Annotated in this window: 55 protein-coding genes, 4 tRNA genes, 1 pseudogene and 1 riboswitch (1 of these 61 only partly in view); of the genes and pseudogenes, 29 read left to right on the forward strand and 31 right to left on the reverse strand. The window is 67.2% G+C overall.

Translation table 11 applies throughout. The annotated features are described in order from the left end of the window. The coding region (locus ON43_RS24295) for a serine/threonine-protein kinase (RefSeq protein ID WP_040811075.1) at positions 1 to 1,280 on the forward strand (1,280 nt) is incomplete at its 5' end. 138 nt (positions 1,281 to 1,418) lie between these two features. Then, positions 1,419 to 2,243, forward strand: coding sequence for an alpha/beta fold hydrolase (locus ON43_RS24300; protein WP_040811076.1), 825 nt, complete (start codon positions 1,419 to 1,421; stop codon positions 2,241 to 2,243). Between the two features lie 110 nt (positions 2,244 to 2,353). Here the strand turns inward: ON43_RS24300 and ON43_RS24305 are convergent, their stop codons facing one another. The 3 genes from ON43_RS24305 to ON43_RS24315 form a co-directional block, all read right to left on the reverse strand. Further along, a complete protein-coding gene (locus tag ON43_RS24305) occupies positions 2,354 to 3,169 on the reverse strand; it encodes a MerR family transcriptional regulator (protein WP_040811077.1) in 816 nt (271 codons plus the stop codon). A 127-nt stretch (positions 3,170 to 3,296) separates the two neighbouring features. Next, positions 3,297 to 3,701, reverse strand: coding sequence for a VOC family protein (locus ON43_RS24310; RefSeq protein WP_040811078.1), 405 nt, complete (start codon positions 3,699 to 3,701; stop codon positions 3,297 to 3,299). A 56-nt stretch (positions 3,702 to 3,757) separates the two neighbouring features. Further along, a complete protein-coding gene (locus tag ON43_RS24315) occupies positions 3,758 to 4,504 on the reverse strand; it encodes a helix-turn-helix domain-containing protein (RefSeq protein ID WP_051179127.1) in 747 nt (248 codons plus the stop codon). A 338-nt stretch (positions 4,505 to 4,842) separates the two neighbouring features. Here ON43_RS24315 and ON43_RS24320 point away from each other — a divergent pair, with 338 nt between their 5' ends. Further along, complete coding sequence (locus tag ON43_RS24320) at positions 4,843 to 5,283, forward strand: VOC family protein (protein ID WP_040811079.1); 441 nt, start codon at positions 4,843 to 4,845, stop codon at positions 5,281 to 5,283. A gap of 189 nt (positions 5,284 to 5,472) precedes the next feature. Here the strand turns inward: ON43_RS24320 and ON43_RS47050 are convergent. Both ON43_RS47050 and ON43_RS24325 read right to left on the reverse strand, forming a co-directional pair. Beyond that, a pseudogene (locus ON43_RS47050) lies at positions 5,473 to 5,553 on the reverse strand (PIG-L family deacetylase); the annotation flags it as partial. A gap of 73 nt (positions 5,554 to 5,626) precedes the next feature. Further along, a complete protein-coding gene (locus ON43_RS24325; protein ID WP_040811139.1) occupies positions 5,627 to 7,078 on the reverse strand; it encodes an amidase in 1,452 nt (483 codons plus the stop codon). Positions 7,079 to 7,219: 141 nt separating this feature from the next. Continuing rightward, positions 7,220 to 7,422, forward strand: a riboswitch (cobalamin riboswitch). Between ON43_RS24325 and metE the strand changes: the two genes are divergently transcribed. After that, positions 7,408 to 9,753 (forward strand): 5-methyltetrahydropteroyltriglutamate--homocysteine S-methyltransferase, encoded by a 2,346-nt coding sequence (gene metE / locus ON43_RS24330; protein WP_157514165.1) that lies wholly within the window; start codon positions 7,408 to 7,410, stop codon positions 9,751 to 9,753. Its footprint overlaps the riboswitch before it by 15 nt. A gap of 54 nt (positions 9,754 to 9,807) precedes the next feature. On the opposite strand, the gene ON43_RS24335 is transcribed toward metE, so the two are convergent. From ON43_RS24335 to prpB, 3 genes are read right to left on the reverse strand one after another with little or no spacing between them, the layout of a single operon-like run. Continuing rightward, a complete protein-coding gene (locus ON43_RS24335) occupies positions 9,808 to 10,386 on the reverse strand; it encodes a hypothetical protein (protein WP_157514166.1) in 579 nt (192 codons plus the stop codon). 38 nt (positions 10,387 to 10,424) lie between these two features. Then, positions 10,425 to 11,558 (reverse strand): bifunctional 2-methylcitrate synthase/citrate synthase, encoded by a 1,134-nt coding sequence (locus ON43_RS24340; RefSeq protein ID WP_040811143.1) that lies wholly within the window; start codon positions 11,556 to 11,558, stop codon positions 10,425 to 10,427. A gap of 5 nt (positions 11,559 to 11,563) precedes the next feature. Then, the gene (gene prpB, locus ON43_RS24345) at positions 11,564 to 12,466 is read right to left on the reverse strand and encodes a methylisocitrate lyase (protein ID WP_086008009.1); all 903 of its coding nucleotides are present in this window, start codon (positions 12,464 to 12,466) and stop codon (positions 11,564 to 11,566) included. Positions 12,467 to 12,483: 17 nt separating this feature from the next. Here prpB and ON43_RS43890 point away from each other — a divergent pair, with 17 nt between their 5' ends. Beyond that, complete coding sequence (locus ON43_RS43890; protein ID WP_083913680.1) at positions 12,484 to 12,660, forward strand: DUF1737 domain-containing protein; 177 nt, start codon at positions 12,484 to 12,486, stop codon at positions 12,658 to 12,660. Between the two features lie 20 nt (positions 12,661 to 12,680). Here ON43_RS43890 and ON43_RS24350 read toward each other — a convergent pair whose 3' ends face one another. Both ON43_RS24350 and ON43_RS24355 read right to left on the reverse strand, forming a co-directional pair. Beyond that, on the reverse strand, positions 12,681 to 14,192 hold the full coding sequence (locus ON43_RS24350) for an MmgE/PrpD family protein (protein ID WP_040811081.1): 1,512 nt from the start codon (positions 14,190 to 14,192) through the stop codon (positions 12,681 to 12,683). A gap of 138 nt (positions 14,193 to 14,330) precedes the next feature. Further along, a complete protein-coding gene (locus ON43_RS24355; RefSeq protein WP_083913681.1) occupies positions 14,331 to 15,215 on the reverse strand; it encodes a helix-turn-helix domain-containing protein in 885 nt (294 codons plus the stop codon). A gap of 414 nt (positions 15,216 to 15,629) precedes the next feature. On the opposite strand from ON43_RS24355, the gene ON43_RS24360 reads away from it, so the two are divergent. The 13 genes from ON43_RS24360 to ON43_RS24415 all read left to right on the forward strand — a co-directional run bounded on the left by ON43_RS24360 (position 15,630) and on the right by ON43_RS24415 (position 24,630). Then, positions 15,630 to 16,208 carry a DUF445 domain-containing protein gene (locus tag ON43_RS24360; protein WP_051179097.1) on the forward strand — a complete coding sequence of 193 codons (579 nt, stop codon included), beginning with the start codon at positions 15,630 to 15,632 and terminating at the stop codon, positions 16,206 to 16,208. A 216-nt stretch (positions 16,209 to 16,424) separates the two neighbouring features. After that, positions 16,425 to 17,846: a short-chain fatty acyl-CoA regulator family protein gene (locus ON43_RS24365; protein WP_040811082.1), complete on the forward strand. Its 1,422-nt coding sequence runs from the start codon at positions 16,425 to 16,427 to the stop codon at positions 17,844 to 17,846. Positions 17,847 to 18,035: 189 nt separating this feature from the next. Next, the gene (locus ON43_RS24370) at positions 18,036 to 18,428 is read left to right on the forward strand and encodes a hypothetical protein (protein WP_040811083.1); all 393 of its coding nucleotides are present in this window, start codon (positions 18,036 to 18,038) and stop codon (positions 18,426 to 18,428) included. Then, positions 18,418 to 19,245 carry a hypothetical protein gene (locus ON43_RS24375; protein WP_040811084.1) on the forward strand — a complete coding sequence of 276 codons (828 nt, stop codon included), beginning with the start codon at positions 18,418 to 18,420 and terminating at the stop codon, positions 19,243 to 19,245. The genes ON43_RS24370 and ON43_RS24375 overlap by 11 nt, the downstream gene beginning before the upstream one ends. Before the next feature lie 148 nt (positions 19,246 to 19,393). Then, positions 19,394 to 19,789, forward strand: a complete 396-nt coding sequence (locus tag ON43_RS24380) for a roadblock/LC7 domain-containing protein (RefSeq protein ID WP_040811085.1) — start codon at positions 19,394 to 19,396, stop codon at positions 19,787 to 19,789. A gap of 11 nt (positions 19,790 to 19,800) precedes the next feature. Beyond that, positions 19,801 to 20,172 (forward strand): hypothetical protein, encoded by a 372-nt coding sequence (locus ON43_RS24385; protein ID WP_040811086.1) that lies wholly within the window; start codon positions 19,801 to 19,803, stop codon positions 20,170 to 20,172. A 237-nt stretch (positions 20,173 to 20,409) separates the two neighbouring features. Further along, positions 20,410 to 20,486 (forward strand) — tRNA-His (locus ON43_RS45015). Beyond that, positions 20,487 to 20,562: transfer RNA gene (locus tag ON43_RS24390), tRNA-Glu, on the forward strand. A gap of 405 nt (positions 20,563 to 20,967) precedes the next feature. After that, a complete protein-coding gene (locus tag ON43_RS24395; RefSeq protein ID WP_040811087.1) occupies positions 20,968 to 21,528 on the forward strand; it encodes a DUF8020 domain-containing protein in 561 nt (186 codons plus the stop codon). A gap of 106 nt (positions 21,529 to 21,634) precedes the next feature. Continuing rightward, complete coding sequence (locus ON43_RS24400; RefSeq protein ID WP_083913684.1) at positions 21,635 to 22,507, forward strand: SDR family NAD(P)-dependent oxidoreductase; 873 nt, start codon at positions 21,635 to 21,637, stop codon at positions 22,505 to 22,507. A 96-nt stretch (positions 22,508 to 22,603) separates the two neighbouring features. Continuing rightward, a complete protein-coding gene (locus ON43_RS24405) occupies positions 22,604 to 23,308 on the forward strand; it encodes a GAF and ANTAR domain-containing protein (protein WP_040811088.1) in 705 nt (234 codons plus the stop codon). 298 nt (positions 23,309 to 23,606) lie between these two features. After that, on the forward strand, positions 23,607 to 23,828 hold the full coding sequence (locus ON43_RS45020; RefSeq protein ID WP_051179101.1) for a DUF397 domain-containing protein: 222 nt from the start codon (positions 23,607 to 23,609) through the stop codon (positions 23,826 to 23,828). 67 nt (positions 23,829 to 23,895) lie between these two features. Then, positions 23,896 to 24,630, forward strand: a complete 735-nt coding sequence (locus ON43_RS24415) for a hypothetical protein (protein WP_051179103.1) — start codon at positions 23,896 to 23,898, stop codon at positions 24,628 to 24,630. Positions 24,631 to 24,634: 4 nt separating this feature from the next. Here the strand turns inward: ON43_RS24415 and recG are convergent, their stop codons facing one another. Both recG and fakA read right to left on the reverse strand, forming a co-directional pair. Next, positions 24,635 to 26,905 carry an ATP-dependent DNA helicase RecG gene (gene recG, locus ON43_RS24420; protein WP_040811089.1) on the reverse strand — a complete coding sequence of 757 codons (2,271 nt, stop codon included), beginning with the start codon at positions 26,903 to 26,905 and terminating at the stop codon, positions 24,635 to 24,637. Between the two features lie 24 nt (positions 26,906 to 26,929). Next, positions 26,930 to 28,762: a DAK2 domain-containing protein gene (fakA, locus tag ON43_RS24425; protein WP_040811090.1), complete on the reverse strand. Its 1,833-nt coding sequence runs from the start codon at positions 28,760 to 28,762 to the stop codon at positions 26,930 to 26,932. 305 nt (positions 28,763 to 29,067) lie between these two features. Here fakA and rpmB point away from each other — a divergent pair, with 305 nt between their 5' ends. Next, positions 29,068 to 29,259, forward strand: a complete 192-nt coding sequence (gene rpmB / locus ON43_RS24430) for a 50S ribosomal protein L28 (RefSeq protein WP_011210730.1) — start codon at positions 29,068 to 29,070, stop codon at positions 29,257 to 29,259. An 80-nt stretch (positions 29,260 to 29,339) separates the two neighbouring features. After that, positions 29,340 to 29,837 carry a GNAT family N-acetyltransferase gene (locus ON43_RS24435; protein WP_051179104.1) on the forward strand — a complete coding sequence of 166 codons (498 nt, stop codon included), beginning with the start codon at positions 29,340 to 29,342 and terminating at the stop codon, positions 29,835 to 29,837. On the opposite strand, the gene ON43_RS24440 is transcribed toward ON43_RS24435, so the two are convergent. From ON43_RS24440 to ON43_RS24450, 3 genes are read right to left on the reverse strand one after another with little or no spacing between them, the layout of a single operon-like run. Further along, positions 29,821 to 30,081 carry a hypothetical protein gene (locus tag ON43_RS24440; RefSeq protein ID WP_051179106.1) on the reverse strand — a complete coding sequence of 87 codons (261 nt, stop codon included), beginning with the start codon at positions 30,079 to 30,081 and terminating at the stop codon, positions 29,821 to 29,823. The genes ON43_RS24435 and ON43_RS24440 overlap by 17 nt on opposite strands. Before the next feature lie 34 nt (positions 30,082 to 30,115). Beyond that, complete coding sequence (locus ON43_RS24445; protein WP_040811157.1) at positions 30,116 to 30,793, reverse strand: uracil-DNA glycosylase; 678 nt, start codon at positions 30,791 to 30,793, stop codon at positions 30,116 to 30,118. A gap of 47 nt (positions 30,794 to 30,840) precedes the next feature. After that, complete coding sequence (locus tag ON43_RS24450) at positions 30,841 to 31,836, reverse strand: thiamine-phosphate kinase (RefSeq protein WP_051179129.1); 996 nt, start codon at positions 31,834 to 31,836, stop codon at positions 30,841 to 30,843. A gap of 64 nt (positions 31,837 to 31,900) precedes the next feature. On the opposite strand from ON43_RS24450, the gene ON43_RS24455 reads away from it, so the two are divergent. Further along, positions 31,901 to 32,650: a DUF3515 domain-containing protein gene (locus tag ON43_RS24455; RefSeq protein WP_040811091.1), complete on the forward strand. Its 750-nt coding sequence runs from the start codon at positions 31,901 to 31,903 to the stop codon at positions 32,648 to 32,650. Between the two features lie 25 nt (positions 32,651 to 32,675). Here ON43_RS24455 and ON43_RS24460 read toward each other — a convergent pair whose 3' ends face one another. The 3 genes from ON43_RS24460 to ON43_RS24470 all read right to left on the reverse strand — a co-directional run bounded on the left by ON43_RS24460 (position 32,676) and on the right by ON43_RS24470 (position 35,255). Further along, complete coding sequence (locus tag ON43_RS24460) at positions 32,676 to 32,972, reverse strand: DUF6191 domain-containing protein (protein ID WP_051179107.1); 297 nt, start codon at positions 32,970 to 32,972, stop codon at positions 32,676 to 32,678. 124 nt (positions 32,973 to 33,096) lie between these two features. Beyond that, entirely contained in the window at positions 33,097 to 34,194 is a 1,098-nt protein-coding gene (locus tag ON43_RS24465) for a D-alanine--D-alanine ligase family protein (RefSeq protein WP_040811093.1), read from the reverse strand. 65 nt (positions 34,195 to 34,259) lie between these two features. Further along, the gene (locus ON43_RS24470; protein ID WP_040811159.1) at positions 34,260 to 35,255 is read right to left on the reverse strand and encodes an NAD(P)H-dependent glycerol-3-phosphate dehydrogenase; all 996 of its coding nucleotides are present in this window, start codon (positions 35,253 to 35,255) and stop codon (positions 34,260 to 34,262) included. A 103-nt stretch (positions 35,256 to 35,358) separates the two neighbouring features. Between ON43_RS24470 and cofC the strand changes: the two genes are divergently transcribed. The 3 genes from cofC to ON43_RS24485 all read left to right on the forward strand — a co-directional run bounded on the left by cofC (position 35,359) and on the right by ON43_RS24485 (position 39,316). Next, positions 35,359 to 36,093 (forward strand): 2-phospho-L-lactate guanylyltransferase, encoded by a 735-nt coding sequence (gene cofC, locus ON43_RS24475; protein ID WP_040811161.1) that lies wholly within the window; start codon positions 35,359 to 35,361, stop codon positions 36,091 to 36,093. Between the two features lie 62 nt (positions 36,094 to 36,155). After that, on the forward strand, positions 36,156 to 38,354 hold the full coding sequence (locus tag ON43_RS24480; RefSeq protein WP_040811094.1) for an RNA degradosome polyphosphate kinase: 2,199 nt from the start codon (positions 36,156 to 36,158) through the stop codon (positions 38,352 to 38,354). Beyond that, positions 38,351 to 39,316 carry an NUDIX hydrolase gene (locus ON43_RS24485; RefSeq protein ID WP_040811095.1) on the forward strand — a complete coding sequence of 322 codons (966 nt, stop codon included), beginning with the start codon at positions 38,351 to 38,353 and terminating at the stop codon, positions 39,314 to 39,316. Before ON43_RS24480 ends, ON43_RS24485 begins: the two co-directional genes overlap by 4 nt. 222 nt (positions 39,317 to 39,538) lie before the next feature. On the opposite strand, the gene ON43_RS24490 is transcribed toward ON43_RS24485, so the two are convergent. From ON43_RS24490 to leuC, 3 genes are all read right to left on the reverse strand, one after another. Further along, entirely contained in the window at positions 39,539 to 40,174 is a 636-nt protein-coding gene (locus ON43_RS24490; RefSeq protein ID WP_040811096.1) for an HU family DNA-binding protein, read from the reverse strand. Between the two features lie 157 nt (positions 40,175 to 40,331). Beyond that, entirely contained in the window at positions 40,332 to 40,940 is a 609-nt protein-coding gene (leuD, locus tag ON43_RS24495; protein ID WP_040811097.1) for a 3-isopropylmalate dehydratase small subunit, read from the reverse strand. 57 nt (positions 40,941 to 40,997) lie between these two features. Further along, a complete protein-coding gene (gene leuC / locus ON43_RS24500) occupies positions 40,998 to 42,422 on the reverse strand; it encodes a 3-isopropylmalate dehydratase large subunit (RefSeq protein WP_040811098.1) in 1,425 nt (474 codons plus the stop codon). 116 nt (positions 42,423 to 42,538) lie between these two features. Here leuC and ON43_RS24505 point away from each other — a divergent pair, with 116 nt between their 5' ends. Together ON43_RS24505 and ON43_RS24510 are read left to right on the forward strand one after the other, a co-directional pair. Beyond that, positions 42,539 to 43,240, forward strand: coding sequence for an IclR family transcriptional regulator (locus tag ON43_RS24505; protein ID WP_040811099.1), 702 nt, complete (start codon positions 42,539 to 42,541; stop codon positions 43,238 to 43,240). Positions 43,241 to 43,426: 186 nt separating this feature from the next. Then, positions 43,427 to 43,927, forward strand: coding sequence for a pyridoxamine 5'-phosphate oxidase family protein (locus ON43_RS24510; RefSeq protein ID WP_040811100.1), 501 nt, complete (start codon positions 43,427 to 43,429; stop codon positions 43,925 to 43,927). A gap of 94 nt (positions 43,928 to 44,021) precedes the next feature. Here ON43_RS24510 and ON43_RS24515 read toward each other — a convergent pair. The 4 genes from ON43_RS24515 to ON43_RS24530 all read right to left on the reverse strand — a co-directional run bounded on the left by ON43_RS24515 (position 44,022) and on the right by ON43_RS24530 (position 46,639). Then, positions 44,022 to 44,094 (reverse strand) — tRNA-Glu (locus ON43_RS24515). A gap of 69 nt (positions 44,095 to 44,163) precedes the next feature. Then, positions 44,164 to 44,235, reverse strand: a tRNA-Gln gene (locus tag ON43_RS24520). Between the two features lie 134 nt (positions 44,236 to 44,369). Next, complete coding sequence (gene gltX, locus ON43_RS24525) at positions 44,370 to 45,836, reverse strand: glutamate--tRNA ligase (protein ID WP_040811101.1); 1,467 nt, start codon at positions 45,834 to 45,836, stop codon at positions 44,370 to 44,372. 29 nt (positions 45,837 to 45,865) lie between these two features. Continuing rightward, positions 45,866 to 46,639, reverse strand: coding sequence for a fumarylacetoacetate hydrolase family protein (locus tag ON43_RS24530; RefSeq protein WP_040811102.1), 774 nt, complete (start codon positions 46,637 to 46,639; stop codon positions 45,866 to 45,868). A gap of 326 nt (positions 46,640 to 46,965) precedes the next feature. On the opposite strand from ON43_RS24530, the gene ON43_RS24535 reads away from it, so the two are divergent. Then, positions 46,966 to 48,144, forward strand: a complete 1,179-nt coding sequence (locus ON43_RS24535) for an MFS transporter (protein ID WP_040811163.1) — start codon at positions 46,966 to 46,968, stop codon at positions 48,142 to 48,144. Positions 48,145 to 48,432: 288 nt separating this feature from the next. Here the strand turns inward: ON43_RS24535 and ON43_RS24540 are convergent, their stop codons facing one another. Further along, positions 48,433 to 49,440 (reverse strand): 3-isopropylmalate dehydrogenase, encoded by a 1,008-nt coding sequence (locus ON43_RS24540; protein ID WP_040811164.1) that lies wholly within the window; start codon positions 49,438 to 49,440, stop codon positions 48,433 to 48,435. 116 nt (positions 49,441 to 49,556) lie between these two features. Further along, the gene (locus tag ON43_RS45615; protein ID WP_040811103.1) at positions 49,557 to 49,868 is read right to left on the reverse strand and encodes a hypothetical protein; all 312 of its coding nucleotides are present in this window, start codon (positions 49,866 to 49,868) and stop codon (positions 49,557 to 49,559) included. A gap of 36 nt (positions 49,869 to 49,904) precedes the next feature. Between ON43_RS45615 and ON43_RS24550 the strand changes: the two genes are divergently transcribed. Continuing rightward, entirely contained in the window at positions 49,905 to 50,147 is a 243-nt protein-coding gene (locus tag ON43_RS24550; protein WP_040811104.1) for a hypothetical protein, read from the forward strand. A gap of 89 nt (positions 50,148 to 50,236) precedes the next feature. Here ON43_RS24550 and serA read toward each other — a convergent pair whose 3' ends face one another. The 4 genes from serA to ON43_RS24570 all read right to left on the reverse strand — a co-directional run bounded on the left by serA (position 50,237) and on the right by ON43_RS24570 (position 54,455). Further along, the gene (gene serA, locus ON43_RS24555; protein ID WP_040811105.1) at positions 50,237 to 51,835 is read right to left on the reverse strand and encodes a phosphoglycerate dehydrogenase; all 1,599 of its coding nucleotides are present in this window, start codon (positions 51,833 to 51,835) and stop codon (positions 50,237 to 50,239) included. Between the two features lie 241 nt (positions 51,836 to 52,076). Next, a complete protein-coding gene (locus ON43_RS24560) occupies positions 52,077 to 52,478 on the reverse strand; it encodes a globin domain-containing protein (RefSeq protein WP_051179109.1) in 402 nt (133 codons plus the stop codon). Between the two features lie 76 nt (positions 52,479 to 52,554). Next, complete coding sequence (locus tag ON43_RS24565; RefSeq protein ID WP_040811106.1) at positions 52,555 to 53,286, reverse strand: DivIVA domain-containing protein; 732 nt, start codon at positions 53,284 to 53,286, stop codon at positions 52,555 to 52,557. Further along, a complete protein-coding gene (locus ON43_RS24570) occupies positions 53,277 to 54,455 on the reverse strand; it encodes a globin domain-containing protein (protein ID WP_063712613.1) in 1,179 nt (392 codons plus the stop codon). The genes ON43_RS24565 and ON43_RS24570 overlap by 10 nt, the downstream gene beginning before the upstream one ends. A gap of 651 nt (positions 54,456 to 55,106) precedes the next feature. Here ON43_RS24570 and ON43_RS24575 point away from each other — a divergent pair. Then, on the forward strand, positions 55,107 to 55,824 hold the 5' portion of the coding sequence (locus ON43_RS24575; protein WP_086008011.1) for a nucleotidyltransferase domain-containing protein. 86 nt of this gene lie beyond the right edge of the window; the window shows 718 of its 804 coding nt (coding positions 1-718); the start codon lies at positions 55,107 to 55,109; the stop codon falls past the right edge of the window.

A 55,824-nucleotide genomic window follows, 5' to 3' on the forward strand; every position in this document is an offset into this window, starting at 1 on the left:
TCTACGCGCGCGGCGAGGAGGACGGGCGACTGTGGATCGCCATGCAGTACGTGCCCGGCACCGACGCCTCGATCGAATTGAAGCGGCATCCGGAGGGGATGACGCCGTGGCGGGCGCTGCGGATCATCACCGAGGTCGGCAAGGCGCTCGATCACGCGCATCGGCGCGGGCTGCTGCACCGGGATGTGAAGCCCGCCAATTTCCTGCTCTCGCGCGGCGAGGACGATGTCTCGCTGCCGGAGGGTGAGGAGCGGGTGCTGCTCACCGATTTCGGTGTGGCCAAATCGATTTCGGACGGCCGGGAACTCACGGCCACCGACAGCCTGATGGCCACGCTGGCCTACGCACCGCCCGAGCGGCTGGTGGCCGGGCCGCTGGATCATCGCGGCGACATCTACAGTCTCGGTTGCGCTTTCGTGAAGCTGCTGACCGGGCGGACACCGTTCCCCGTGAATTCCTTGGCCCAAGCAACTCTCGGCCACCTCCAGGACCCGCCGCCCGCGCTCAGCACGCTACGCCCCGGCCTGCCTCCGGCCCTGGATGCCGTGATCGCGAAGGTGCTGGCGAAGGATCCGGCCCACCGCTACGACACCTGCCGCGACTTCACCCGGGATGCCGAGATCGCGATGCGAGGCCAAATACCTTTCATCCCACCGATTGTCGAGGACGAGCCGCCCACCGAACGGATCGGACCCCGCCCGCCGACCCGATCCAAACTCGTCCGCCGCGCCCTGCTCGCCACGGCAATCTTTGCCCTGCTGGGCCTTTCGGGCACCGTTGCCTATATCGCCGTCAATCATGATTCGACCGGCGGCCCCGTGGTCACCACCACCGCACCCACCGATTCCCTGGCCCAAGTCCGCTCGGCCCACCCCACCTTCCAGAACAAGACCATCGCCGTCTACAACTTCGCCGACAACTCCCTGTCCTCCGACCTGAGCACCAGCCCCCAGGCGAAATTCCTGCAGGACATCGGCTTCCGCTACGCCACCGACTCCGACTTCCGCCCCAAATCCGACGACACCTCCACCACCCGCCCCCTCTCCCCCGACGGCGTCACGATCCCCGACATCGACGTGATCATCATCGTCCGCACCGACAAACAAGCAGCCAACGGCGGCCTGCGCGGCCTCCCCAGCTCCTTCACCTACTCCACCACCCACGCCAAACTCGTCATCCTCGACGACCCCGCCACCACCCAGGCCTTCCAAACCTGGACCGACCGCTCCCCCGACGTCGTCATCCAAAAAGTGGTCCCCGCCATCGTGAAGGTCCTCTGACCCGAGACGAATCGATGGCCGAAATCGCGGCAATCGTGGCCCGTAGCGCGGGGCGCGCCTCCCCGCATCTCACGCACACTGAGCTTGCAGCGATGCTCCAGGCTGCGCATCGAAATATCCGATCGCAAGGAGTCCCATATGCCTTTCGTCACCACCGCCGACGGCGTCGAGATCTTCTACAAGGATTGGGGTAGCGGACAACCCATCGTCTTCAGCCACGGCTGGCCGCTGTCGTCCGACGACTGGGACGCCCAGCTGATGTTCTTCCTCTCCAAGGGTTTCCGGGTGGTCGCCCACGACCGCCGCGGTCACGGCCGCTCCGCCCAGGTCGCCGACGGCCACGACATGGACCACTACGCCGACGATCTCGCCACGGTCGTCAACCACCTCGACCTGTCGAACGCGGTGCACATCGGCCACTCCACCGGCGGCGGCGAGGTCGTGCGCTACCTCACCCGCCACGGCCAGGACCGCGCCGCCAAGGCCGTGCTGATCAGCGCCGTGCCCCCGATCATGGTGAAGACCGCGAACAACCCCGGCGGCCTGGACAAGTCGGTCTTCGACGGCATCCAGGAGCAGGTGGCCACCCGCCGCGCCGACTTCTTCCGCACCTTCGCCGAAGGCCCCTTCTACGGCTACAACCGCCCCGGCGCGCAGCCGTCGGAGGGCGTCATCGCCAACTGGTGGCGGCAGGGCATGGCGGGCGGCGCCAAGGCCCACTACGACGGTGTCGTCGCGTTCTCCCAGACCGACTTCACCGAAGAGCTCACCAAGATCACCATCCCCACCCTCGTCCTGCACGGCGAGGACGACCAGGTGGTCCCGATCGAGAACACCGGCGTCCGCTCGGCGGAACTGCTGCCCAACAGCACGTTGAAGACCTACCCGGGCTTCCCGCACGGCATGCCCACCACCGAGGCCGCCACCATCAACGCCGACCTCCTCGCCTTCATCCAATCCTGAACGGCGACAACCCCACCGAGCCCGGGGCGCGCCAGGTCTATCGAACTCGTCAACGAGCACGAAGCCCGAAACCCGCCCCGATCGCTCGACCTTCCCGCTTCGATGAAGTGTCAGATCAGGCGTACTGCCAGCTCGTAGACGGTGTCGGATTCGTCGGCTCGGGTGGGATCGCGGAGGAAGATCTGTCGCGGTCGCCAGTCGGATTGCTCGTTGTGCTCCAGTAGCCACTGGTGCAGCGACTCGAATCCGAGCGCCGTGGTCATCGCGGATTTGGGGACTTCGACGTATGCCTCGCGTGCCGCGGGTTCGTTGCGGACGAGCATGTCCGGAAAACGCTGGGCGACCGTGTCGAGGTCGGATGCTCGGACCGGGCAGCAGAATTCGACCGGAGCGTCGTCATCGGGACCGAGTTCGCCGTGGTATCGCAGGAAGGGCAGGCCTGCGAGGCCGTCCGGTCGCGGCACCGACGGGCCACCGAACAATGCGAACAGCGGTGTCGCGAACTCGCCGATGCGATCGGCAGCGAGGTTTTCGGTGCGGCTCAGCAGGGCGCGCTCGGGAATGGTGCGGACCGAGACGGGGTACATGGCGACCTTCTTTCCTGTCAATTGGGTGATGAGGAAATCGGCCAGCTGCCGTTTGGCTGTGAACGCACGCTCCTGCTCGATCCAATACTCGGTCAGGGCCTGCGCGCGCTGGTCGGCCGGACAGGCGAAGACTTCACCGATTCTGGCCAGGGGCATGTCCAGCTGCCGCAGCCGCGCGATGTGGCGGGCCTGCGGTAACTGTGTCTGCGAATACCACCGGTAGCCGGTATGGGGATCGACCCGCGCGGGCGGCAGGATCCCCGCGTCCGCGTACAGGCGTAGCGCTTTCGGCGAAAGCCGGGCCAGCCGCGCAAACGCGCCGATGGTCAGCAACTCCACCCTTGCCTCCTCATTCCCGGGGAACTTCCCTGGCATCGAGAGTGCGGCCGACCCCAAGGGGAAGGTCAAGCCACACCCTCCCCGGCACCACGTAATCGGCCGTGCAGGTAGGTGGCCGATGTTCCGATCACTCGTGGTCGGCCGCGCCGGGGTTGTAGGCCAGCAGCTCCCAGCTGTGGCCGTCCGGGTCGTCGACCGCCCGGTTGTAGAGCCAGCCCATGTCCTGGGCCTCCCGCGGTTCGGTGGCGCCCGCCGCCAGCGCCGCGTCGGCGAAGCGGTCCACGTCTTCACGCGATCCGACGGCCAGCGCGTTGATCACCTCGATCGGACCATCCGCGGTGTCTCGCTTGGTGAAGGTCGCGAACGTCTCGCGCGTCATCAGCTGCACCACGATCGCATCGGCGAAGACCACCTGGGCGGAGGTGTCCCCGGTGAAGTCCGGATTGATCGTGCCGCCCAGCGCCGTGTACACCTTCTTGCTCGCCTCCAGGTCGGTGACCGGCAAGTTGACGTAGATCTGAGTGAATGCCATGACGTGCCTCTCCAAGGATTTCGGTGTGCCGGGCGTTCCCGGCGACACCACAAAACCTAAGGGCGCACCTCGGTCTCGGTCTTGTACAGAAGCGACAGCATCTCGTCGCTGTCGGCGTACCGAAGTTGGGACGCCGTGCGGCCGATGAAACGAGTCATCGAACGCGCGAGGTGCGGCTGGTCGTGGTAGCCGGTCCGCTGCGCCACCTCGATCGCCGGGATCCCTTGCCGCAACAGCAATACGGCCTGTCTGGCCCGCTCGATCTGCCTGATCGCGCCCTGCGTCAAACCGGTCGCCGCCGCCACCCGCCGCTGCACCGACCGGGGAGTGACCAAAGTGGTGGTATAACCACGAAGTACGTCGGTGACCAGCGGATCACGCACCAGCAGTCCAGCGCGAACCAGGCGGTCCACAAAGGTGTCAGCGTTGTCGTAGTCCGGAATCTCCCACTCCTGGCCCTGCAACACGAATGAGCGAGCCGTGGTGTGTGGACTCGACACCGCGGTGTCGACCAGCGCCGACACCGGCATCGGCGCCAGAAATGCCCCGTGCCGGAAGATGATCCCCAGCGTTTCGCCCGCACTCGGCCCCAGCTCGAGCACCGTGGGGCCGGTCTCCGGCCCCCGGACCGAAACATGCGTCTCCCCGCCGTCGCGCCACACGACGAGCTCCCAGTTCGAATTGGCCACCGACCGCATCCGCGCCGGCACCACCCCGGCGATCGCCCCGGCCCGATAGACCCGCTCGACATACGGTGAATCGGACAGACGCTGCTCGACACCCCCGGCCGACTCCACGCTCACGACCACAAACTAACACCGCCGACCCGAACCGCATTCACCCCGGCGAGGCCTCTGGAACCGGATCAAGCGTGCTACTTCCCGCCGGTCCAGGGCCGACGCCTCGACGAGCTTCCCGAGCCCGGCGCGGCATGACAGGGCAGTCCGAGTCGATCATGGGGCCGAAACGTGCACCAAGGCACCGAAACTGGCCGGAAACTGCCTTTCGGCAGCCGGCCGGGCGGCGAATGTCCGATTCCTACAAGACTTTGTCGACCTCGCCCGCGTTGACTCTGTCAGCGACGCACCTGTCGGCAATGACAACGAAAGCGCCTGAGACAGCCGGCCAGAGGAGTTCCGACATGAAAGCCAACATCACCGCCCTCACCCTCGCCGTACAAGACCTCGAGCGCTCACTGCGCTTCTATCGGGAGGCACTCGGGCTGTCCTCACCCGGGATCATCGGCACCGAATACGTCGGCGACCACGACAACCCCGGCGGCGCAGCCGCCATGTTCACCCTCGACAACGGCCTGATCCTGTCGCTGTACTCACGCGACGACCTGGCAAAGGACGCCGACGTGACACTCGACCGAATCACCGGCTCCCCAATGAGCCTCGGCTACTTCGTCGACAACCGCGACGACGTCGACCACGTCCTGCAACACGTCCAAGCGGCAGGCGGCACCATCGTCCGCCCACCATTGGAACGTCCCTGGGGAATCTACGCAGGCTACTTCGCCGACCCCGACGCACACCTGTGGGAGGTCGTCTACTTTCTGCACGGCAACAGACCGAACTGACACAACTCGGCTACGAACTCCGACGGGCACTATTCGCCGGGTCGCGGCTAACTGGTGTCAGGATCGGATCCCGGCCAGATGAGTGCACCGGCACGCATCCGGCCTCAGCCAACATTTATCGCGGAACTTATGCAGCTTTCTGTCAAAAGGGGCTGAATAGTGTTGACGTAGGCCGGATCCGGTCGCTGTCCGGTGACCGGCGTGAGCCAGTTTCGCCAGCGTGCCGCCGGTCAGGATGATCTCGTCGTCCGGGTGCGCGGGAAAGGCCACTCAAGGTCATCGGTGCGGCCTCGGGCGGTCATCGCCGGGCTCCTCGCGTTCATCCAATCCTGAACGGTGGCAATCAGTTCGGGGGCTGGAAGCCGCCGATCTTCTGCTCGAGTAGTTCGGCCAGACGCAGCGGGGTGCGGTCTTCGAACATCGGGCCGATGAGTTGCACTCCCACCGGCAGGCCTTCCGGGGACGGGCCGGTGGGGATGGCGGTGGAGGGGAGGCCGGGCATGGTGGCGGCGCCGGCCCAGACGAGTTGGTCGAAGTAGGGGTGGGGGGTGCCGTCGATGTCCAGGCGGCGGGATAGGGGGTCGGGGTTGTGGTCGTGGGGGAAGGCGGGGGTGGGGGTGATGGGGCAGAGGACGGCGTCGAATTCGGTGAAGAGGTGGCGCCAGGCTTGGCGGTGGAGGTCGCGGCGGGTGGTTGCTTCGAGCCAGTCGCGGTGGGTCATGACCATGGCGCGCAGCATGTCGGCATCGAGGGTCTGGTCGTCCGGGCTCAGGGCGGCGGCGCGGGTTTGTAGTTGTGCGTAGGCGTCGACGGGGAAGCGGGCTACGGAGCCGGAGAAGAGTAGCTGGCGGTAAAGCCTTGCGGCTTCGGCTAGATCGGGTAGCAGGGGGCTGTGGTGTTCGACGCGGGCGCCGCTGTCGGAGAGGGCGTCGGCCACGCGGCTCACACCGGCGCGCACGGCGGAGCTGGTGGGGATGAACGGGTGGTCGTCGAGGACGAGGACCCGGAAGTCGGCGAGGCGGTCGTGGCGGGCGGGCGGCAGGGTCAGGTTGTAGGCGATGCCGTGGGTCAGGGGGTCCGGGCCGGCCATGACGTCGAGCAGGAGGGTGAGGTCGCGGGCGGTGCGGGCCATCGGGCCTGCCACGGCGAGGTCGAGGTCGGTGGGGAGGGCCGGACTGGGTGGGGCGATCATGCCTCGGGTGGCCACGAGGCCGACTGTCGGCTTGTGGGCGTAGATGCCGCAGAAGTGCGCGGGAGTGCGCAGGGAACCGGCCAGATCGGAGCCGATGGACAGTGCACCGAATCCGGAGGCCAGCGCCGCCGCCGAGCCGCCGGAGGATCCGCCCGAGGTGCGGGTGTGATCCCACGGGTTGTTGGTGGTGCCGTGGATCTCGTTGAAGCTCTGGATGTCCTGCAGGCCCAGCGGCACATTGGTCTTGCCGAGGATCACCGCGCCGGCGGCCTTCAGTCGCGACACCTGTAGCGCGTCCTCGGCCGGGACGAAATCCTGGTATTGCGGCATGCCCCACGTCGTGGGCAGCCCGGCCATATTGAAGGACTCCTTGACCGTCACCGGAATACCGAGCAGCGGCCGGTCCTCGCCACGGGCACGCGCCGCATCGGCCTCGCGGGCCGCGGCACGCGCCCGGTCGAAGTCCGGCACACAGATCGCGTTGATCGCCTTGTCGTCGCGCTCGATACCGGCGATCGCCTCGTCGGTGAGTTCCAGCGAGGTCACCTCACCGGCCCGCAGAGCAGCTGAAAGTGCTTCGGCCGACTGAAAATTCCGCTCCATGAATCCGACCATAAGGGGAGGTCGCGGGGGCCATAAAATGTCAATTCACACAAGGGGCGACGCATCCATCGGATGCCCCTGGTTCTATGCTCGAGAGTGCAGTCGGTTCGCCCGGGTGTGGCCGAGATCGGATCTCGCCGCGCCCCGGGCGTCGAAACCGGTTCGCCCGCAAGGGGGTTCCGGCGAGAGGGAATCCGGTGGGAATCCGGAACTGTCCCGCAGCGGTATGCAGGAACGACCGCCGTCATGAGCACTGGGCGTGAGCCTGGGAAGCGACGGCCATTAGGTCGGCCGTGAGGCCGGTGCCTGCGAGTCCGAATACCTGCCGAATGCGCCGGGTACGCCGTATCCGGCGGTCGCCGCCTCGTGGACTGTGGCGGAGGCCAGTGGACTTGGAGCACTGGAGAATACCCGTGACCAACATTCCCTTTTTCACCGCGACGGTGCTGGGCCTGCCTCGAATCGGGCCGCGTCGGGAGCTCAAAACAGCGATCGAGTCCTATTGGGCCGGACGGATCGACGCCGACGCATTGCATGCCGTGGGGCGCGAGCTACGCGCAACGCAGCTGACCGAATCGGTCGCCGCCGGACTGGATTCGGTGCCGGTGGGCACCTTCTCGTATTACGACCACATGCTCGACGCGGCGGTCATGTTCGGTGCGCTACCGGCGCGGGTGGCCGGAATCGCCGACCCGCTGGACCGGTATTTCGCGGCCGCGCGCGGAACGGCGGAGGTCGAACCGCTGGAGATGACCAAGTGGTTCGACACCAACTACCACTATCTGGTTCCGGAATTGGGGCCCGAGACCGAATTCGCCCTGCACCCGGAGAAGCTGCTCGGCGAACTGGCCGAGGCGAAGGCGCTCGGGGTGCCCGCGCGGCCGGTGGTGATCGGACCGCTCACCTTCCTGAAGCTCGCCAAGGATGCCGAGGGCGACGCGCTGCGCCGGCTGGACGACCTGCTGCCGCTGTATCAGGAACTGTTGCGGCGCTTGGCCGATGCGGGCGCGGAGTGGGTGCAGATCGATGAGCCGGTGCTGGTCACCGACTTGTCCGACGCGGAACTCGCGCTGGTCCGGCATGTGTACGAAGGGCTGTCGGCGGCCGCCGAGCGTCCGGCGCTGCTGGTGGCCACCTATTTCGGGCATCCGGGCGCGGCGCTGCCGGTCCTGGCGGACACCGCCATCGAGGGCGTGGCCCTGGACTTCACGGCCGGAACCACCGTCGAGGACGTCAGCTCGGTGCCGGCGCTGGCCGGAAAGCTGGTGGTGGCGGGCGTCGTCGACGGCCGCAATGTGTGGCGCACGGACCTCGATCGCGCGCTGACCACGCTGGGCACGCTGCTCGGCGGCACCGGCGCGCTGGCCGTCTCGACCTCCAGTTCGCTGCTGCACGTGCCGTATTCGCTCGAGCCCGAAACCGCGATCGAACCGGAGCTGAGGTCCTGGCTGGCCTTCGGCGCGGAGAAGGTCGCCGAGGTGCGGCTGCTCGCCACCGCCCTACACGCAGGCACCGAGTCGGTGTCGGACGAATTGTCTTCCGCCCGTGCGGCTCTCGCGGCCCGCGCCGCAGACCCGCGCCTGCGTGACGACACCGTCCGCGCCCGCCTGGCCGCCCTCGGCCCGGAGGCCACCCGCCGCGCTCCCGCCGCGGAACGTCGTGTCCTGCAACAGGAGCGACTCCCGCTGCCTCCGCTGCCAACCACCACGATCGGCTCCTACCCGCAGACGCCCGCCATCCGCCGCGACCGCGCCGCGCTCCGCAAGGGCACGATCACGGCCGAGCAGTACCGCGACCGCATGCGCGCCGAAATCGCCGAAGTCATTGCGCTGCAAGAAAAACTGGACCTGGACGTCCTCGTCCACGGCGAGCCCGAACGCAACGACATGGTCCAATACTTCGCCGAACAACTCCGCGGCTTCCTCACCACCGCCAACGGCTGGGTCCAGTCCTACGGCACCCGCTGCGTCCGCCCGCCCATCCTCTACGGCGACGTCACCCGCACCGAACCCATGACGGTGGACTGGATCACCTACGCCCAATCGCTGACCGACAAGCCGGTCAAGGGCATGCTCACCGGCCCGGTCACCATCCTGGCCTGGTCCTTCGTCCGCGACGACCAGCCCCTGGAAACCACCGCCAACCAGGTCGCCCTGGCGATTCGCGATGAAACGGTAGACCTCCAGTCAGCAGGCATCCGCATCATCCAGGTGGACGAACCCGCCCTGCGCGAACTCCTCCCCCTGCGAGCGGATGCCAAGGCGGCCTACCTCGCCTGGGCGATCACCGCCTTCCGCCTATCCACCTCGGGAGTCTCCGACGCCACCCAAATCCACACCCACCTCTGCTATTCCGAATTCGGCGAGGTGATCGACGCCATCGCCGCATTGGACGCCGACGTCACCTCCCTCGAGGCCGCCCGCTCCCACATGGAAGTCCTCGACGACCTCAACGCCGCAGGCTTCCACCTCGGCGTGGGCCCCGGCGTCTACGACATCCACTCCCCGCGAATCCCCTCGGCAGCCGAAATCACCGAATCCCTCACCGAGGCCCTGAAATCCGTCCCCGCCGACCGCCTCTGGGTGAACCCCGACTGCGGCCTCAAAACCCGAGGCCCCGCCGAGGTAGAGGCGTCCCTCCACAACATGGTCCAAGCCGCCCACACCCTCCGCTGACCGAATGAAGCCGCCCGGCAGTCGATTCCGACTGCCGGGCGGCCTGCGCGAACATCAGTTGGGTAAGGCGATTCGGAAGACCGCCGGTTGCGGTCTGGTGTCCGACGGGTCCCGCAGCAACAGGGTGTACGGCCGCTGCCGCGCATTGGTCGACTCGACGGTCAGCCAGCCCTGATATCGCGTATTCGGCTGCGAGACAGCGGGGAGCGGCTCCCGGCTGGCGCATTTGCCTGTCGCGAGTTCCGAGTCGGTCGTGACGCCGTCCCGGGAGAGCCCGCTGAACCACGTCCCCGAAAGCGACGAGGGTGGCATGACAGTCGTCTGAATGTCGAGCTGGAGAACGATTTTGGTGCCGGGCAGCGGGATGAGCAGCGGGCTTGCCGGGCTCGTGCACAGCGGGTTGACCTCAACCGCCGACAACGTCGCCTTCGCGGTGACGCCCTTGTTGTTCGACAGCTCGAAGGGCTGACCGATCACGATATCCACCGGGCCCGCGGGCGGCGCGGTTGTCGTCTGCGCCGGGGCCGACGAGCTACTGGGCCCGGCCGAGGAGGACGGGTCATCCTTTGCCGCACAACCGGATACGAGCAATACCACCGTCACACCGCCGAGCATCAACCATTTGCCACTCACGACCGCCAATTCTGGCACGAGCCAAGCGGGAATCGAGACTAGGCCACGTCGAGGTGGCGGGGTGGGACGCCCACGTATTCGGAGAGGGGGCGGATGAGGGTGTTGGAGGCGGATTGTTCGAGGATGTGGGCGGTCCAGCCGGTTATGCGGGACATGACGAAGATGGGGGTGAACATGTCTATGTCGAAGCCCAGGAGGTAGTAGGCGGGGCCCGTGGGGAAGTCGAGGTTGGGTTTGAGGGCGGTGGATTCGAGCATTTGGGATTCTAGTTCGGTGTACATGGCGAGCCATTGGGTGCCGCCGGTGACGGCGACTATGTCTTCGAGGGCGGATTTCATGGTGGGGACTCGGGAGTCGCCGCGTTTGTAGACGCGGTGGCCGAAGCCCATCACCTTTTCCTTGCGGGAGAGCTTTTCCCGCAGCCATTTTCGAGCCTGGGCGGGGTCACCGATTTCTAGCATGGTGTGCATGACGGCCTCGTTGGCGCCGCCGTGCAGGCGGCCCTTCAATGCGCCGATGGCGGCGGTGACGGCGCTGTACATGTCGGATTCGGTGGAGGTGACGACACGGGCGGCGAAGGTGGAGGCGTTGAAGCTGTGTTCGGCGTAGAGGATCAGGGAGGTTTCGAAGGCTCGGATCAGGCGGGGGTCGAGATGCGGTGCGGTGGGGGTGGATTCGCCGAAGCACATGTGGAGGAAGTTCTCGGCGAAACCGCGGGACGGATCGGGTGGGATGGGATCGAGGGAGCGGCGGCGGCGCAGGTCTGCGGCGATGACCGTGGGCAGGACGGCTGTCAGCCGTAAAGCCTTGGCCAGTAGTTCATTTCGTCCGGTGCCACGGTCTTCGAGAGGGTCTTCCGCGCCGAGGTAGCTGACCACGGTACGGACCACGTCCATCGGGTGGCAGGTTTCGGGGAGGCGGGCGATGAGGGCGAGCAGGGAGCGGTCGGCGGTGCGGAGGGCTCGCTCGCGTTGGCAGAGGGCTTGGAGCTCTTGGGGATTGGGAAGTTCGCCGTGCCAGAGGAGGTAGGCCACCTCTTCGAAGGAGCGGTGGCGGGCCAGGTCCTGGACGGCGTAGCCGCGGTAGGTGAGGGTGCTGGTTTCGGGGACGACCTTGGAGATGGCGGTGGTGTCGACCACGACGCCCGCCAGGCCCTTCTTGATGTCGGTCATGGGAATCACTCGCTCACGGTGAAGTTGAAGATGTCGGCGTCGAAGGCGTTGTAGCCGCGGTAGTCCAGCAGGTCGTACAGGCGGGACCGGGTCTGCATGCGGTTCAGGAGCGCGGATTGCGTTCCGGTTCGGTCGATTTCACGCAATCCGGTCTCGATGGCGTACATGGCCAGGCGCAGGGTGGTGACCGGATAGATGACGGCGTTGTAGCCGAGCGACTCCAGCTGGCCGGCGGACAGCAACTCGGATTTGCCGAACTCGGTCATATTGGCCAGCAGCGGGATATCGACGGCAGCACGGAATTTAGCGAACTCTTCGGCGGTCTGGAGCGCCTCGGTGAAGATCAGGTCCGCGCCCGCGTCGGCATAGGCCTTGGCCCGGTCGATCGCCGCGCCCAGCCCCTCCACGCCCCGGGCGTCGGTGCGCGCGCAGATCACGAAATCCGGATCCCGGCGCGCACCGACGGCCGCCCGCAAACGCCGCACCATGTCCTCGACCGGCACCAGCGATTTCCCGTCCAAATGCCCGCAGCGCTTGGGATTCACCTGATCCTCCAGATGACAGCCCGCCAGCCCGGACTCCTCGAGCAATCGCACGGTCCGCGCCGCGTTCATCGGCTCCCCGAACCCGGTGTCGGCATCGATCAACACCGGCAGATCGGTGACCCGCGCGATCTGCCGACCCCGCTCGGCCACCTCGGTCAACGTGGTCAGCCCGATGTCCGGCAACCCCAGCTCGGCCGATACGACGGCCCCGGACACGTACACGCCTTCGAAGCCGATCTCCTGAATCACCTTGGCCACAAGGGGATTCAGCGCTCCCGGCCAGCGCTGTATCCGCCCGCTCGCCAGTCCCGCCTGCAGTGCGGCCCGCTTCTCCCCCGTCGTGAGCCCGCTCACCGCACCCACCCGCCTAGGCTGGCACCATGACCGACCAGCCGCGCCTGCGCTACCGAATGATCACCGGACCCGATGACGCGAAATTCTGCGAGCGCATCAGCGCCCTGCTGGACGAGGGTTACCGGCTGTACGGATCGCCGTCGGTGACCTTCAACGGCACCTCGGTCATCGCCGCACAGGCGGTGGTGTGGGGAGAGGACTGAACCACTTCGCGTGGGAGTGATCATGCGAAGATCCCCCGTCCGGTCGCCGGGGCGCGATCGAGCACGTCCGGGGAGACGGTGAACGTCAGCTGATCTAGTTCACCCGCACGGAGTTCAGGGGCGCGCTCGGCGGCGGCTAGGAACCGGTCCTGTTCGGCCGGTTCCAGAACGCCTTCGGTGAGGGTACGGAACTTCTCGATGTATTGCGCACGCCCGAAGGGCCTGGCCCCCAAGGGATGTGCGTCCGCGACGGCCAGTTCATCGCTGATCACCTCACCACTACGCAACGCGATCTCGGCACGGCAGCCGAACGCCTTCTCCGCCGGATCGGTCGAGTGATAGCGGCGGGTCCACTCGGGATCTTCGACCGTGGAGATCTTCCGCCACAGCGCGACCGTATCCGCACGCCGCGCACGATCCGGCGCGTAGGAGCGTTCGTGATGCCACCCGCCATCCTGCAACGCGACCGCGAAGATATAAGGCACCGAGTGATCGAGGGTCTCGCGGCTCGCGGTCGGGTCGTACTTCTGCGGATCGCCCGAGCCACTGCCGATCACCACATGCGTGTGATGGCTGGTGTGCAGCACGATCGACTCGATCTCATCGAGATCACCCAGCCGCGAACGCATCCGGCGCGCCAGATCGATGGGCGCCTGACTCTGGTACTCGGCGGAGTGCTCCTTCGTGTAGCTGTCGAGAATCGCGCGCTTGGCCTCCCCGGGACCGGGCAGCGGCACCCGGTAATCGGCCTCGAATCCGCCCAGCAGCCTTGCGATCACGCCATCGGCCCCCTCCCAGATGGGAGCGGGCGCGCCCTCCCCGCGCATGGCCCGATCGACCGCCTCGATCGCGGCCTTCCCGGCGAAGGCGGGCGCGAACGCCTTCCAGCTGGAGATCTCCCCCTTCCGCGACTGCCGGGTCGCGGTCGTGGTGTGCAACGCCTGCCCGACCGCCTGATAGATCACCCCGGCATCGAGCCCGAGCAGCGTCCCGATCCCGGCCGCCACCGACGGCCCGAGATGCGCCACATGGTCGATCTTGTGCTCGTGCAGGCAGATTCCCCGCACCAGGTCGATCTGGATCTCGTATCCCGTTGCCAGCCCGCGAATCAGCTCGGCCCCGCTACGCCCCGCATGCTGGGCGACCGCCAGGATCGGCGGAATATTGTCGCCGGGGTGTGAGTATTCGGCGGCCAGGAAGGTGTCGTGGAAGTCCAGCTCCCGCACCGCGACCCCGTTCGCCCACGCCGCCCACTCGGGCGAGAAGCGCTGCCCGCCGGGCAATCCGAACACCGTCGCCCCCGGCGAGTACGGATGCGCCTGCGCCTGCCGCCGCGCGGTGGTCACCGGCCGGCGCAGCACCGCGGCGGCGGCCACGGCGGCATTGTCGATGAGGCGGTTGACGATCATGTCGGTGACGGCGGCCGGTACCGGCACCGGGTCGACGGCCACCTCGGCGATCCGGGTGGCCAGATGCTCGGAGCGCGGGAACTCCTCGGCCGAGGAGTGCGCGCGAACGGAATAGGACTTCATGCCTTCGCACGCTACTCACGCCGCTGACCTCGAAAAACGGCTCACAGCTGCGAATTTCGGCGAGCGAATCCGCGCCGATTCGCGAATTCCGCCAAGCCGAGTGCTCCACGCCGTCATCCCGAGATGACAGGGAGTCCGTCAGAAGTGGCGGATACGGTGGGAGTCGACGCCCTCGCCGATGCGCCGCGCGGCTGCCGTCAACTCGGTCACGTAGGCGCGGCGCTCCGCCCGCGTCACATCCTCCCGCAACGGCCCGATCTGCAACTCCATCACCGCATGCCCGCCCCCGTCGAAAACCGGTGCGCTGATATAGCTCACGGGCAGCGCGACCGCACTGTCCATCGTGGCCCGGTCGTACGCGCTCCCGCCGATCGCCGCCAGCTGCGCCAGCACCCGCCCCCGCAATTCCGAACTCGCGGGCTGATCGGCGAGGTGGTCGGCGACCTCGGACAGCACGCGCAGATTCGGCAGACTGTCGGGCTCCAGCCGCCACGCGCAGTACCCGGTCTCGCGCAGGGTGGCGAGCACGGCGCGATATTCGTCACGCCGCTCGGGTCCCCGGGTCTCGAGCCAATCCTGTTGGCGGGCAGTACCCCAGTGCGCGATGATCGCCGCCCCGGCGGGCGCCAGCAGCGGGATCCGCGCCCCCGATTCGATGCCCACGGTGTAGCGGTCCCGGGTGACGGCCAGGAATTCCAGATGGTCCAGGGTGATGGTGGTCAGCGCCGCCCCGCAGTCGACCCGATCGGCCAGCCGCGCCAATTCCCGGTCCAGCCAGGCCCGATCGTCCCGGCCGCCGTCCGCGTGCCGCCCGAGCGCGGCGAGCGCGGGCCCCAATTCGTAGCTGAGATCGGGCAGCCGGTGCACCCACCCGCGTTCGGCGAGCGTGGCCAGGATCGCGCCCGCGGTGGACCGATTCAACTCCAGGCTGTCGGCGATCTCGGCCGACGTCAGAGGCCCGGCCCTTGCGGCTAGCAACTCCACGATCGAGACGACCCGTTGCGTGGGCGGCGAGCTTTGCACGCGGGTCTCCTAGCGTCTCTGATCAGCTTGCGATCCCATGCAGGACGTTTTGCCTGATCGTGGTCACGCCCTGGTTTCGGTGGTCTGCGCGAGGCAGTCCGGGCCGGTCCGTTGGTGCGTGTCCCTCCGGACGCTGGCCGACACAACCCGAAGACTGTGCCGGGGAGGGAACCTCACGTCGCCTGGGCGCGAGGCGGTTGATCCACCCTGACTTTACACACATGCATGAACTCGGGATACGAATAATCGCATCGAGGATGCCGCGCATGGCGACCATTGCCGTGGACCTGATGTTCGGCAAGCTCATCGGATCCGCAGGACATCATCGCCCGCATCGATATCGCCGAACTGACCACCCGCCTGCGCGAACCCCTCGACGCCGGTGTCGACTACATGGTCCGTTCCCCTTTGCTCATGCCCGCTTTCGGTGGTTTCACCGGTTTGGTCACCGACTGGCTGGCGCTGCAGATGATCTTCCGCCCGATCCGCCCGGTCGGTATCGGACCGTTCAGATGGCACGGCCTCTTCCACAAGCGCCGCGACCAGGTCTGCACCGACTACGGCGACCTCATCGCCACCGAGATCCTCACCCTGGCACGCATTCTCGAGGCCGTCCTGAACGGCGAACGTGCCGACCGGTTGGCCTCGTTGCTCAGCCGCCACGTCAGCGAGTTCCTGAACCTGCAGACCGGCCCGGCCCGGCCGATCGTCATGCTGGTCGCCAGCGACAGCCTCACCGCAATCGAGCGCGATGCGGTCACCTTCGTGCTCGATCACGTCAAGGCCGCCGCACACTCCGGCTTCGATCAGCACGCCATCGAGGCGCTCGACGTCCGCAACCTGGTGATCGAGAAGACCAAGCAACTGACCGACGACGAATACGAGGGCCTGCTGCGCCCGGCGTTCAAACAGGACGAATGGAAGCTGGTCGCCATCGGCGCGGTGCTCGGGTTTCTGGTCGGCGAACTCCAGGTTCACCTGATTTTGGGATGAGCCCGCCGATTTCGGCCCACATTCCGAACGTCGTTCCACTCCGGTGACGAAGGGTTGGTCGTACGATGGGGACTCGCGCGCCAAACCGCCCGTAGTACCGAATTCGCATGCTACGCAGCACCGTCGGCATGATGAAGTGCCACGCAGATAAGCGAAGTTGCCGCGAGTCTCCCCAATTTGCGATGTTTGCGAAGCCGACTCGGTACCATCCTGCACGTGCGCAAGATGTATGCGGGGGCCCGACTACGGCGGTTGCGCGAGGAACGGCGGATGACCCAGGCGGCCTTGGCCAAATCCCTGGATCTCTCCCCCAGCTACCTCAACCAACTGGAGCGTGATCAGCGACCGCTCACGATTCCCGTGCTGTTGAAGCTGAACTCGACCTTCGACCTGGACGTGCAGTTCTTCGCCGCGGACTCCGACGCCCGGCTGGTGTCGGACCTGCACGAGATCCTGGTGGAGGCCGCCGGCGGCAATGCCGCGCCGGTCGCCGAGGTCGAGGATCTGGCCACCCGCATGCCCGAGGTCGCGAAAATCGTTGTGGCCATGCACCGCCGACTACGCGCGGCGACCGACCAGTTGGATCTCTTGTCCTCCAAGGTGGCCACCCCCACCGGCGCGCCCGGCGTGCCCATGCCCTACGAGGACGTGCGCGACTTCTTCTACGACCATCACAATCACATCGCCCAGCTGGATCTCGCCGCCGAGCGGCTGTTCGACGAGAGCGGCCTCACCATCGGCTCGCTGGACCGGCAGCTGGCGCGGGTGGCCGAGGAGCGGGCCGGGGTCACCGTGCTGGTGCGCGGCGACGGCGCCGATCCGAACATCCCCAAGCGGCATTACGAACCCGAGAGCCGCACCCTGACCCTCGCCCGGCGACTGCGCCCCGGGCAGCGCGCCTTCCAGATCGCCACCACCCTGGCCTTCCTGCTGCACGGCGCGCTGCTGGACGAGGTCCTCGACGAAACCCCCGGCCTCACCGACGAATCCCGCACCCTCGCGCGCATCGGACTGGCCAACTACTTCGCGGGCGCGCTCATCCTGCCCTACGGCAAGTTCCTGCGCTCGGCCGAGGAACTGCACTACGACATCGATCTGCTGAGCCTGCGCTTCGAGGTCGGCTTCGAGACGGTCTGCCACCGGCTCAGCACCCTGCAGCGCCAGGGGCAGCGCGGCGTGCCGTTCTTCCTGATCCGCACCGACCGCGCGGGCAATATCTCGAAACGCCAGTCCGCCACCGCCTTCCACTTCTCCCGCGTGGGCGGCAGCTGCCCGCTGTGGGTGGTGCACGAGGCGTTCAACCATCCCGGCCGCATGCTCACCCAGATCGCGGCCATGCCCGACGGCCGCCGCTACCTGTGGGTAGCGCGCACCACCCCACCGGTGCCGAGCGGATTCGGTACCACCGGTAAGGAATTCGCCATCGGACTGGGCTGCGATATCGAATACGCCGACCGGCTGGTGTATTCGCGCGGGCTGGAGCTGGACGATCCGGCGGCGGCCGTGCCCATCGGCGCGGGCTGCAAGGTGTGCGAGCGCCCCAACTGCGCCCAGCGCGCCTTCCCGCAGATCGGGCGGCCGCTGGCGATCAGCGAGCACACCAGTTCGGATCTGCCGTATCCCCGCATGCCCAGGTGACTTAATCCTCTATCGCGGTGAAACGCGGTGGGATAAAGGACAATTCCGCCATCCAAATTGGATATCCACTGTGCGGCAACGCATCAAATACCAAAAGGTATTGACCGGCGTTTGCCGCACATCACGAGCACATCATGTGTAGCGTCTGGATTCGCTCGATGACTCTCGGATAAACAACGGTGGCGCGCGGTGATCGGTATTGACGGATGCCTCAAACGCATCATGGACATTCCCGGTGCGCGCAGCGTCACCCTGGTGGACGGGGCGAGCGGGCTGGCCATCGCGGCCGCCGGGCGGCACGACGTGGTCGACCAGCACGAAGATGCCGCCGCCGCAACCGATGTCGTGCGCTCGGTGCTCACCTCACCGGCCCTGGCCACCGGCACCCCGGGCGACGACATCACCGAGATCATCGTCTGCGGAACGCAGGGATATCACCTGTTGAATTTGATCGACGGTGATTTCGACGCACGGCTTTTCCTGCACATTCACTTCGACGGCGACACCGGCAATCTCGCCATGGCGAGATACCAGCTGCGGGCGATTATCGCCGAATTCGCCGAGGACGATCATGGACAGTGAACTCGTCATCGAACTGCGGCGACTCGAACAACAGCACGCCACCGGCGTACTCGCCGTGGGCGACGGTGCGTTTCATCTCGTCGAGGGCGCGATCGTGGCCGCGGAGTGCGCGCGCACCACCGCGCTGGACCGCATGGTGGTGGCGTCCGGAGTGGCCACCAGCGAGCAATGGCGGCGCGCCCGCGCGGGCGGCGAGGACCGGCTGCCCGCGGGGCCGCGCCTGGAAACCCTTGCGTTGCTGTCGGTCTTCGACGCCGCCTACCTGCTGCTGGCGGCGCCGGTCCCCCTCGACTTCCATCCCGGGCCGCCGCACTGGCTGGCCCGGATCTGCCGCATCACCCCAGGCGCGCTGATTCACGAATGCGCGCGCCGGGGTGATCCGAATACCGGTGTCTGGCCGGTCGATCTGGTCGACCGGGTGGCGGTGGTGCCGGTGCGGCGGGTGCGGCGCCGGCGCGTGGTGCTCACCGGCGGCCAGGCCGAGGTGCTCGCCGCCGTCGATGCCCGGCGCAGCATCGCCGGGCTGGCCGCCGACCTGGGCCGCACCACCTACGGCTGCCTGCTCGCGGTGCGTGAACTCACCGCGGCCGGGCTGATCGAGCCGCCGGTCATGGTCGCGCTCGCCGACCCGGTCCGCGCCCCGGCGGTGCCCGCCGCCCCCGACCGGGTCCTGACCACCGGTGCGGCAACGGATTCCACGCCGCCGCTGCGCCGCCGGGTCCGGCAGGCCGACGCGGTCGCCGTCCCCGATCGCTGGGAGCCGCCCGATCGGGACGTGCTCATACGGCTGCGCGCGGCATTGGAGGAACTGGCCTGACCGCGCGTTGTGACGGACCGGGCGACCCCCGCTCTTCGAATGAAGACAGCGCCCGGCGAACGGATAGGGAGGCGGCCTTGGAGGAACTCGCGTGACCGCGCGGAAAAGGCGGCTCGGTGAATTGATAGGAAGGTTGACCAAAGTGGCGATGTCCGGCCCAGAACCGAACACGCAGGTACTCAATGAGCTGAAATCGCTGCGGGACCGGGTGCCGCAGCTGATCGGCACGCTCGTGGCGTCCACCGACGGGCTGCTCATCGCACACGATCTGCCCGCCCACATCGAGCCCGCGGGCATGGCGGCGCTGACCGCCGCGCAGCTCTCGCTCTCACATCGGCTGGCCGCCACCGCGAACGGCGGCGGATTCCACGAGGTGGTGGTGCACGGCGAGGGCGGCGACGTCGTCATCTACGCCGTCGGCTGGACCGCCTCGCTGACCGTGCTCGCCGGGCCCGGCGCGAATATCGGCCGCCTGCACCTGGAATCGCGGCCGGCCGCCCGCATCATCTCCGACCAACTGACCCCAAGTGATAACACCGATTGAAAGGAAAACCCATGTCCAACATGGATATCGCGCTGAAGGACATGATGGTGATCGACGGCGCCATCGGCGCCGCCGTCGTCGACTACAACAGCGGCATGGCGCTCGGCATGCTCGGCAGCTCCAAGGCCCTGGACCTGCAGGTCGCCGCCGCCGGGAACACCGAGGTGGTGCGCGCCAAGATGCGCACCATCGACCAGCTGGGCATCAAGGAGGACATCGAGGACATCCTCATCACCCTCACCAACCAGTACCACGTGATCAGACCCATGACCGGGCGCAAATCCAAGGGGCTGTTCCTCTATCTCGCCCTCGACCGCGGCCGGGCCAATCTCGCCATGGCGCGGCACCGCCTCAAGGGCATCGAGGAGGATCTCGAGGTGTGAGTGTCCCCTCCCGATAATTCGGTGGCGTCGGGGATGCCGCGAAAGCTAACGTAGAACGCAACATCCCCGACGACGAAAGGACCGGCAGTGCATCATCATTCGCCCGCAGCCGCCGCGTCGTCGCACGCCTTCCGAGAGTCTTCGCATGCCTTCCGCGAACGCCTCGCACCGGAAGTGCTGTCCCACAACCGCTGCCGCTGACTCCCCCGCACGGCTCACCCGTGCGCACCCTTCATGTTGAGCGAAGCCGAAGTGGTCGAGGCCCCAGTTTGTGGTACTGGGTTCAGCGGGTTCGAGTCCCGTCGCTCAGCCCAGGCGCAGTTGCTCTGATGGTATGGGCACCCTGATTTTCACTCAGGTTCCTCGTCGGTTCGATTCCGACCTGCGTCACCTTTCCATTTTCCATTCGAAGGGAAATCCCTTCTCCATAAATCAGACTGGACGGTCTCTCGGCGGCTTATGATGAAGCCGCCGAGCACTGGATACGCATTTCCCTTGTCCCACAACAGGTCTGAAATGTCCCGAATGTCGCCTTGATCCGTTACGCACCTGAATGTCTAGATTGTCCGATTGAATTACGTTGCGGCCCTGCGAAACTCGAGTGCGGCAAAATGCGCGACACGAACAGACCGGTGTGTTCAATCCGCCGGAACGTCACCTTCGCCGGTATGGTCTGGATCGCTCGCAGCGTTGGTAGCCGTTTGGTTGCCATCTAGTGGAGCGACATGTCGCAAGTGTTGCCATCCCCTCGTTCTGCGCTGGATCGACAGCGCCTATCGAAAGGTGTCACTACTCATGTGGATTCGTAAGTTCGTTGCCACTTCGTTGCTGGCAGTGGCCGCCACGACCATGACCGCGGTCACCGCGCACGGCGAGGCCGCCTCTGCCTTCAGTGGCCCCACCATGACCGGCACCGAGCACGGCATGAGCTTCACCACCGGCGCCTCCGCCGATGGCGCGGGCATCGCCGCCCAGATCGCCGGCGGCCGCTTCGACGTCTCCGAGGACGGCAGCAAGGTCACCATCACCGCCGACGACGGCACCGTCGTCGAGACCATGCCGACCGTGATCGCCAGCACCGAGCGCATCGTCCGCTTCAGCACCGAGGTCAGCGAGGACGGCACCACCATCACGATGCACCCGTCCGCCACCCAGCCGGTTCAGGGCGTCTCCACCGCCCAGGACATCGGCCTCGTCGGCGCCACCGCGGGCATGGTCGTCGGCTTCTTCGCCGGCGCGGTCGCGGGCTGCATGATCGGCCTCGTCGGCCTGATCGTCGGCTGTGTCCCCATGATCTTCGTCGGCGCCATCGCGGGCGCGATCGTCGGCGCCGCTGCGGGTTTCGTCGTCCTCTGACCCCGGGCCAGTGAGAAGATCAAGGAGCTCTCACCGCGGAATCCTGTCCGATTCCGCGCGTTGAGAGCTCCTTGATCTTCGTCTACGGGGTGTGTTGACTGGCGGAATGACGGCGGATACCGGGCGGGGCAAGGGGATTCGGGTTCGGGTGGGGCGGGGGCTCATGCTGAGGTACCTGCTGCATCCCCTTGGTGGGACTCGGGACGGCGGGGTGGAAGCGGTGCGGGGGAAGAGGATTCTGCTGACCGGAGCCTCGGCCGGGATCGGGCGGGCGGGGGCGGTGCGGCTGGCCGGGGCGGGGGCGGAGTTGATTCTGGTGGCGCGGCGGGCGGAGGAATTGGCGGCCGTGCGGGAGGAGATCGCGGGGGCGGGCGGGAAGGTCGAGGTCCGCACGTGCGATATGTCCGATACGGCGCAGATCAGCGAGCTGGTGCAGTGGGTTGCCGACACCTACGGCGGGGTCGACGTACTCATCAATAACGCGGCCAGATCCATTCGGCGGCCGTTGGTCGAATCCTTCGATCGGCTGCATGATTTCCAGCGGACCATGCAGGTCAATTACTTCGGGGCGGTGCAGCTCACGCTCGGGCTGCTGCCCGCCATGATCGCGCGCGGCGGCGGGCAGGTCATCAATGTCGGGACCTGGACGGTGCCGACAGACACCTCGCCCCGGCTGGCCGCGTATCACGCTTCCAAGGCCGCGCTGTCCGGGTTCGCCCGCAGCGCCGACGGCGAACTCGCCTCTGCCGGAATCGCTTTCACCGCTCTGCACTACCCGCTCGTGCATACCGCCATGAGCTCGCCGACCGAGAAGTACCGGCGGATGCCGGGGCTCACCACCGAGCAGGCGGCCGAGTGGATGGTCACCGCGATTCAGCGGCGGCCGGTTCGGATGGTTCCCCGCTATGCCGCGATGCTGCGGCTCATCGGACTCGTCGATCCTCGCGCGGTGGACCGGATGCTCATGGGCTGGGCCTGACCCGCTCGCGCCGGCCGGAACCGATCGGGCGTTCTACATCGGCCGGGCTGGGTATGCCCGGGATAGCCGGCGCGAGCCCCTAGGAAGGGAGAGGTCATGAGCTACGACGGACCGGCCCTGATCGAGGCATTGACGCGTTTCGCACGAATGCTGCCCATGGAATACGAGCGGGACGAGGCGCTCGACGAGCTGGTCTCGGCGGAGACCGCGGTGCTGGGGCTGGCCGGGGCGGGGGTGGTGATGCTCGCGGACGGGCGGCTGCGGATGGCGACGAACGCCGGGGAGCACGTGGCCGCGGCGGAGCGCTGTCAGGTGCAGTGGCAGCAGGGGCCGTGCGTCGATGCGCACCGGAAGGGGGAAGTGGTGGCGATCGGGGATATCGCGCGGTGTGCGGCGCGATGGCCGCAGTTCACCGCGGTGGCACAGCAGAGACAGATCGTCGCGGTGGCCGGAATTCCGATGCGGTTGCGGAACAACATGATCGGCGCGGTCAATCTCTACGAGAGCCGCAGCCGCAGCTGGGACGAACCCGATCTCGAGGTGGCACAGCTGCTGGCCGATACGGCGGTCGGCTACGTCGTCAATGCGGATATACGGCAGCGGCAGCACGCGCTCACCGCACAACTGCGGCAGGCGCTGGAATCCCGGGTGGTCATCGAACAGGCCAAAGGGGTCATTTCGAACGCGAACGGCATTACCCCGGATGAGGCATTCACGCTGATCCGCCGGTATGCGCGCACCCACCAACTGCGCCTGCGGACGGTTGCTCAGACAATTGTCGAATCGGGCCTTCGCCTCTGAATCTTCAAGACGGGTCACCGATTTGCCGCGATACCGGGCACGTGCTCAGCAGCGGTTCGGTAGTGTGATCCCCGTCGAACACGCTGTTCTGGAGCTAGCACATGTCCAGGTCACACTGTTCCGCCCGAGCCCCCGGTGGATCGCTCGATGCGACCGCGCCTGCAAGGGGGCCACATATTCTCGATCGCGATTTCACTCAGCCGATGCCAGACGGCGTTGTCCCGCATCGTTGGACCCGTCCGGCAGTTCACCCTTGCCTCGAGTCCGGACCAACCGATGGAAGGAAGGAAAACTGATCATGATCACCAAGGCAGATCTGCCTTCTGGACTCTCACTGCGGACGAGCACGGCCAGCGGCCCCAACGGAAGCTGCGTCCAGGTCGGCTATTGGCCCGGCCGCGGCATGGTGGTCGCCCACAGCAAGGAGGGCGCCAATGGGGCGGTACTGCTGTTCAGCATGCGTGAGTGGGAAGCCTTCATCATGGGCGTGAAAGCCGACGAATTCCCCGCCGCCGGCTAGCGGTATCCGGGCGCACCGCCGAGCGGTACGAAGACGCACCGCCGGGGACGGGATAAGTTCGACGGTTGTGGCGTTCGAATACCGAGTCGGGGACATCATCGAAATGTCCTGCCCGTTCACCGAGACACGGGTGAACGAGCTGACGAATGACGAGGTCGTCGTCGAATGGCCTTGGTGGACAGCGGATCCGGACAGCGGCGGGGTCCCGTGGAACGGACTGCGGGCCCTGCCCGCCGGGCCCGGGGTCCCGGGCTGGGACCGGGAGGTCTTCCGGATCCGGCCCCGGGCCGCCGATCTCGACGTCGGCGCGAACTGCCACGTCGGCATCCCGCCGACCGCGCTGCACGTGATCGAGATCCGGCACTTCGATCCGCCGCAAGAGACCGGGTGGCTCCCACGGCCGCACCGCACGATCGAATGCCGGCGCGTCGGGCAGCAGTTCGAACCGGGAGCTACCGATTCCTTCGATCCCGACGACGGCATCCCGCGCCGGATCGAATTACGTTTCCGCCCTTACGCATTCCTCGAACCCGGGGATGAGGTCGCGGACGCGCAGGCGCGGGTGTGGCGGTTCGAGACGGCCTGGGACCTGCGGCCCTTCGACGGGCGGGCGGGAGCTGCACCCGCCTGGCCGCTCATGCTGCTGACCCGGCACGGGGACGGCGATGACGATGCGGCCGCCGTCGATGTGGTCGAGGCGACCCAGACCGGTTCGCATCACGAGGAACTCGCGCGCTGGGCCGAGCTGGCGGGGCTCGAAGAAGACGAGCCCGCCGAGCCCGAGATCGAGCCCGCCGAGTAGCCGGTCAGGACTTCGCCAGGTACTCCAGGCGTTCGCCGTCCACCGCGGCGCGCATCATGCTCGCCAGGCCCGGATGGTTCTTCAAACCGGGATCCGAGGCCACGATCTCGCGCGCCATTTGCTGTGCGGCGGTGATGACTTCGAGGTCGTCGAGCAGTGAGAGCAGGCGCAGGCTGCGGGCCGTACCGGACTGCGCCGAGCCCAGCACGTCGCCTTCCCGGCGTTGCCGCAGATCGAGGACGGAGAGTTCGAAGCCGTCAGTGGATCCGGCCACGGCCTCGAGCCGGGCCATCGCCGTACCGACCGGGTTGGTTTCGGTGATGAGCAGGCACAGGCCCGCGTGCTTGCCACGGCCGACACGGCCGCGCAGCTGATGCAGCTGGCTCACACCGAAGCGATCCGCGTCCACGATCGCCATGACCGTGGCATTCGGGACGTCGACGCCGACCTCGACGACCGTGGTGCAGACCAGGACATCGATCTCGGCGTCATTGAAGGCCCGCATCACGCGATCCTTCTCGTCGGCGGGTAGCCGCCCGTGCAGCAGACCCACGCGCAGATCCTTCAGCGCACCGGTGCTCAGCGTCTCGTACATGTCCATCGCCGAGTGGGTGGTGGGGGCTTCCTGTTCCTCCAGGGATTTGGTCTTGCGCCCCTTGCCCTTTCCGTTCTCCTCCTCATCGCCGATGCGCGAGCACACGACATAGGCCTGACGCCCCGCCGCGACCTCCTCGCGAATGCGTTCCCACGCACGATCCACCCACGACGGCTTCACCTTGGCGGGAACGACTTTCGAGGTGATCGGCGACCGGCCGTTCGGAAGCTGGGTCAGCACGGACGTTTCCAGATCGCCGAGGGTCGTCATGGCGATGGTCCGCGGGATCGGGGTGGCGGTCATGACCAGCAGGTGCGGGCTCGCGTCGCCTTTCGCCTTGGCGCGCAGGGCATCTCGCTGCTCGACACCGAAGCGGTGCTGCTCGTCGACCACCACCATGCCGAGGTCGAAGAACTCGACATTGTCCTGGATCAGCGCGTGCGTGCCGATCACCAGGCCCGCCTCGCCGGTGACGGCGTCCAGCAGCGCGGCCTTCTTCTGACCCGCCGACATGGAACCGGTCACCAGCACCAGCTTGGTGGCGTTCTCGTCCGCACCCAGCTCCCCGGCCGTGCCGAGATCGCCGAGCATCTTCGACAGCGACCGATAGTGCTGTGCCGCAAGGACTTCGGTCGGCGCGAGCAGTGCGCACTGCTGGCCGTTGTCGACCACCTGCAGCATGGCGTGCAGGGCCACGATGGTCTTGCCCGAACCCACCTCGCCCTGCAGCAGCCGGTGCATGGGATGGCTGCGCGACAGGTCCGCGGAGATCTCCTCGATGACCGCGTTCTGGCCCTCGGTCAGCTCGAAGGGCAGTCGCTTGTCGAAGGCGGCGGCAATGCCGTCGGTGCGCGGCGGGCACGGGCGCGCGGTCCGGCCCTCGGTCTGGTGGCGGCGCTCGGCCAGCACCAGCTGCAGCGCCATGGCCTCGTCGAAACGCAAACGGCCCCGGGCGGCTTCGATATCGGACTTGCGCTCGGGTAGGTGGATCAGGCGCAGCGCGTCGGAGACCGGCATCAGGTCGTACTCGGCGCACAGGGCGGCGGGCAGCGGCTCCTCGACGGGATCCAGTTGATCGAGCACCTGCCGCACGCAGCGCAGCAGATCCCAGCTCTGCACCTTCGCCGTCGATGGATAGACCGGGATGAATTCCCGCTCGAAGAAGGACATGTCGATGCCCCCGGCGCCCCGCGCGCTCTGCGCCAGGCCGCGCAGTGCACCGCCGCCGTGCACCGAGGTGAGGCTCTCGACCGACCCGTCGCCCTTCTGCGGCAGGATCAGGTAGTCCGGATGCGAGAGGTTCCAGCGGTCTTTCGCCCAGTAGTGCACGGTGCCCGACATCATCGCGCGCACACCCTCTTTCACCAGGTGACGCACCTTGTCACCGCTGAAGAAGGTGATCTCCACCGGTTTCACGCCGCCGGTGTCCAGGCTCACCTTGAGCAGGCTGCCGCGCCGGTTCTTCATGGGCCGCAGGTCGGTCTTGGAGACCCGACCGATCACCGTGACGTGGGCGCCCTCCTCGGGCTCCTCCTCGGTGAGTTCCTGCCCCTGTGTGGCATAGCGCAGCGGATAGTGCCGCAGCAGATCCTCCACGGTCTGCATGTCGAAACTCTCCAGCAGCGGCTCGGCGGCCTTCACCCCGAGCACGTGATCCAGCCGATCAGCCAGCGTCGCCATCTATTTCACCCCGATCTGCACGGTCTACTCGACCCCGATCTGCACGAGATCCCCCGCCTGCCCACCCGGATAGACCACCACTTCCACCCCCGGGAACCCCGCCGCCACATGCGTGGTCAGCTCCTCCGAAAGTCCTTGCGGCGCATCACATCCGATGAGCATTGTGACCAATTCCCCACCCAGCCCGAGCATTCGATCCAGCAGCGTCCGCCCAGCCGCCCGCACATCCGAATCGATCACGACCACATCGTGCCCGACCAGCCCCAGCCCATCCCCCGCCTCGCACATCCCCACCATGGTCAACGCCCGCTCCGGCGCCACCCGCAAGGCCCCCCACCGCGTCCCCGCCGCCGCCTCCGACATGGCGAACGCATCATCCGCCGCCACCCGCCCCGCATCATGCATCGCCAACGCCGCCAACCCCTGCACCATCGACCCGCACGGCAGCATCAACACCTCCCGCTGCCCATCCCGAGCCGCCACACTCACGGCCACCAACTCATGCGCCTCCAACGCCCCGTTCGGTAGCACCAGCACCTCCCGATGCCCGATCCCCCGAATGGCCTCGAGCAGCACCTCCGAGGTGACCTCCCCCTCCAGCACGACAGCCCCCGCGTCCTGGAATAACCGCACCGCCCCCGCCCCCGCGGCAACCGCCAGAATCGCACGATCCGCAACCCCGTCGAGCGCATGCCCCGACGCGGTCAAAGTCTCGATCCGAATCCCGCTCAGCTCTCCGGCCGCGAGCCCGGCTTCGACCGCGGCTCCAGCATCGGCGCAGTGCACATGGGCAGACCAGGTTTCCGAGCCGTCCCCGACAACGACCACCGAATCACCCAGCGCCCCAAGTCGATCCCGCAACCCCCCGATGCGTCCCTCATCGGTCCCGCGCACCAGGAACATGACCTCATAGTGCGGTGCGGCGGCAACCCCGCTCGCCATCTGCGCGTCCGTCATCCCGGCGTGCCCGCTCGTCATCCCAGCGTGCCCGCTCGTCATCCCGGCGTGCCCGCTCGTCATCCCGGCGTGCTTTTGGCCGGGATCCACCGCCGCCGGGTGGATTCCGGCCAAATGCACGCCGGAATGACGGGGTGAAGAGTCGATTCCGTGGCCCGATCCGTCGCGCCGGTATTCCGGACGGGTCGGCACGCTGCCCCCGGCGGCCGTCACCAGTTCGTCCAGCAGGACGAGCAATCCACGCGCTCCCGCGTCCACAACCCCCGCCTCACGCAGCACACCCAGCTGCGCCGGAGTCTCCCCCAGCGCCTTGACCGCCCCATCGGCCGCCGCCAGCGCGACCGCGGCCAGGTCTCGCTCGGGACAATCCGCCGCACTCTCGGCGGCCCGATCCAGCACGGTCAGCATCGTCCCCTCGACCGGCGAGCTCAGCGCCTCGCGAACCAGCCGCGCCGCCTGCCGCAGCGCGACCCGCAACGATCGCTCGGTCAGAGGCCCCTCGGCGACCGCGTCGGCAACACCCCGCAGTACCTGAGACAGGATGATGCCCGAATTCCCGCGGGCGCCCGTGGTCGCCGCCCGTGCCATGGCGACCGCGACCTTCCGGGCCTCAGGTCCGGCTTCCTCGTCCGCGGCTTTCGGGCCAGCGCTGGTGACCTGCGACACCGTGTTATTCGGCTGCGTCGCCGCGGCGGCCTCCTCTGCTCCGCGCACGGCGGCGCGCATTGTGCTGAGCAGGTTGGTGCCGGTGTCGGAATCCGGGACCGGGAAGACATTGAGGGCGTTGATCTCGTCGCGGTGGCGTTCCAGGGCGGCGAGTGTTGAGCGGCCCCAGCTCAGCAGGGCAGTACCGTCGAGCGCGTCCGCTACCCCGGGCACCGTCACCGTCCTTCCGCTCACGTCGCCACAATCCAAGTGCTTGCAGCGGGAATCCCGTCGCCAGCCTAGTCGGGGCAACCGACACCATGCCGTCACCTGGCATTCGTACACCGCACACGGGACGGGTGGCGGGGACCCAATTGGACACGCCCGGGCGCGGTTGGCTACTCTTGTGCGGTTGCCTCACGCAGGCACGGTCCTGCCCTCTCAGGTATCGGCCCGCGTTCACCAGCTCTTTGCTGGTAGGTACGTCCAAGACATTAGGCTTTCGGACTCGCTGTACACCGTGCAGCGCGTCCCTCTATGACATGAAGGAGCTCGCGACTATGGCTGCCGTCTGTGACGTCTGCGCCAAGGGCCCCGGCTTCGGTAAGTCGGTTTCGCACTCGCACCGGCGCACCAACCGTCGCTGGAACCCGAACATCCAGACCGTGCGCGCCCAGGTTGCCCCGGGCAACACTCGCCGCATGAACGTCTGCACCTCCTGCCTGAAGGCGGGCAAGGTCGTTCGCGGCTGATTCAGCTTTCGTCAGGAGCCCCGGCACCCAGAATTGGGTGACCGGGGCTCCTGTCGTTCCCGGACCGAACGGGGGTTCTGATGAGTGACTGGCGCGTGGTTCCGCTGCAGGCCGAGTATGTCCGGAGCATGGCCGAATGCCACATCGCCTGCTGGCGCGAGGCGTATCGGGATCTGGTGCCGCGGCATCTGCTCGACGCCTTCGATGTGGCGCAGCGGGCGGCGAGCTGGGACCGCATCCGGATCAAATATCCGGGACAGGTCCACGTCGCCCTGATCGGCGACACCGTCATCGGATTCGCGGCGGGCGGACCGTCGAGCGAGGAGAACTCGCCCACGCCACTGGAACTCAACGCCCTGTACGTGCGCGCCGCCTACCACGGCACCGGCGTCGCCGACGATCTCATCTCGACCGTGCTGTCGGACGAGGCCGACATGTCACTCTGGGTCTTCGAGGAGAACCCGCGCGCACAGGCCTTCTACAAGAAGAAAGGCTTCGAACTCGACGGCGAACGCCGAGTCGAAGCCTTCACTCCCGCAATCCAGGTACGGATGGTGCGGGTTACGCCTGCCCGTTGAGGCAGTCCACCTGCTGGCTGATCGACTGGATCAGGCATGCGGTGCGCGAGGTGACATTCGAGGACAGGCCACTCACGCTGTTGGTGTCGAACAGGCTGCCGACGGGCTGAACGGTGGTCTTCACGGCCTCGGGAGCGGCCGGCTCCAGCGTCAACGGTTCGGCGTTGGCGACGGCCGGGGCCGCGGCCAGCGCGGCACCGGCGGCCAGCGCGACGAAAACACCACGGGCAGTCTTGTTCTGCATACACATGCTCCTGAATCAGGTCAACGGATTCGCGCTAGGGCAGACGCCAGTCCACCGGCGCGGCCCCTAGAGTACCCAGCAATTCGTTGGTTCGGGAGAATGGCCGAGAACCGAAGAATCCTCGCGAAGCCGACAACGGTGAGGGATGGGCGGATTCGATATAGGGAGTACTGCCCAGCATCGGCTTCAGGGTGGAGGCGTCGCGGCCCCACAGAATCGCCACCAGCGGCTGGTCACGGGCGACGAGCGCGCGAATTGCCTGCTCGGTCACCGCTTCCCAGCCCTTGCCGCGATGCGAGGCCGGCTGGCCCGGCTGCACGGTCAGCACTCGGTTCAGCATGAGCACGCCCTGATCGCACCACGGCGACAGATCGCCATTGGAGGGCATCGGCAGCCCGAGATCCTTGGTCAGCTCCGAATAGATATTGGAGAGACTGCGCGGAATGGGCGAAACGTCCGGAGCCACCGAGAAACTCAGCCCCACCGGATGCCCCGGCGTCGGATACGGATCCTGACCGACGATCAGCACCCGGACCTTGTCGAAGGGCCGCTGGAAGGCCCGCAGCACATGCTCCCCCTTCGGGAGATAGCCACGCCCCTCGGCGTTTTCGTTGCGCAGGAACTCGCCCATCGCGGCAATGCGGTCGGCCACCGGTTCCAGGGCCTCGGCCCAGCCCGTATCGATGACTTCCGACAGTGGTTTCGCACCCATGTCGGGAAAACTTATCGTGTCGAGATTCATCGCGCGTGCGCACCCGTCTATGCGAAGGATTCCCAGCCGGTGAGTCCGGATCGTGGGGTGCCGTCGACCGTAACGCCGGAGCCTGCGAGGACGCGGCCGACCCGGATCCAGCCTTCGGGCAAATCGCCCGTATCGGCGAATGTTGCTGCGAAGGCGTGGTCTTCGCCGCCCGCGAGAATCCAGTCAAGGGGGTTGACGCCCAACGCCTTGCCGACCGACTCCAACTCGGGAACGGCCAGCGCCGCCGTCTCCAGATCGATGGCCACCCCGGAGGATTCGGCGATATGCCCGAGATCGGCAAGCAGGCCGTCGGAGACGTCGGTGAGCGCGGTGATCTCGACGGTGTCCGGCAGCTCCAGCACCGCCTCGTACGGCGGCTGCGGAACCCGGTGCACGGCAACCACATCCGCGAACTCATCGAGCAGATCCCCGCCCCGATCCGCGGCGGCCGTCAGTACCGCCAGGCCCGCGCCCGACCAGCCGAGCTTGCCCGCCACCGCGACCACATCACCCGGCCGCGCACCCGACAGCCGGATCGGGGCGCGGCGCGGATCGCCGAATGCCGTCACCGAGATGATGAGCATCGGACTGCGCACCATGTCACCGCCCGCGATCGACGCACCGGCCCGCGCGGCCTCGGCCCACAGGCCGTCGTTCAGTTCCCGCACGAACTCGACCGGGGTGTCCGACGGGCAGCCCAGCCCCACCACGAACGCGCTCGGCACCGCACCCATGGCCACCACGTCCGCGGCGTTCTGCGCGATCGCCTTGCGGCCGATGTCGTGCGGACTCGACCAATCGGTGCGGAAATGCCGGTCCTGCACCAGCATGTCGGTGGTCACCACGAACCGGCCCTCGGGCGCGGCGATCACCGCGGCGTCATCGCCGGGGCCGAGCAGCACGCCCGGCGTCTGCGTCCGGCCCGCGTTCACCAGCGCGATCAGCCCGAATTCACCGAGTTCGCCGACGGTTTGCGCCCCCGGTCCGGACTGCGGCGTGCTACTGGCGGTGATGACGGTCTCCTTCGAGGCGAGTGTGATGCGGTCGGCTGACCGCTCGACGGTACCCTCGTTCCCGATGAGCAACGACACCCGCGACACCGAGCCGGACGCCAAGGACGCTGCGCCGGACACCAAGGACGCTGCGCCGGACACCGAAGCCACCACGACGGACGCGAAGTCCCGCGCTGCCACCGGGGCGAAGGCCACCGACACCGAATCGGCCGCGGACGACACCGAATCGGTGTCGGACGGCGAGGACTTGGACGCCTACGAGATCCGCCGCTCGCCCGCGCTCATCGCCACCGCCGTGGCGCTCCCGGTCGCACTGGTCGTCGGTCTGCTCGTCATGGGTGTGCTGGCCAACCGCCATCACAGCCGCGACCCGCTGGCCCTCGGCGCGGTACCCGCCCCGACCGCGTCCGGACCGGAGTGCTCGGCGCTGATGCCCGCGCTGCCGAGCAAGATCGGCGACTACACCACCGCCGACCTGGTCGCACCCGCCCCGCCCGCCACCCACGCCTGGCAGCTGCCCGACGGCGGCGACGCCATCGTGGTGCGCTGCGGCCTGGACCGTCCGCTGGAATTCACCCAGACCTCCCCCCTGTTGAAGACCAAGGTCGCCGGCGGCGGCGAGGTCGAATGGTTCGAGGTGCGCGATCAGACCACTGGTGTCACCCAGGGCACCTGGTGGGCCGTCGACCGCGGCACCTACATCGCGCTCACCGTGCCCGACAATGTCGGATCGGGTCCGCTCCAGGATGTTTCGGAAGCCATCGCGAAGACCATCCCGGCCAAGCCGATCGACCCGAACCCGATCCCGAACTGACGGAAGATATATCTGTCAGGGCTCCTCAGAGCTTGCGCAGCTTCGCCTTCCCGGCGGTGAGGTCGACATCGACGCCCTCATCGCCGTCGCCCGGATTCTCCCGGTGCATGAGGACCGATTGCCGCTGTTCCATCTCCAGCCGCTTGCCGGAGCTGAAGACGGCGTCGAACTGCTCCAGCCCGATGGCCGCCGCCTTGCGGTCCTCGTCCGTGCGCATCCACGGCAGCGCGGTGCGGCCGGTCACCTTGCGGTAGGCCACGTCCGCGAACGCCACCGCGATGATGAGCAGTGCCAGGCCGGGAATCGTCATTGCCACGATCACCTGATCGAGGCTACGCCCAGTTCTCCTCGTCATTCCGGCGTGCTTTTGGCCGGAATCCACCTCGGACAGCGAGATCCCGGCCAAAAGCACGCCGGGATGACGGGTTGGACCTCCGTCGAAACGCTCAACGCAAACCGGTGCCGCGCACCCGCGCGGTCTCGATGAGCGTGCTCACCAGTTCCCGGTTGTCGATGCCGGTGGCCTCCCACATGCGCGGGTACATGGAGATGGAGGTGAATCCGGGCATGGTGTTGATCTCGTTGATGACCGGTCCGTCGGCGGTCACGAAGAAGTCCACACGGGCCAGTCCCTGGCAGTCCAGCGCCCGGAAGGCGCGCACCGCGAGCTCCCGGATCTGCTGGGACACATCGTCATCCAGCTTGGCCGGGACGTCGAACTCGCAGACGTCGTCGAGGTACTTGGTGTCGAAGTCGTAGAAGTCGGGCACCTCGGCGTCGTCCTCCGGCATCCGGATCTCCGCCACCACACTGGCTTCCACCCGGCCGTCCGGGAATTCCAGTACGCCGCACTCGACTTCGCGCCCGACGATGCCCGCCTCCACGATCACCTTCGGATCATGTTCGCGCGCAACGGCGATGGCGGCGTCGAGCTCGTCCCAGCTGTCCACCTTGGTGATGCCGATGGAGGACCCGCCGCGGGCGGGCTTCACGAACACCGGCAGCCCGAGCAGTTCGCGGTCGGCCTCGGCCACGGTCGCGACGCCCGGTCGCAGCACCACCTGCACGCCGATCGGAAGTCCTTCGGCCGCAAGGAGTTTCTTGGTGAACTCCTTGTCCATCCCGGCCGCGCTCGCCAGCACGCCCGGCCCGACGTAGGGCAGCTCGGCCAGCTCCAGCAGACCCTGCAGCGTGCCGTCCTCACCGAACGGGCCGTGCAGCACCGGGAACACCACGTCCACCGAACCCAGCACGGTGCCCGGGCCGTCCAGCGGCACCAGCGCGCCGGCCCGCGAGGGGTCGGCGGTCAGGGCCAGCGCGGTGCCGGATTCGTCGACCGTGGGTAGCGACCGGTCCCCGGCCGTCAGCGTCCGATGATCCGCGTCGCCGAGCACCCAGGCGCCCTCACGCGTGATCCCGATCGGAACCGCCTCGTACCGTTCGGGATCGAGGCTCGCCAACACGGTGCGCGCGGAAACGCACGACACCCCGTGCTCGTTGCTGCGGCCGCCGAACACCACCGCCACCCTGGTCCTGTTGGTCATGCCCCGAACCGTACCCGGTCGATTGTGGCGGCAGTGTTACACGGTCATCCCTACTCGGGCGTCACTCACTCCGACTTGAGGCGGCGGCCCTGCAACTGCCCGACCGCCTCGGCGGCCGACATGCCTTCGTGGCACACCTGGTGCACCGCATTGGTCAGCGGCATCTCCACCCCGTGCGCGGCGGCCAGCGCCCGCACCGATGTGCAGGACTTCACACCCTCCACGACCTGGCCATGAGTGGCCTCCAGAGCGGTCTCCATGGATCCGCCCGCGCCCAGCGCGTGCCCGAAGGAACGATTGCGCGACAGCGGCGAGGTGCAGGTGGCCACCAGATCGCCCACGCCCGCGAGCCCGGCGAAGGTGACCGGCTCCGCGCCCACTGCCACACCCAGCCGGATGATCTCGGCCAGCCCGCGCGTGATGAGCGTGGCAATCGAGTTGTCGCCCAACCCCATTCCCGACGCGATGCCGCAGGCCAGCGCGATGACATTCTTGCAGGCCCCGCCGATCTCGCAGCCGATCACATCGGAATTGGTGTACGGCCGGAAATAGCCGGTGGCACAGGCCTGCTGGACCGCCTCCGCGCGCGCCACATCCGAGCAGGCGACCACGGTCGCGGCGGGCTGCCCGGCCGCGATCTCGTGTGAGAGGTTCGGCCCGGAGAGCACCGCGACGCGACTGGCGTCCGCGCCGGACACCTCCGCGATGACCTGGCTCATGCGCAGCAGCGTCCCGGTCTCGATGCCCTTGGCCAGGCTCAGCAGCGTGGCGTCGGCGGGGATCAGCTCCTTCCAGGCCGCGAGATTGGTGCGCAGCGATTGCGAGGGCACCGCCAGCACCACGATGTCGGCGCCGTCGAGGGCGATCGCGGGATCATCGGTCGCGCCGATCGGGGGCAGTTCGACATCGGGCAGATACCAAGGATTCCGGTGTTCAGTGGCCAAGACTTTCGCCACCTCCGGCCGTCGAGCCCACATGGTGGTCTCGGTTCCCGCTTCCGCCAATACCTTCGCGAACGCGGTCCCCCACGACCCCGCTCCCAACACCGCTGCCCTAGCCATCTGACAAATATATGCGCGCGTGCCGGCAGCCATGCCGCGTGTCACGCCTCCGGAATTCGACGCCGCTCACACGCGCGTCACCTTCGAGTGGGAGGATTCGGGCATGCGCCCCTCCGTGCATGCCGTCATCGCGGTGAAGAATCTCGAGCTTGCCAAGAGTCGGCTGGCGGACCGATTGCCGGCCGAGGTTCGACCGCGACTGGTACTGGCCATGCTGGCCGATACCGTGACCGCCGCCTTGGCGACGCGCGGCATCGCCTCGCTCATGGTGGTGACCCCCGATCCGACGGTTTCCGCGCTGGTCCGGGAGCTCGGCGCGGCGGTCCATCCCGAACCCGTGCGCGTGCCGCCCAACACCAGCGGCCTGAACGCCGCCCTGTCCGCGGGCGCGGCCGCCATCCAGCGCACGCACGGACCCGTCGATCTGCTTGCGCTGCAAGCGGATCTGCCCGCCCTGCGTTCTTCCGAACTCTGCGACGTGCTCGCGGGCACCGGCCATCACCGTTCGGTCGTCGCCGATCACGAGGGCAGCGGCACCGTCGCCCTGCTGGTGCGCCGCGGTGAGAGCGCCTCGAATACCGCGGACAGTGTCTCGAATACCGCGCTCAACCCGCTCTTCGGTCCGGACTCCGCGCGCCGTCACATCTCCGACGGCGCCGTGGAACTGCTGGGCGATTGGCCCGGTCTGCGGCAGGACGTCGACACCGCCGCGGATCTCGAGCGCGCCGCCGCGCTCGGCGTCGGAAAGGCCACCAGCTCGCTGCTGCGTGAAATCGGCGTGTCGCGAGCGTGTCGAGGAACCGAAGAGATGCGAAGAGCTGGCTCCTCACTGTGCTGACGCCGCGTGATCTGCGCTGCAATGGACGGTGTCAGTTCGGCACCCCACCCGCGACATAAGGAATGATCGTGAGAGTGAGCGATACGGATACCGTCAAGCAATCGCCGTCCCTACCGGCGGCACCGCCCGCGGCAACCCCTCCGCCCACCGCGGTCACCCCCCTCCCGGCGGACCGGTACGTGAACCGGGAACTCAGCTGGCTCGATTTCAACGCCCGCGTCCTGGCGCTGGCCGAGGACCATTCGCAGCCGCTGCTCGAACGCGCCAAATTCCTCGCCATTTTCGCGTCGAATCTGGACGAGTTCTACATGGTCCGGGTGGCGGGCCTCAAGCGCCGCGCGGAAACCGGATTGTCGGTGCGCTCCGCGGACGGCCTGTCCCCCACCGAGCAGCTCGAGATGATCGCCGCGCGCACCCAGGATCTCGCCGAGCGCCACGCCCGCGTGTTCCTGGACCAGGTGCTGCCCGCCATGACCGCCGAGGGCATCGCCATCATCCGCTGGGCCGAGCTGGACGATGCCGAGAAGCAGCGCCTGTCCGGGTATTTCCAGGATCAGGTCTTCCCGGTGCTGACCCCGCTGGCCGTCGACCCGGCCCACCCGTTCCCCTACATCAGCGGCCTGAGCCTGAATCTGGCCGTCACCGTGAAGGATTCGGTCACCGGCGGCGAGCACTTCGCCCGCGTCAAGGTGCCCGACAATGTCGATCGATTCGTCCGGGTGCGCCGCACCATCCCGGGCCGCACCGGCCGCGATTCGACTGGGGCGCAAGGCTCGTCCATCGCCTCCTTCCTCCCCATGGAGGAGCTGATCGCCGCTCACCTGGATCAGCTGTTCCCGGGAATGGAAGTGGTGGAACAGCATTCGTTCCGGATCACCCGCAATGCCGATCTGGAGGTCGAGGAGGACCGCGACGAGGACCTGCTGCAGGCCCTCGAGCGCGAGCTGGCGCGGCGCCGCTTCGGCTCCCCGGTGCGCCTGGAAGTCTCCGATGACATGACCGAGCACATGCTCGATCTGCTGCTGCGCGAACTGGATGTGGATCCCGCCGACGTCATCCAGGTGCCCGGGTTGCTGGATCTGTCGTGCCTGTGGCAGGTCTACGGCGTGGACCGGCCCAACCTCAAGGACGCCCCCTACGTCCCGGCCACCCCGCCGGCGTTCGGCGAACGCGAAACGCCCCGAAACGTTTTCGCCGCCCTGCGCGAGAGCGACGTGCTGGTGCACCACCCCTACGATTCCTTCTCCACCAGCGTGCAGCGCTTCATCGAGCAGGCCGCCGCCGACCCGCAGGTGCTGGCCATCAAGCAGACCCTGTACCGCACCTCCGGTGACTCCCCCATCGTCAACGCCCTCATCGACGCCGCCGAGGCGGGCAAGCAGGTGGTGGCGCTGGTCGAGATCAAGGCCCGCTTCGACGAGCAGGCCAACATCAAATGGGCTCGGGCACTGGAACAAGCGGGCGTGCACGTGGTCTACGGCCTGGTCGGGCTCAAGACCCACTGCAAGACCTGCCTGGTGGTGCGCCGCGAGGGTGCCACCATCCGTCGCTACTGCCACATCGGCACCGGCAATTACAACCCGAAGACCGCTCGCCTGTACGAGGACGTCGGATTGCTCACCGCCGCACCGGAGATCGGCGCGGACCTGACCGACCTGTTCAACTCGCTGACCGGATACTCGCGAAAGGCCAACTACCGCAATCTGCTGGTGGCCCCGATCGGCGTGCGCGCCGGGATCATCGAGCGCATCGAACGCGAGATCGAACTGGCCCGCCAGGGCGAGAAGGCGCGAATCCGGCTGAAGGCCAACGCCATCGTCGACGAACAGGTCATCGACGCGCTGTACCGGGCCTCCCAGGCGGGCGTGCCGGTGGAGATCGTGGTGCGCGGCATCTGCGGTCTGCGCCCCGGCGTGCCCGGCATGAGCGAGAACATCGAGGTGCGCTCGATTCTGGGCCGCTACCTGGAACATTCGCGCGTGCTGCACTTCCAGGCCCAGGACGAGTACTGGATCGGCTCGGCCGACATGATGCACCGCAATCTGGACCGGCGCGTGGAAGTGCTGGCGCAGGTGAAGGATCCGAAGCTGACCGAACAGCTGGGCGCCATCTTCGACTCCGCCATGAACGCCACCACCCGGTGCTGGGTGCTGCGTCCCGACGGCAGCTGGCAGGCCCAACCCGATCCGGATATCCCCGGCGAACAGATCCGCGATCACCAGGAGTACCTCATGCGACTGCGACGGCCGGATCGCCAGTGAGCCCTTCCAACAACGACACCGCCGCCGAATTCACCGATCCCCGGGTCAAAGCGAACATCCTCGCGGCGGGGGCCGTGCTGTGGCGCCCCACCGGAACCGGTGACGAGGACATCGAGATCGCGCTCGTGCACCGCCCCAAATACGACGACTGGTCGCTGCCCAAGGGCAAGCTGGATCCCGGTGAGACGCCGGTGATCACGGCCGTGCGCGAGGTGGCCGAGGAAACGGGCCTGAATTCGCGTCTGGGGCGCTATCTGGGCCACGTGACGTATCCGGTGACCGGTCACCGCAAGCTCAAGCGGGTGGACTACTGGGCGGCGCGGGTGCTCGACGGCGAGTTCGAGTCCAATACCGAAGTCGATGTGCTGGACTGGCGTCGCCTCGACGAGGTGATGGACGCCCTGTCGTATCCCATGGATCGCACCATCGTCCGCAATTTCCTTCGCCAACCGGCCGATACCTCGCATCTGATCGTGGTCCGGCACGCCAAGGCCGGTCGCAGCGACCGTTTCGCCGGTGACGACGATGCCCGCCCGCTCGAAAAGGCCGGTCGCGCACAGGCTCGCGCGCTGGCGCCGAACCTGCTCGCCTTCGGCGCGACCGAAATCCTCTCCGCCCCACCGCTCCGCTGTGTCCAAACCGTGACCCCGCTGGCGGAAAACCTCGGTGTGGACGTGGAACTCGAACCGCTGTTCTCCGAATCCGGTTATGCGGCAGCACCCGATGCCGCCCGGAAACGCGCCCGCGACCTGGTCTCCGAGGACGGCGTGCCGGTGATCTGCAGTCAGGGCAAGGTGATTCCGGATCTGCTGGAGGTATGGGCCGCCGAGGACGGAATCAGCCTGCCACCGGCCCGCAACCGCAAGGGCAGCATGTGGGTGCTGTCGTTCCATCAGGGCCGCATGGTCGCCGCCGACCATCTCGACCGCGCGCTGGTCCCCACCGATCTCCCACCGAGCTGACCCGAGAACCCTTGGAACGCGGCCGTACCGGCCGCTGAGGGGCCGAATCCACCCGGCCCGTAAGGCGATTGCGATCCGGATCCGGTCCGTGCCCGACTATCGGCCGACCAACCTTCCCGGCTCAGTCCTCCAGACATGCGAAACGGCCCGGCGGAAGCCGGGCCGTTTCACGTTGTCGTCCTGCTCGAAAACCCCCGTCAGAGACGGGTTATGGGCTTGCGACTACCGGCGGGCGGTGCGCTTGGCCGCGGTCTTCTTGGCGGGAGCCTTCTTGGCCGTCTTCTTGGCCGTGGCCTTCGAAGCGGTGGCCTTGGTGGCCTTCTTGGCGGCCGTGGTCTTCTTGGCCGCGGTGGCCTTGGCCGGGGTCTTCTTGGCGACCGTCTTCTTCGCCGCCGTCTTCTTGGCGGTGGCCTTCTTGGCGGGAGCCTTCGACGCCGCCTTCTTGGCGGTGGTCTTGGCCGGAGCCTTGGTGGCGGCCTTCTTCGCCGTCTTCTTGGCGGTGGTCTTCTTCGCACCCGCCTTGCCCGAAACCGGGGCAGCCACACCGCGCTTCACGGCCGGGCCGCTCGAAGCGATCTTCTGCTTGCCGGCGATGATCGCCTTGAACTGAGCACCGGGACGGAAGGCCGGCACCGAAGTGGGCTTCACCTTGACGGTTTCGCCGGTGCGCGGGTTGCGAGCCACGCGGGCGGCGCGCTTACGCTGTTCGAAGACACCGAATCCCGTGATGGTGACGCTCTGACCTTTGTTCACAGCACGCACGATCGTATCGACCATCTGCTCGACTGCAGCAGTAGCGGTGCGCCTGTCAGTACCCAACTTCTCGGTCAGAACATCGATCAGTTCCGCCTTGTTCATTGAATCCTCCGCAGACTAATTGGCCCGTCGTCGGACCGACTAGGTACCACGGTAAACCCTTTGCGGGCAAGAGTCTATGTGCCACGCGGAAATACATGACGCATGGCACACGCTCAGCTACCTGGTTTGAGGGCGTTCAGCTAACGCCCATCAATGATTACGTCTGCGAAATACGCGCCGGAATGGTAGCGGGTTTCCAAGTCGGCCTTGCGTTTTCGAACTGGGTGATCTCGGCCTCGTGCCGCAGAGTGAGGCCGATGTCGTCCAGGCCTTCCAGCAGCCGCCACCGGGTGTAGTCGTCAATATCGAACGGCAACACGACCGTTCCGGCCGACACGGTTCGCGTCTCGAGGTCCACCGCCAATTCCAAACCCGGCTGTTCCTCGAGCAACTTCCAGAGCAATTCCACATCGCTCTGCGCCATCCGGGCCGTCAGAAGCCCGTCCTTACCGGCGTTCCCGCGGAAGATGTCGGCGAAGCGGGACGAGATCACCACCCGGAACCCGTAGTCCTTGAGGGCCCAAACAGCATGCTCACGTGAGGATCCGGTCCCGAAATCCGGACCGGCGACCAGCACACTACCCCGGTTGTAGGGCGCGGTGTTCAGAATGAAGTTCGGATCCGTCCGCCACGCCGCGAACAACCCATCCTCGAAACCCGTTCGGGTAACGCGCTTCAGATAGACGGCCGGAATGATCTGGTCGGTATCGACATTGGATCGGCGCAACGGAACACCGATCCCCTTGTGGACCTTGAAGGCTTCCATCGTTGATTCTCCTGAGTCTGTGGGGGCGGCGGCATCTGGGCCGCCGCTAGCGTGCGATCAGTTCAGATCCGCAGGTGAGGACAGGGTTCCGCGCACCGCGGTGGCCGCCGCGACCAGCGGCGAGACCAGGTGCGTGCGACCGCCCTTGCCCTGTCGCCCTTCGAAGTTCCGGTTCGAGGTGGCGGCGCAGCGCTGACCGGGGGAAAGCTGATCGGGGTTCATGCCCAGGCACATCGAGCAGCCGGGCTGACGCCATTCCGCGCCCGCTTCCGTGAAAATCTCGCCCAGACCCTCGTTTTCCGCCTGCAGTCGCACCCGCATCGAACCCGGCACGATCAGCATGCGTACACCGTCCGCGACCTTGCGGCCCTTCAGAATGTCTGCGACCGCGCGCAAATCCTCGATCCGGCCATTGGTGCACGAACCCACGAAAACGGTGTCCACGGCGACATCCCGCAGCGGAGTGCCCGGCTTCAGGTCCATGTACTGCAGCGCCTTCTCGGCCGCCGCGCGCTCGTTCTCGTCGAAGATCTGCTCCGGATCCGGCACCGAGTCGCCCAGCGGCGCACCCTGACCCGGGTTGGTGCCCCAGGTGACGAAGGGGGTCAGCGAGGCGGCGTCGATGTGCACCTCGGCGTCGAAAACCGCGCCCTCATCGGTCTTCAGGGCATCCCAGGCCGCCACGGCGGCATCCCAGTCCGCGCCCGCGGGGGCGTGCGGACGGCCCTTCAGGAATTCGTAGGTGACCTCGTCGGGCGCGACCATGCCCGCGCGGGCGCCGGCCTCGATCGACATGTTGCACATGGTCATCCGGGCCTCCATGGACATGGAGCGCACGGCCTCACCGCGGTACTCCAGCACATAGCCCTGGCCGCCGCCGGTGCCGATCTGCGCGATGACCGCCAGGATCACGTCCTTGGAGGTGACGCCCGCGGGCAGCTGCCCGTCGATATTGATGGCCATGGTCTTGAACGGGCGCAACGACAAAGTCTGCGTTGCCAGCACGTGTTCCACTTCGGAGGTGCCGATGCCCATGGCCAGCGCGCCGAACGCGCCGTGGGTGGAGGTGTGCGAATCACCGCACACCACCGTGGTTCCCGGCTGGGTCAGGCCCAGCTGCGGGCCGACCACGTGCACGATGCCCTGATCGAGATCGCCCATGCTGTGCAGGCGCACACCGAATTCCTCGCAGTTGCGGCGCAGGGTTTCGACCTGCGTGCGGGAAACCGGATCGGCGATCGGCTTGTCGATGTCGATCGTCGGGACGTTGTGGTCCTCGGTGGCGATGGTGAGATCCGTGCGGCGCACCGGACGGCCGGCGGCGCGCAGACCGTCGAACGCCTGCGGGCTGGTGACCTCGTGCACCAGGTGCAGGTCGATGTAGATGAGATCGGGCTGGCGGTTCTCGCCCTCGCCTTCGCCGCGGACGACGACATGCTGGTCCCAGACCTTCTCCGCCAGAGTGCGTGGCCGGTCGGCCATAACTGCTCACCTCTCGATTGACATAGCCGCGCCCGGGCTGGTGACGCGGTGGCTTGCGTCCGAGTTGGGAGGGGCTGGTTTGCAATTCCCAACATGCGAGACGCTAATATCGTTCTATGAGACAGCATAGCGGTATCGGAGTTCTGGACAAAGCCATGGCCGTCCTGCACGCCGTAGCCGAGCAACCCTGCGGCCTCAACGAGCTGTGCGCCCGCACCGGCCTGCCCCGCGCCACCGCGCACCGCCTGGCCGTGGGCCTGGAGACCCATCGCATGCTGGCTCGCGACAGCCAGGGTCTGTGGCGTCCCGGACCGGCCCTGTCGGAACTCGCGACAACCGCCAGCGATCCCCTGCTGGACGCCGCCGCCACCATTCTTCCGCGCCTGCGCGAGATCACCGGCGAGAGCGTGCAGCTCTACCGCCGCGACGGGAACGCCCGCGTCTGCGTGGCCGCCATGGAACCGGCCGCCGGGCTGCGCGACACCGTGCCGATCGGGGCGCGCCTGCCACTGACCGCGGGCTCGGCCGCGAAAGTGCTGCTGGCCTGGGCCGATCCGGAGCTGCAGCGCACCGTCCTACCCGAGGCCGTGTTCGGCGAGCGGGCGCTGGCCGAGGTGCGGCGGCGCGGCTGGGCGCAGAGCGCGGCCGAGCGGGCGGCCGGTGTGGCCAGCGTTTCCGCGCCGGTGCGCGATGCGGCGGGCGGGGTGGTCGCGGCCGTCTCGGTATCCGGACCCATCGACCGCATGGGCCGCCGGCCGGGCGCGCGGTGGGCCGCCGATCTGGTGGCCGCCGCCGACGCCCTCCACAAGCGCCTCTGAGCGGATTTCAGGCCCGGGGGTAACCCTCGGGGTAGCCCCAGCCGTCACGACAGCCTCAGCGGCCGCCGAGCGCGACCGCGGCGAAACCGACAGCCCCCACCCGACGGATCGGGCGGGGGTTGTGTCGTATCAGGCATCGAAAGCCCACTGTGACCGCGCTCATACGCCGTAAATTACAGTCGGCCCATGGGAGTCAATCAACGCGCGCAGATCGTGATGTCCGATGAGGAGATCACCGAATTCATCGAACGCAGCCGCATCGCCACCATGGCCACGCTGGGCGCTTCCGGCGCTCCGCACCTGGTGGCCATGTGGTACGCCGTCATCGACGGCGAGATCTGGTTCGAGACCAAGGCCAAGGCCCAGAAGACGGTGAATCTGCGCCGCGATTCGCGCATCACCGTGATGCTCGAGGCGGGCGACACCTACGACCAGTTGCGCGGCATTTCCATCGAGGGCCGCGGCGAGGTGGTCGAGGATCCCGAGGCGCTGTTCAAGGTGGGAATCAGCGTGTGGGAGCGATACACCGGGCCCTACAGCGAAGAGGCGAAGCCGTTCGTGGAGGCCATGCTGAACAAGCGGGTGGCCGTGCGCGTGGTGCCCGAACGCATCCGCAGCTGGGATCACCGCAAACTCGGATTGCCGGCCATGCCCAAGGGCGGCACGACCGCCCAGCCGTTGGACTAGCAGCTGTTGGACCGGTTTCACCCTTTGAACCGCGAAAGCTGAAACCGCGAAAAAGCGAAGGCCCCCAGCTCGGTGAGCTGGGGGCCTTCGTTTGTAGTCCCGACGGGATTTGAACCCGCGCTACCGCCTTGAGAGGGCGGCGTCCTAGGCCGCTAGACGACGGGACCAGGATGAGATTTCGACGGACTTTGCGGTCCGCCGAAGCTTCTCGAATTCGAGAGCCGGAGCTCTCGCAGCTGGGGTACCAGGACTCGAACCTAGAATGGCTGAACCAGAATCAGCTGTGTTGCCAATTACACCATACCCCATTGACCTGGGCTTTCAGGATCTCCCCGGGGGAAGTTCCTGACCGCTTTCCGGCCGAGAAGAAGATTAGCAGCATCACCCTGTAGATACACAAACCGGCTGGTCAGAGGCCGGTTTGTGCATCATTTCAGAGGACTCAGGAGAGCTCCGCGAGGGCGGCGCGGAGCCGATCCATGGTCACCTCGCGGCCCAGCAGTTCCAGCGACTGGTAGAGCGGCGGGCTGATGTGCGATCCGGACACCGCGACGCGCACGGGCGCGAAGGCCTTGTTCGGCTTGAGGCCCAGGCCGTCGATGAGCGCGGCCTTGAGCGCCTCTTCCAGCGGAGCCGCAGTCCAATCGGAAACGCCGTCGAGCGCTTTCACCGTCGCTTCCAGTACCGGAGCGGCGTCGGCCTTCAGATTCTTCGCTTTCGCGGCCTCGTCGATCGAGAACTCTTCCGGCTTGATGAACAGGAACTTCAGCAGATCCCAGGCATCGCCGAGCACCTTGATCCGGGTCTGCACGAGATCGGCCGCGACTTCGAACAGCTTCTCGTCGATCTCGGCGCCGATATGTCCGTGTCCGGTGAGGTACTCGCGCAGCCGGTGAGCAAAATCACCGGGGCTCAGCAACCGAATATGTTCGGCGTTCAGAGCGTCGGCCTTCTTCTGATCGAATCGAGCCGGATTCGAATTCACTTTCGAGATATCGAAGGCTTCGACCATCTCCGCCATGGAGAAGACATCATGATCATCGGCGATGCTCCAGCCGAGCAACGCCAGATAATTCAGCAAACCCTCCGGAATGAAGCCGCGGTCGCGGTGATGGAAGAGATTCGACTCCGGATCACGCTTGGAAAGCTTCTTGTTGCCCTGACCCATCACGAAGGGCAGGTGCCCGAACTCCGGGGTGAACTCCGCGACGCCGATTCGTTTCAGCGACTCGTAGAGCGCCAGCTGCCGCGGAGTGGAGGACAGCAAATCCTCGCCGCGCAAAACGTGGGTGATCTTCATCATCGCGTCGTCGACCGGGTTGACCAGCGTATAGAGCGGGTCGCCATTACCGCGGGTGAGCGCGAAATCGGGGACCACGCCCGCGCGGAAGGTGGTCTCGCCGCGCACCAGGTCGTGCCAGGTGAGGTCGTGGTCGGGCATGCGCAGGCGGATCACCGCGCCGCGGCCCTCGGCCTTGTAGGCGGCGATCTGCTCGGCGGTCAGGTCGCGGTCGAAGTTGTCGTAGCCCAGCTTGGGATCGCGGCCGGCGGCCTTGTGGCGGGCCTCGACTTCCTCAGGGGTGGAGAAGGATTCGTAGGCCTCCCCCGCCGCCAGCAGGCGCTGCACCACATCGAGATGAAGGTCACGCCGCTGCGACTGCCGGTACGGCGCGTAGGGGCCGCCGACCTCCGGGCCCTCGTCCCAGGTGAGGCCCAGCCAGCGCAGGGCGTCGAGGATGGCGGCGTAGGACTCCTCGGAATCGCGTGCGGCGTCGGTGTCTTCGATGCGGAAGACGAAGGTGCCGCCGTGGTGGCGCGCGAAGGCCCAGTTGAACAGGGCGGTGCGGACCAGGCCCACATGCGGGGTGCCGGTGGGTGACGGGCAGAAACGAACCCGGACGTCGGTCATGGCTCTCTCTCGTTTCAGGGTTACCGTGTTCAGCGTTTGGCGGCAACGGGATTGGACAGGGTGCCGATACCGGACACGGTCACCGACACGGTCTGGCCCTCTTGCAGCGGGCCGACGCCCTCCGGGGTGCCGGTGAGGATGACATCGCCGGGGAGCAAGGTCATTACGGTGGTCACCCACTCGATCAGCTTCGGAATATCGTGCAGCAGAAGTGAAGTGCGGCTGCGCTGCTTCACCTGGCCGTCGACCTCGGTCACGATCTCCAGATCCGAAGGGTCCAGGGCGGTCTCGATCCACGGGCCCAGCGGGCAGAAGGTGTCGTAGCCCTTGGCGCGGGTCCACTGGCCGTCGTGGCGCTGCTGATCGCGGGCGGTGACGTCATTGGCGACGGTGTAGCCCAGGATCACCTCGCTCGCGCGCGCGGCGGGCACGTCCTTGCAGGGGCGGCCGATCACGATCGCCAGCTCGCCCTCGTAGTCCACCTGAGAAGAGCTGGGCGGCAGGATGATCGGGGCGTTCGGGCTCTGGATGGAAGTGCTCGGCTTCATGAAGATGACCGGGTCGGCGGGGGCCGGGCCGCCCATTTCCTCGGCATGCGCGGCGTAGTTCTTGCCGATGCAGATCACCTTGCTGGCGAGGATCGGGGCCAGCAGGCGCACATCGGCGAGCGGCCAGCTGCGACCGGTGAAGGTCGGATTGCCGAACGGGTGTTCGGCGATTTCGCGGACGACGGCTTGATCGCCGTCTCCTTCGATGCTGACGAAAGCGACTCCATCTGGGCTGGCAACTCGACCTAGGCGCATGGTTGGCATCCTATCGACCGGCTTCGACCTGCCCGAACGCGCCCGACCGCGGGGCGAGACGTGACAGCGCGGCAGCGGCGGGGCGGGTGTGCGCGATCCGCGACGGGTACGGCGGCATGTCACCCCGCATCGGGTGTCCCGGAATGTGGAATGCGCTTATACGCAAGACAACTCGCCGCCCGCAAGAGGACCGACAAGATCATCTATCAGGTGTGAGCAAACTGACAGCTCGTCCCGCGAATCGTCATATGCCCCAGGTGTACCGTAAGGTCCGATGTTCACACAGTAAGACAGCGATTCCATATATTGAGACAGAGGTGATGGTCATGGCCACCGTGACGGAGATTGGCACGACGCGTCGGTGGACCATGCTGGGGCTCGGCGTCTTCGCCCAGACCGCGAGCGCGGTCATGGTGAACGGCGCGCCCTTCCTGCTGCCGGCTCTGACCCAGCGCGGATTGTCGCTGGCCACGGCCGGTCTGCTGGTCGCCATGCCGCTGGTCGGGTTGTGCTGCACGCTGATCGCGTGGGGCTGGGTGGTCGATCACGCGGGTGAGCGCCTGGCGCTGGTGGCCGGTCCCGCGGTGATGTTCGTCGCGGGCGCGGCGGCGGCCACCGTCTCGAACTACGTTGCGCTGGGGGCATTGCTGTTCCTGGCCGGTGCGGGCGCGGGCAGTACGAACGGGGCCAGCGGACGGGTGATCGTGGGCTGGTTCCCGAAGGACCAGCGCGGGCTGGCCATGGGAATCCGGCAGACCGCCCAGCCGCTGGGCGTGGCCGTCGGCGCCATGTCGATTCCGGCCGTCGCTGCGGCACACGGGTTCTCGACGGCGGTCCTGGTGCCCGCGGTCATGGCGGGCATCGCGGCGATCGGCTGCCTGATCGGGATTGTGGATCCGCCGCGACCCGAATCCACCGGGGGCACAGGGCGTCCCGCCAATCCCTACCGTGGGGATTCGACGCTGTGGCGCATTCACGCGGTGTCGATTCTGCTGGTCATCCCGCAGGCCACCATCTGGACCTTCGGGCTGCTGTGGCTGCATCGCGAGGTCGGCATGTCGCTGGCGGTCGCGGGCGCGGTGGTGACCGGCACCCAGATTCTGGGCGCGGCCGGGCGCATCGGTGCGGGCATCTGGTCGGACAAGGTCGGCAGCCGGTTGGGCCCGCTGCGCACGGTGGCGGTGGCGGCCGTTATCTCCATGTCCGCCTTGGCCGTAGCGGCGTGGGCGCATCAGTGGTGGGCGGCGATTCCGATCCTGGTGGCGGCCTCGGTCATCACGGTGGCCGACAACGGGCTGGCCTTCACGGCGGTGGCCGAGATCGCCGGGCCGTTCTGGTCCGGGCGCGGGCTGGGCATCCAGAACACGGGGCAGAATCTGGCGGCGGCCGCGGTCGCGCCGGTGTTCGGCGCGCTGATCACGGCGGCCGGGTTTCCGATCGTGTACGGGCTGGTAGCACTGATCGCGCTGGCCGCTGTCCCGTTGGTACCCACCGGTTCCCGATGATCTGCTGATTACCGGCAAATCCGGAAGAACTGCGCCCGTTACGTTTTCGCATACCAATGCAATTGTGCGATATACCTCACTGCCCCAGCAGGTTTCACCAAACCGCCTCCCAGGATGGCATTTTGGCGGCCGGGACGGAACGTACGAAGGGTGCGAATCGGTCGGGTTTCGATCATCCGGGCAGTGGTACGAACCAGTGAATCACCTTGTCGGCGTCGATATTCGGCCACCGACACGGTCAAGCCCCCATCCCCGCCGTCGCGGGAATGGGGGCTTGACCGTTGAGGCTTAAACCGAGGCGGCGATCCGGTCGCCGATCTCGACGGTGGAGGCGGCACCCGAGCGCGAGGCCAGATCCTTGGCGACAGCCGACTCGATGCGCGCGGCCTCCTCGGCCTTGCCGAGGTGGTTGAGCAGCAAGGCAACCGAGAGGATCGCGGCGGTCGGATCAGCCTTGGACTGGCCCGCGATGTCCGGCGCGGACCCGTGCACCGGCTCGAACATGGACGGGTTGGTGCCCGAGGCGTCGATATTGCCCGAGGCGGCCAGGCCGATACCACCGGAGACGGCGGCGGCCAGGTCGGTGATGATGTCGCCGAACAGGTTGTCGGTGACGATCACGTCGAAGCGGCCCGGGTCGGTGACCATGTGGATGGTCGCGGCATCGATGTGCTGGTAAGCGGTTTCGATGTCGGGGTACTCGGTGGCGACCTCGGCGACCGTGCGCGACCACAGCGAACCGGCGAAGGCCAGCACGTTGTTCTTGTGCACCAGGGTCAGGTGCTTGCGGCGCTTGCGGGCGGTCTCGAAGGCGTAGCGCACCACGCGCTCGACACCGAAACGGGTGTTGGTGGAGACCTCGGTGGCCACCTCGTGCGGGGTGTTGACGCGGATCGCGCCGCCGGTGCCGGTGTACGGCCCCTCGGTGCCCTCGCGCACCACCACGAAGTCGATGTCCGGGTTGGCGGCCAGCGGGCTGGTGACGCCCGGGTACAGCTTGGACGGGCGCAGGTTCACGTGGTGATCCAGCTCGAACCGCGTGCGCAGCAGCAGCCCGCGCTCGAGCAGGCCGGACTGCACCGACGGATCGCCGATGGCGCCCAGCAGGATCGCGTCATGCTGCTTGAGCTCCGGGATCACATTGTCCGGAAGGATCTCGCCGGTGGCATGGAACCGCTTGGCCCCCAGGTCGTATTCGGTCTTCTCGACCCCCGGCACCACCACGTCGAGCACCTTGAGCGCCTCGGCAATGACCTCGGGACCGATACCGTCGCCCGGAATGACAGCCAGTTTCATGAAATCCATGCTCCGTTTCGAATGATCCGCTCCGCCTGGCCGGAGAGTCCACGGCCACGATAGCGGGTACCCCCACGCCCCCTTTCACCAGGGCGAATCGCTCCCAACCAGTGGGATCAGAGGAGGACTCCAGCGCGTTGACACTCCTGCTGCACCTTCACCGACAGCGCATCCGTCTGCCCCGAAACGGTCCGGCACCACTCCCGCGCCCGCTCCCCGCACGCCCGCTGCTGCTGACCACCCATCGACCCGGCGGATTGCACTGCCACACAACCGTTCTCGGATCGCCCATAGTCGGGCCGATGGTCCAGCAGCCCCCAAATCACTGCCCCGACCACCAGCAGCGCCACCACCACACCGGTACCGATCAGCAGATTGCGCCGCTCCCGCACGCCCAGCGGCTCGGTGGGCGGCGTCTTTCCTCGCATCGTCCCATTTTGGCGGCAGCCGGTAGGGTTCGGCAGATGTTCGACAATCTCCGACTCGAGCGCAAACTCCAGCGCCTGGAACGCAAGATCGACCTCATCATCGAGCATCTGGGCATCGATGATCCGGACCGGGTCACCGACTACACCGAGATCGATGATCTCCTGCGGCGCGGCAAGAAGATCCACGCGATCAAGCTGTACCGGGATCTGGACCCGACCGCGAGCCTGGTCGAGGCGAAGGACGCCGTCGAATCTCGCGCCCTTGGCCGGGGTCGCTGATCTTCTCCGCCATGCAGACCGGATAGCACTGCGCCCCTTCCCGATTGGCGGGAAGGGGCGCGGTGTTCGTTCAGGGCAGGGCCCGAGGATCAGGCCAGGTCGACCTGGGCGACCTTCGCCGCGCCGACGGCCTCGGCGATGGCGGCCTGGACATCCGCGGGGACGTCCTTGTTGACGCGCAGGATGACGGTGGCGCCTTCCTTGTCCAGGTCCTGGGTCATCTGGGCGGCCTGGATGTCGATGCCGGCGTCGCCGAGCTTGGAGGCCAGGCGGCCGAGCTGACCCGGCTTGTCCTCGTAGTTGAGGACGGCCAGGTTCAGGCCCTCGGCGCGCATGTCGTAGTTGCGGCCGTTGATGTTGACGATCTTCTCGACCTGGGCGGGCTCGGTCAGGGTGCCGGCCACGTTCAGGGTGCGGCCGTCGCCGAACACGGCGCGCAGGTCCACCAGGCTGCGGTGGGTCGGGGACTCGCTGTGGGTGGTGACCGACGCCTCCAGGCCGCGATCCTTGGCCAGCGACGGGGCGTTGACGAAGGTGACCGAGTCCTCGATCAGCGCCGAGAACACACCGCGCAGCGCCGAAAGCTCCAGCACCGCAACGTCTTCCGAGGACAGCTCGCCGCGCACCTGAACCTCGAGCGAGACCGGCAGCTCATCGGCGAGCGCGCCCAGCAGCGCGCCCTGCTTGCGGACGATCTCCAGCCACGGGGCGACGATCTCGTTGACCGCGCCACCGGTGACGTTCACCGCGCCGGGCACGAACTCGCCCGCCAGCGCCAGCTGCACCGACTTGGCGACATCGGTGCCCGCGCGGTCCTGGGCCTCGGCGGTGGAGGCGCCCAGGTGCGGGGTCACGACGACCTGCGGCAGCTCGAACAGCGGGCTGTCGGTGGACGGCTCGGTCTCGAACACATCGATTCCGGCGGCACGCACGTGGCCGGAGGTGATGGCGTCGGCCAGGGCCTGCTCGTCGATCAGACCGCCGCGGGCGGCGTTGACGATGATGACGCCCTTCTTGGTCTTGGCCAGGGTCTCCTTGTTCAGCATGCCCTTGGTCTCAGGAGTCTTGGGCAGGTGAATGGAGATGAAGTCGGCGCGCTCGAGCACCTCGTCCAGGGTCAGCAGCTCGATGCCCAGCTGGGCGGCGCGGGCCGGCGAGGTGTAGGGGTCGTACGCGATGACCTTGGTCTCGAAGGCGGCGAGGCGCTGCGCGAACAGCTGGCCGATGCGGCCCAGGCCGATGACGCCGACGGTCTTGCCGAAGATCTCGACACCGTTGAACTTGCTGCGCTGCCAGGTGTGCTCGCGCAGGGTGGCGTCGGCGGCGGGGATCTGGCGCGCGGCCGAGAGCAGCAGGGTGACGGCGTGCTCGGCGGCGGTGTGGATGTTGGAGGTCGGCGCGTTGACGACCATGACGCCGCGCTCGGTGGCCGCGGGGACATCGACATTGTCGAGGCCGACGCCGGCGCGGGCGACGATCTTCAGGTTCTTGCCGGCCTCGAGCACCTCGGCGTCGACGGTGGTGGCCGAACGGACCAGCAGCGCATCGGCTTCCGGCACGGCCGCGAGCAGCTCGGGGCGGTTCGGGCCGTCGACCCAGCGAACCTCGACGCCGGAGCCCAGCGCGTCGACGGTCGACTGGGCGAGCTTGTCGGCGATCAGAACAACAGGACGGCCTGCTTGGCTCACGGTGGGGTACTCCTGAGGAAGGGATCCGGACGGTGCTTATTCAGTGATGAACGGGCGTCAGCTTAATAGCCGAGACTTCGGTGTGTTTTACCGCCTGGTAGGCAACCGCCATCAAAGCTGTGACCTGGGGTTTTAGAAATTGATCGGATGAAAGTGGCCGGTCGGTCCAATTTCTCCGAGGCAGAAATTACGAGAAGCCGGTCCCGAGCTGTGGCTCGAAACCGGCTTCCGCGAGCACGACTCAGGCGGCGACGTCGGCCGACAGCATCAGATCCACGACCGCGCCGTAGGCGGCGGTCCAGGTCTGCGCGAGTTCCGGCGTCCAGCCGTCACCCAGGAAGTGCTCGAGGGTGGCGAGCAGCGAGGCACCCGCCACCGGGTAGTGGTCGGCGACGACGCCGAGGCGGGCGTGGTGGGCGCCCAGCTGTTGCACGAAAGACGGGTCGTCGGCGAGGGTCTCGACATTGGTGACGATGCGGGCCAGGCCGGCCAGGAAGCGCTCCCGCTGCGGGGCCAGGTCCTCGGCGAACATGCCGCGGACCTCGGGGTGCGCCTCGAACAGGTGGTTGTAGAAGTATTCGACGGCCTCCGGGCCGATGGCCTCGACCTGCTGCCAACTCGACTGCAACGCTTCGATATTCACAGGGATGTCCCCCAATTCCGTTCTCGCGTGGGCTGTTGCGATGGAGATCGCTCGGATCGGACCGAGCTGTGATGTCTCAGTTCTGGGCCGCGTGTTCCACGCCCGCGGCCGGTAGGTCCGGCGGGAACGAATTGCCGGGCAGCGCACCGTAACCGGGGGCCGGCAGCGGCAACAGCGCCAGCTTGTCCACCTCGACCTCGAGGGTCTGGACGATGGCTTGCAGCTGCGACCGCAGCAGTTCGGAGTAGGCGCGCAGCTGCTCGTGGCGCTGGTCCTCCAACTCCGGGTCCAGGTAGCCGCCGGATCGGTTGGAGCCCGCGGATTCCCTTGCCCGCTGCAGCATTTCGCGCTGCTGGGCGCGCGCGATCGACATCAGGTCGCGCGCATGGTGTTCGGCCTGTTCGATGATGGCGTCGGCGGAGAGCTGCGCGCGGTTGAGGACGTGGACGGCGCGAGCGCTGATGCCCAGCTCATCCTTCTCCAATTCGTCCTGCAGCCTTGCGATCTCCCAGTGCGCGTTGGCCAGCTGCTGCTGCAGCTCGGCCACCGAGCCGGCCGAGGCCATGGTCTGCATCTGCATCTGCAGCGCCTCGCTCTTGGCGGCCAGCTGCATGTTCTCCCGTTGCAGCCGAGCCAGTTCCGAGGAATTGCTGGTGAGGGTGAGGTTGCGGTTCTCGCGGGTCAGGCGCGTCATCGAGGCGCGCACCTGCTCCAGGAAGCGGTCGACCTCCTCGGCGTCGTAACCCTTGCGGCCCAGGCGGGCGCCCTTGAAGCGGGCGTTGCGAATGTCGTCGGGTTTCACATCCATTGGGCGACCTTGTCCGTAGTGCGCGGCTCGTTGCCGGTGGTACCGCGGGGCTCGACGGCCTGACCGAACGTCTCGAATCTGATTGCGTGGCGCGGCATTCCGGCCGTGGTGAGCGCCGTGACGGTCGCCTGCACCATGGCGGGCGAGCCGCACACCAACGCGGTGGTGCCCGACAGATCGCGGCCGCGGGCGGCGACCGCGCCGACCATGCCCTGCACGCCGTGGAAGCCCGGATCCTCGGAAACCACAGGGGTATAGGAGAACCAGGGATTCTCGGTGAGCGCGGTGAGGGCCTCGTGGTCGTAGAGATTCCACGAGGTGCGCACGCCGTGCAGCAGCTGCACGCGGGGCACGCTGGTGTGCTGGGCCTCCTGCGCGAAGCGATCGACCAAGGCGCGCAAGGGCGCCAAGCCCGAACCGCCCGCGATCAACAGCAGGTTGTCGACCGCGTCCGACGGAATCTGGAAGGCGGTGCCGACGGGTGCGCCGAGCCGGACCTGATCGCCCGGGCGGACCTGACGAGCGAAGGTGGTGCTGACCTCGCCGCCGTCGACCACCTGCACGTGCAGTTCGAAGGTGCCGTCGGGGCGCGGGGCGTTGGCGGGCGAGAAGTAGCGCCACAGCCGAGGGCGCTGCGGGATCTCGACGGCCAGCGACTGCCCGGCCGCGTAGTGATAGGGCAGATGCGGGCGCACGGTGTGCACGGTGACGTCGATGCTGCGGCGCTCGGTCGCGACGATCTCGGCGTCCCACCAGGCCGGGGTGTCGGCGGCCTGATCCGCGGCGGTGATCATGATGTCCGCCACCGCGTAATAGGCGGCGGTCCAGGTCTGGGCCAGCTCATCGGTCCAGCGCGGGCCCAGGAAATGGGCGAGGGTGGCCAGCAGCGAGGCCCCGGCGGCCGGGTAGTGCGCGCCGACCGCGCCGAAGCGGCGGTGGTCGCGGCCCAACTGGGCGACGAATTCCGGGTCCGCGGCCAAGGTTTCGACATTGCTGACGATGCGGCCCAGGGCGGCGAAGAACTTCTCGCGCTGCCCGGTCATCCGGATCGGGAACATCTCCCGCACCTCGGGGTGGGCCAGGAACAGGTGCGCGTAGAAGTACTGCACGGCCTCGTCGCCGACGCGCTCGACCAGCCGCCAACTGCTCTGTAGTGCGTCGACGTTCATGTGGACACCAACACTCCGACAAACTCCCTCTGGACACGGCCATGTCCGCATCGTCAGTGCGGGTGAGTCATGGACGACTGTCCGGATAACGGCAAACATAGGGCATTGCCGTGGGGGTGTCTAAACGAAAGAGTGACCGCGAGTAGCAGCTAACTTTTGGCGAATTACGCGCTCGATGTAGGTAATTTTCCGGCGTTGAGACGCCGGTCACAGATAGCCGAAAGCCCGGCGTCGGAGCTACGGAGTCCGAGGCCGGGCTTTCGAAAGTCGAATCAATCGACTGCGGCGGCTATCAGCGGCCGAAGGAACCGGTCCACAAGGTGTCGATGATGCCGTGGAAAGCGGCCGAGCCGGTGCTCAGGAGGCCGTTCAGGGCAGCGGAACCGGTGTCGATGATAACGGGGATCATGAAATTACCTCTTCGTGTTTTCAGGCGAGCAATCTGACATGGAGCGTATCGGGCGGGTTTCGGAGCCTGTTACGGGGATTAACGCGATGTGACCGGCGTCACGTATCAGTAATTCTGTGGCCGCGTTCATATAGGTGTCGAATTCCCGCCATATAACGTGCCGATCACGCCCCTAATTCTGGGGGCTTATCGCGCGAAAAACCCTTGGACCAGCGAGATCTGGGGCACTACCGTCGGCTCCCATGACCCTGCGCTCGATCCCCGCCTCCATGGACCCGGCGGTGGTCGCCACGATCGACGGCGAACTGGACCGGATCGTGCGCGAACACCGCGTCGACGTGCTGCTCGCCATCGAAAGCGGCAGTCGCGCCTGGGGTTTCCCGTCCCCCGACTCGGACTATGACTGCAGGTTCGTCTATCTGCGCCCGCTGGACGACTACCTGACGCCGTGGCCGGGCCGTGATGTCATCGAGACCCCGCTGATCGGTCTGCTCGACGTCAACGGGTGGGACCTGCTCAAGGCGCTGCGGCTGCTGGTCAACGGCAACGCGGTGCTGATCGAATGGCTGATGTCGCCCATCGTCTATCGAGGTGACCCGCAATTCCGGGACGAATTGCGGACGCTCGCCGACGAAGTCGCCGACCGCGACCGGGTGGCCCGGCACTATCTCCACCTGGGCCGCCGCCAATGGCAGCTGTTCGACTCGAATCGGTCTTTGAAGAAGGTGTTCTATTCACTGCGTCCGGCCATGGCATTGCGATGGCTGCACGAACACCCCGACAAAGCGGTGGCGCCGATGCATTTGCCGACGCTGCTCGCCGAATGCGACCTGCGGAACGATTTCGTGGCGTCCGTAGCGGAATTGACGGAATTGAAATCTCGAACTCGGGAAATGAGTTCCGGTGAAGTACCCACACCGATAGCGGAATTCGTCTCCGCCGAGTTCGAGCGGGCCGCAG

It is taken from the genome of Nocardia concava NBRC 100430 (assembly GCF_000308815.1).
Classification (GTDB): Bacteria; Actinomycetota; Actinomycetes; order Mycobacteriales; family Mycobacteriaceae; genus Nocardia; species Nocardia concava.

What these genes read in the sequence shown, in the direction of transcription:
- ON43_RS24300 (WP_040811076.1), top strand. Translation starts at nt 1,419, where the DNA reads ATGCCTTTCGTCACCACCGCCGACGGCGTCGAGATCTTCTACAAGGAT.
- ON43_RS24310 (WP_040811078.1), bottom strand. Translation starts at nt 3,701, where the DNA reads ATGGCATTCACTCAGATCTACGTCAACTTGCCGGTCACCGACCTGGAG.
- ON43_RS24320 (WP_040811079.1), top strand. Translation starts at nt 4,843, where the DNA reads ATGAAAGCCAACATCACCGCCCTCACCCTCGCCGTACAAGACCTCGAG.
- ON43_RS24325 (WP_040811139.1), bottom strand. Translation starts at nt 7,078, where the DNA reads ATGGAGCGGAATTTTCAGTCGGCCGAAGCACTTTCAGCTGCTCTGCGG.
- metE (WP_157514165.1), top strand. Translation starts at nt 7,408, where the DNA reads ATGCGCCGGGTACGCCGTATCCGGCGGTCGCCGCCTCGTGGACTGTGG.
- ON43_RS24340 (WP_040811143.1), bottom strand. Translation starts at nt 11,558, where the DNA reads ATGACCGACATCAAGAAGGGCCTGGCGGGCGTCGTGGTCGACACCACC.
- ON43_RS43890 (WP_083913680.1), top strand. Translation starts at nt 12,484, where the DNA reads ATGACCGACCAGCCGCGCCTGCGCTACCGAATGATCACCGGACCCGAT.
- ON43_RS24350 (WP_040811081.1), bottom strand. Translation starts at nt 14,192, where the DNA reads ATGAAGTCCTATTCCGTTCGCGCGCACTCCTCGGCCGAGGAGTTCCCG.
- ON43_RS24360 (WP_051179097.1), top strand. Translation starts at nt 15,630, where the DNA reads ATGCCCGCTTTCGGTGGTTTCACCGGTTTGGTCACCGACTGGCTGGCG.
- ON43_RS24375 (WP_040811084.1), top strand. Translation starts at nt 18,418, where the DNA reads ATGGACAGTGAACTCGTCATCGAACTGCGGCGACTCGAACAACAGCAC.
- ON43_RS24380 (WP_040811085.1), top strand. Translation starts at nt 19,394, where the DNA reads ATGTCCGGCCCAGAACCGAACACGCAGGTACTCAATGAGCTGAAATCG.
- ON43_RS24385 (WP_040811086.1), top strand. Translation starts at nt 19,801, where the DNA reads ATGTCCAACATGGATATCGCGCTGAAGGACATGATGGTGATCGACGGC.
- ON43_RS24395 (WP_040811087.1), top strand. Translation starts at nt 20,968, where the DNA reads ATGTGGATTCGTAAGTTCGTTGCCACTTCGTTGCTGGCAGTGGCCGCC.
- ON43_RS24400 (WP_083913684.1), top strand. Translation starts at nt 21,635, where the DNA reads ATGACGGCGGATACCGGGCGGGGCAAGGGGATTCGGGTTCGGGTGGGG.
- ON43_RS24405 (WP_040811088.1), top strand. Translation starts at nt 22,604, where the DNA reads ATGAGCTACGACGGACCGGCCCTGATCGAGGCATTGACGCGTTTCGCA.
- ON43_RS45020 (WP_051179101.1), top strand. Translation starts at nt 23,607, where the DNA reads ATGATCACCAAGGCAGATCTGCCTTCTGGACTCTCACTGCGGACGAGC.
- recG (WP_040811089.1), bottom strand. Translation starts at nt 26,905, where the DNA reads ATGGCGACGCTGGCTGATCGGCTGGATCACGTGCTCGGGGTGAAGGCC.
- rpmB (WP_011210730.1), top strand. Translation starts at nt 29,068, where the DNA reads ATGGCTGCCGTCTGTGACGTCTGCGCCAAGGGCCCCGGCTTCGGTAAG.
- ON43_RS24435 (WP_051179104.1), top strand. Translation starts at nt 29,340, where the DNA reads ATGAGTGACTGGCGCGTGGTTCCGCTGCAGGCCGAGTATGTCCGGAGC.
- ON43_RS24440 (WP_051179106.1), bottom strand. Translation starts at nt 30,081, where the DNA reads ATGCAGAACAAGACTGCCCGTGGTGTTTTCGTCGCGCTGGCCGCCGGT.
- ON43_RS24445 (WP_040811157.1), bottom strand. Translation starts at nt 30,793, where the DNA reads ATGGGTGCGAAACCACTGTCGGAAGTCATCGATACGGGCTGGGCCGAG.
- ON43_RS24455 (WP_040811091.1), top strand. Translation starts at nt 31,901, where the DNA reads ATGAGCAACGACACCCGCGACACCGAGCCGGACGCCAAGGACGCTGCG.
- ON43_RS24465 (WP_040811093.1), bottom strand. Translation starts at nt 34,194, where the DNA reads ATGACCAACAGGACCAGGGTGGCGGTGGTGTTCGGCGGCCGCAGCAAC.
- ON43_RS24470 (WP_040811159.1), bottom strand. Translation starts at nt 35,255, where the DNA reads ATGGCTAGGGCAGCGGTGTTGGGAGCGGGGTCGTGGGGGACCGCGTTC.
- cofC (WP_040811161.1), top strand. Translation starts at nt 35,359, where the DNA reads ATGCGCCCCTCCGTGCATGCCGTCATCGCGGTGAAGAATCTCGAGCTT.
- ON43_RS24480 (WP_040811094.1), top strand. Translation starts at nt 36,156, where the DNA reads ATGATCGTGAGAGTGAGCGATACGGATACCGTCAAGCAATCGCCGTCC.
- ON43_RS24490 (WP_040811096.1), bottom strand. Translation starts at nt 40,174, where the DNA reads ATGAACAAGGCGGAACTGATCGATGTTCTGACCGAGAAGTTGGGTACT.
- leuD (WP_040811097.1), bottom strand. Translation starts at nt 40,940, where the DNA reads ATGGAAGCCTTCAAGGTCCACAAGGGGATCGGTGTTCCGTTGCGCCGA.
- leuC (WP_040811098.1), bottom strand. Translation starts at nt 42,422, where the DNA reads ATGGCCGACCGGCCACGCACTCTGGCGGAGAAGGTCTGGGACCAGCAT.
- ON43_RS24505 (WP_040811099.1), top strand. Translation starts at nt 42,539, where the DNA reads ATGAGACAGCATAGCGGTATCGGAGTTCTGGACAAAGCCATGGCCGTC.
- ON43_RS24510 (WP_040811100.1), top strand. Translation starts at nt 43,427, where the DNA reads ATGGGAGTCAATCAACGCGCGCAGATCGTGATGTCCGATGAGGAGATC.
- gltX (WP_040811101.1), bottom strand. Translation starts at nt 45,836, where the DNA reads ATGACCGACGTCCGGGTTCGTTTCTGCCCGTCACCCACCGGCACCCCG.
- ON43_RS24530 (WP_040811102.1), bottom strand. Translation starts at nt 46,639, where the DNA reads ATGCGCCTAGGTCGAGTTGCCAGCCCAGATGGAGTCGCTTTCGTCAGC.
- ON43_RS24535 (WP_040811163.1), top strand. Translation starts at nt 46,966, where the DNA reads ATGGCCACCGTGACGGAGATTGGCACGACGCGTCGGTGGACCATGCTG.
- ON43_RS24540 (WP_040811164.1), bottom strand. Translation starts at nt 49,440, where the DNA reads ATGAAACTGGCTGTCATTCCGGGCGACGGTATCGGTCCCGAGGTCATT.
- ON43_RS45615 (WP_040811103.1), bottom strand. Translation starts at nt 49,868, where the DNA reads ATGCGAGGAAAGACGCCGCCCACCGAGCCGCTGGGCGTGCGGGAGCGG.
- ON43_RS24550 (WP_040811104.1), top strand. Translation starts at nt 49,905, where the DNA reads ATGTTCGACAATCTCCGACTCGAGCGCAAACTCCAGCGCCTGGAACGC.
- ON43_RS24565 (WP_040811106.1), bottom strand. Translation starts at nt 53,286, where the DNA reads ATGGATGTGAAACCCGACGACATTCGCAACGCCCGCTTCAAGGGCGCC.
- ON43_RS24570 (WP_063712613.1), bottom strand. Translation starts at nt 54,455, where the DNA reads ATGAACGTCGACGCACTACAGAGCAGTTGGCGGCTGGTCGAGCGCGTC.